Annotated in this window: 52 protein-coding genes and 4 pseudogenes (1 of these 56 cut by a window edge); 23 read left to right on the forward strand and 33 right to left on the reverse strand. The window is 66.2% G+C overall.

Annotated features, from left to right (window positions below):
- Positions 1-937, forward strand: the 3' portion of a protein-coding gene (locus tag MHN84_RS24220; RefSeq protein ID WP_241207063.1) for an acyl-CoA dehydrogenase family protein. The gene continues 206 nt to the left of window position 1, outside the view; 937 of the gene's 1,143 nt are visible here — the last part of the coding sequence; its start codon lies off the left edge, out of view; it ends in the stop codon at positions 935-937.
- Positions 938-992: 55 nt separating this feature from the next.
- On the opposite strand, the gene MHN84_RS24225 is transcribed toward MHN84_RS24220, so the two are convergent.
- Together MHN84_RS24225 and MHN84_RS24230 are read right to left on the reverse strand one after the other, a co-directional pair.
- Positions 993-1,736 (reverse strand): fasciclin domain-containing protein, encoded by a 744-nt coding sequence (locus MHN84_RS24225; RefSeq protein ID WP_241207064.1) that lies wholly within the window; start codon positions 1,734-1,736, stop codon positions 993-995.
- A gap of 121 nt (positions 1,737-1,857) precedes the next feature.
- Entirely contained in the window at positions 1,858-2,763 is a 906-nt protein-coding gene (locus MHN84_RS24230; RefSeq protein WP_241207111.1) for an SDR family NAD(P)-dependent oxidoreductase, read from the reverse strand.
- A gap of 81 nt (positions 2,764-2,844) precedes the next feature.
- On the opposite strand from MHN84_RS24230, the gene MHN84_RS24235 reads away from it, so the two are divergent.
- Genes MHN84_RS24235 through MHN84_RS24245 form a run of 3 tightly spaced genes read left to right on the forward strand, consistent with a single transcriptional unit; the run spans position 2,845 to position 5,266 of the window.
- Complete coding sequence (locus MHN84_RS24235; protein ID WP_241207065.1) at positions 2,845-3,372, forward strand: gamma carbonic anhydrase family protein; 528 nt, start codon at positions 2,845-2,847, stop codon at positions 3,370-3,372.
- Positions 3,373-3,401: 29 nt separating this feature from the next.
- Complete coding sequence (locus tag MHN84_RS24240; RefSeq protein WP_241207066.1) at positions 3,402-4,553, forward strand: NAD(P)H-binding protein; 1,152 nt, start codon at positions 3,402-3,404, stop codon at positions 4,551-4,553.
- Positions 4,550-5,266 carry a lysostaphin resistance A-like protein gene (locus tag MHN84_RS24245; RefSeq protein WP_374238418.1) on the forward strand — a complete coding sequence of 239 codons (717 nt, stop codon included), beginning with the start codon at positions 4,550-4,552 and terminating at the stop codon, positions 5,264-5,266. The genes MHN84_RS24240 and MHN84_RS24245 overlap by 4 nt, the downstream gene beginning before the upstream one ends.
- 116 nt (positions 5,267-5,382) lie before the next feature.
- Here MHN84_RS24245 and MHN84_RS24250 read toward each other — a convergent pair whose 3' ends face one another.
- Entirely contained in the window at positions 5,383-6,192 is an 810-nt protein-coding gene (locus MHN84_RS24250; protein WP_241207067.1) for an enoyl-CoA hydratase, read from the reverse strand.
- Between the two features lie 87 nt (positions 6,193-6,279).
- Here MHN84_RS24250 and MHN84_RS24255 point away from each other — a divergent pair, with 87 nt between their 5' ends.
- The 3 genes from MHN84_RS24255 to MHN84_RS24265 all read left to right on the forward strand — a co-directional run bounded on the left by MHN84_RS24255 (position 6,280) and on the right by MHN84_RS24265 (position 9,190).
- Positions 6,280-7,365, forward strand: coding sequence for a CaiB/BaiF CoA-transferase family protein (locus MHN84_RS24255; protein ID WP_241207068.1), 1,086 nt, complete (start codon positions 6,280-6,282; stop codon positions 7,363-7,365).
- A gap of 21 nt (positions 7,366-7,386) precedes the next feature.
- On the forward strand, positions 7,387-8,139 hold the full coding sequence (locus MHN84_RS24260; protein ID WP_241207069.1) for a 3-hydroxyacyl-CoA dehydrogenase: 753 nt from the start codon (positions 7,387-7,389) through the stop codon (positions 8,137-8,139).
- Positions 8,140-8,200: 61 nt separating this feature from the next.
- The gene (locus MHN84_RS24265) at positions 8,201-9,190 is read left to right on the forward strand and encodes a nitronate monooxygenase family protein (RefSeq protein ID WP_241207070.1); all 990 of its coding nucleotides are present in this window, start codon (positions 8,201-8,203) and stop codon (positions 9,188-9,190) included.
- A 67-nt stretch (positions 9,191-9,257) separates the two neighbouring features.
- Here MHN84_RS24265 and MHN84_RS29750 read toward each other — a convergent pair whose 3' ends face one another.
- The gene (locus MHN84_RS29750) at positions 9,258-9,389 is read right to left on the reverse strand and encodes a hypothetical protein (RefSeq protein ID WP_109777580.1); all 132 of its coding nucleotides are present in this window, start codon (positions 9,387-9,389) and stop codon (positions 9,258-9,260) included.
- 188 nt (positions 9,390-9,577) lie between these two features.
- On the opposite strand from MHN84_RS29750, the gene MHN84_RS24270 reads away from it, so the two are divergent.
- On the forward strand, positions 9,578-11,785 hold the full coding sequence (locus tag MHN84_RS24270) for an MMPL family transporter (protein WP_241207113.1): 2,208 nt from the start codon (positions 9,578-9,580) through the stop codon (positions 11,783-11,785).
- A 23-nt stretch (positions 11,786-11,808) separates the two neighbouring features.
- Positions 11,809-12,438, forward strand: coding sequence for a class I SAM-dependent methyltransferase (locus MHN84_RS24275; protein WP_241207071.1), 630 nt, complete (start codon positions 11,809-11,811; stop codon positions 12,436-12,438).
- 19 nt (positions 12,439-12,457) lie between these two features.
- On the opposite strand, the gene allB is transcribed toward MHN84_RS24275, so the two are convergent.
- Entirely contained in the window at positions 12,458-13,819 is a 1,362-nt protein-coding gene (gene allB, locus MHN84_RS24280) for an allantoinase AllB (protein WP_241207072.1), read from the reverse strand.
- A gap of 223 nt (positions 13,820-14,042) precedes the next feature.
- On the opposite strand from allB, the gene MHN84_RS24285 reads away from it, so the two are divergent.
- Together MHN84_RS24285 and MHN84_RS24290 are read left to right on the forward strand one after the other, a co-directional pair.
- Positions 14,043-15,557, forward strand: a complete 1,515-nt coding sequence (locus tag MHN84_RS24285; protein WP_241207073.1) for an NCS1 family nucleobase:cation symporter-1 — start codon at positions 14,043-14,045, stop codon at positions 15,555-15,557.
- Positions 15,558-15,564: 7 nt separating this feature from the next.
- Positions 15,565-16,287, forward strand: a complete 723-nt coding sequence (locus MHN84_RS24290) for an aspartate/glutamate racemase family protein (protein ID WP_241207074.1) — start codon at positions 15,565-15,567, stop codon at positions 16,285-16,287.
- Between the two features lie 10 nt (positions 16,288-16,297).
- On the opposite strand, the gene MHN84_RS24295 is transcribed toward MHN84_RS24290, so the two are convergent.
- Positions 16,298-17,125, reverse strand: coding sequence for a bifunctional allantoicase/(S)-ureidoglycine aminohydrolase (locus tag MHN84_RS24295; RefSeq protein WP_241207075.1), 828 nt, complete (start codon positions 17,123-17,125; stop codon positions 16,298-16,300).
- Complete coding sequence (locus tag MHN84_RS24300; RefSeq protein WP_241207076.1) at positions 17,122-18,399, reverse strand: aldolase/citrate lyase family protein; 1,278 nt, start codon at positions 18,397-18,399, stop codon at positions 17,122-17,124. Before MHN84_RS24300 ends, MHN84_RS24295 begins: the two co-directional genes overlap by 4 nt.
- Before the next feature lie 169 nt (positions 18,400-18,568).
- Between MHN84_RS24300 and MHN84_RS24305 the strand changes: the two genes are divergently transcribed.
- Complete coding sequence (locus tag MHN84_RS24305; protein ID WP_255730881.1) at positions 18,569-19,330, forward strand: IclR family transcriptional regulator; 762 nt, start codon at positions 18,569-18,571, stop codon at positions 19,328-19,330.
- Here MHN84_RS24305 and MHN84_RS24310 read toward each other — a convergent pair.
- Positions 19,327-20,043 carry an NAD-dependent deacylase gene (locus MHN84_RS24310; protein WP_241207077.1) on the reverse strand — a complete coding sequence of 239 codons (717 nt, stop codon included), beginning with the start codon at positions 20,041-20,043 and terminating at the stop codon, positions 19,327-19,329. The two genes, MHN84_RS24305 and MHN84_RS24310, sit on opposite strands and share 4 nt — an antisense overlap.
- A gap of 36 nt (positions 20,044-20,079) precedes the next feature.
- Here MHN84_RS24310 and MHN84_RS24315 point away from each other — a divergent pair, with 36 nt between their 5' ends.
- Positions 20,080-20,445, forward strand: a complete 366-nt coding sequence (locus MHN84_RS24315; protein WP_241207115.1) for a GntR family transcriptional regulator — start codon at positions 20,080-20,082, stop codon at positions 20,443-20,445.
- On the opposite strand, the gene MHN84_RS24320 is transcribed toward MHN84_RS24315, so the two are convergent.
- A complete protein-coding gene (locus MHN84_RS24320) occupies positions 20,446-21,279 on the reverse strand; it encodes a class I SAM-dependent methyltransferase (protein WP_241207078.1) in 834 nt (277 codons plus the stop codon). It lies immediately after the preceding gene.
- 15 nt (positions 21,280-21,294) lie between these two features.
- Positions 21,295-21,813: a DUF1697 domain-containing protein gene (locus MHN84_RS24325; protein ID WP_241207079.1), complete on the reverse strand. Its 519-nt coding sequence runs from the start codon at positions 21,811-21,813 to the stop codon at positions 21,295-21,297.
- 87 nt (positions 21,814-21,900) lie between these two features.
- On the opposite strand from MHN84_RS24325, the gene MHN84_RS24330 reads away from it, so the two are divergent.
- Positions 21,901-22,344 (forward strand): PPOX class F420-dependent oxidoreductase, encoded by a 444-nt coding sequence (locus MHN84_RS24330; protein ID WP_241207080.1) that lies wholly within the window; start codon positions 21,901-21,903, stop codon positions 22,342-22,344.
- A 29-nt stretch (positions 22,345-22,373) separates the two neighbouring features.
- Positions 22,374-22,565 carry a DUF5302 domain-containing protein gene (locus MHN84_RS24335; RefSeq protein WP_241207081.1) on the forward strand — a complete coding sequence of 64 codons (192 nt, stop codon included), beginning with the start codon at positions 22,374-22,376 and terminating at the stop codon, positions 22,563-22,565.
- 1 nt (position 22,566) lies between these two features.
- Here the strand turns inward: MHN84_RS24335 and MHN84_RS24340 are convergent, their stop codons facing one another.
- From MHN84_RS24340 to MHN84_RS24375, 8 genes are all read right to left on the reverse strand, one after another.
- Positions 22,567-23,904, reverse strand: a complete 1,338-nt coding sequence (locus MHN84_RS24340) for an acyltransferase (RefSeq protein WP_241207082.1) — start codon at positions 23,902-23,904, stop codon at positions 22,567-22,569.
- Complete coding sequence (locus tag MHN84_RS24345) at positions 23,870-25,111, reverse strand: MFS transporter (RefSeq protein WP_308192988.1); 1,242 nt, start codon at positions 25,109-25,111, stop codon at positions 23,870-23,872. The genes MHN84_RS24340 and MHN84_RS24345 overlap by 35 nt, the downstream gene beginning before the upstream one ends.
- 28 nt (positions 25,112-25,139) lie before the next feature.
- On the reverse strand, positions 25,140-26,771 hold the full coding sequence (locus MHN84_RS24350; RefSeq protein WP_241207083.1) for a cation acetate symporter: 1,632 nt from the start codon (positions 26,769-26,771) through the stop codon (positions 25,140-25,142).
- Positions 26,768-27,118 carry a DUF485 domain-containing protein gene (locus MHN84_RS24355; protein WP_241207084.1) on the reverse strand — a complete coding sequence of 117 codons (351 nt, stop codon included), beginning with the start codon at positions 27,116-27,118 and terminating at the stop codon, positions 26,768-26,770. Before MHN84_RS24355 ends, MHN84_RS24350 begins: the two co-directional genes overlap by 4 nt.
- 143 nt (positions 27,119-27,261) lie before the next feature.
- On the reverse strand, positions 27,262-29,004 hold the full coding sequence (locus MHN84_RS24360; protein ID WP_241207085.1) for a cation acetate symporter: 1,743 nt from the start codon (positions 29,002-29,004) through the stop codon (positions 27,262-27,264).
- Positions 29,001-29,369, reverse strand: coding sequence for a hypothetical protein (locus MHN84_RS24365; protein ID WP_241207086.1), 369 nt, complete (start codon positions 29,367-29,369; stop codon positions 29,001-29,003). Before MHN84_RS24365 ends, MHN84_RS24360 begins: the two co-directional genes overlap by 4 nt.
- Positions 29,362-30,144: a LytTR family DNA-binding domain-containing protein gene (locus tag MHN84_RS24370; protein ID WP_241207087.1), complete on the reverse strand. Its 783-nt coding sequence runs from the start codon at positions 30,142-30,144 to the stop codon at positions 29,362-29,364. Before MHN84_RS24370 ends, MHN84_RS24365 begins: the two co-directional genes overlap by 8 nt.
- A 3-nt stretch (positions 30,145-30,147) precedes the next feature.
- Positions 30,148-31,365 (reverse strand): sensor histidine kinase, encoded by a 1,218-nt coding sequence (locus MHN84_RS24375; RefSeq protein ID WP_241207088.1) that lies wholly within the window; start codon positions 31,363-31,365, stop codon positions 30,148-30,150.
- A gap of 199 nt (positions 31,366-31,564) precedes the next feature.
- Here MHN84_RS24375 and MHN84_RS24380 point away from each other — a divergent pair, with 199 nt between their 5' ends.
- The 3 genes and pseudogenes from MHN84_RS24380 to MHN84_RS24390 all read left to right on the forward strand — a co-directional run.
- Entirely contained in the window at positions 31,565-31,936 is a 372-nt protein-coding gene (locus MHN84_RS24380; RefSeq protein ID WP_241207089.1) for a co-chaperone YbbN, read from the forward strand.
- Positions 31,937-32,130: 194 nt separating this feature from the next.
- A pseudogene (locus MHN84_RS24385) lies at positions 32,131-32,229 on the forward strand (Fe-S cluster assembly protein HesB); the annotation flags it as partial.
- 304 nt (positions 32,230-32,533) lie between these two features.
- Positions 32,534-33,088: pseudogene (locus MHN84_RS24390) on the forward strand (ATP-binding protein); the annotation flags it as partial.
- A 512-nt stretch (positions 33,089-33,600) separates the two neighbouring features.
- On the opposite strand, the gene MHN84_RS24400 reads toward MHN84_RS24390, so the two are convergent.
- The 6 genes from MHN84_RS24400 to MHN84_RS24425 form a co-directional block, all read right to left on the reverse strand.
- Positions 33,601-35,430: a hypothetical protein gene (locus MHN84_RS24400; RefSeq protein WP_241207090.1), complete on the reverse strand. Its 1,830-nt coding sequence runs from the start codon at positions 35,428-35,430 to the stop codon at positions 33,601-33,603.
- 212 nt (positions 35,431-35,642) lie between these two features.
- Complete coding sequence (locus MHN84_RS24405; RefSeq protein ID WP_241207091.1) at positions 35,643-36,605, reverse strand: hypothetical protein; 963 nt, start codon at positions 36,603-36,605, stop codon at positions 35,643-35,645.
- 9 nt (positions 36,606-36,614) lie between these two features.
- Positions 36,615-37,634, reverse strand: a complete 1,020-nt coding sequence (locus MHN84_RS24410) for an AAA family ATPase (RefSeq protein WP_241207092.1) — start codon at positions 37,632-37,634, stop codon at positions 36,615-36,617.
- Complete coding sequence (locus tag MHN84_RS24415) at positions 37,621-39,024, reverse strand: toll/interleukin-1 receptor domain-containing protein (RefSeq protein ID WP_241207093.1); 1,404 nt, start codon at positions 39,022-39,024, stop codon at positions 37,621-37,623. Before MHN84_RS24415 ends, MHN84_RS24410 begins: the two co-directional genes overlap by 14 nt.
- 887 nt (positions 39,025-39,911) lie before the next feature.
- Positions 39,912-40,568 (reverse strand): hypothetical protein, encoded by a 657-nt coding sequence (locus MHN84_RS24420; protein WP_308192989.1) that lies wholly within the window; start codon positions 40,566-40,568, stop codon positions 39,912-39,914.
- Positions 40,568-41,035: a TIR domain-containing protein gene (locus tag MHN84_RS24425; protein WP_241207095.1), complete on the reverse strand. Its 468-nt coding sequence runs from the start codon at positions 41,033-41,035 to the stop codon at positions 40,568-40,570. Before MHN84_RS24425 ends, MHN84_RS24420 begins: the two co-directional genes overlap by 1 nt.
- A 91-nt stretch (positions 41,036-41,126) precedes the next feature.
- Between MHN84_RS24425 and MHN84_RS24430 the strand changes: the two genes are divergently transcribed.
- Together MHN84_RS24430 and MHN84_RS24435 are read left to right on the forward strand one after the other, a co-directional pair.
- On the forward strand, positions 41,127-42,341 hold the full coding sequence (locus MHN84_RS24430) for a toll/interleukin-1 receptor domain-containing protein (protein ID WP_241207096.1): 1,215 nt from the start codon (positions 41,127-41,129) through the stop codon (positions 42,339-42,341).
- Positions 42,334-43,155, forward strand: a complete 822-nt coding sequence (locus MHN84_RS24435; protein ID WP_241207097.1) for a hypothetical protein — start codon at positions 42,334-42,336, stop codon at positions 43,153-43,155. The genes MHN84_RS24430 and MHN84_RS24435 overlap by 8 nt, the downstream gene beginning before the upstream one ends.
- Here the strand turns inward: MHN84_RS24435 and MHN84_RS24440 are convergent.
- From MHN84_RS24440 to MHN84_RS24455, 6 genes and pseudogenes are all read right to left on the reverse strand, one after another.
- Positions 43,152-44,039, reverse strand: a complete 888-nt coding sequence (locus tag MHN84_RS24440) for a nucleoside triphosphate pyrophosphohydrolase family protein (RefSeq protein WP_241207098.1) — start codon at positions 44,037-44,039, stop codon at positions 43,152-43,154. The genes MHN84_RS24435 and MHN84_RS24440 overlap by 4 nt on opposite strands.
- A complete protein-coding gene (locus tag MHN84_RS24445) occupies positions 44,030-45,061 on the reverse strand; it encodes a nucleotide kinase domain-containing protein (protein ID WP_241207099.1) in 1,032 nt (343 codons plus the stop codon). The genes MHN84_RS24440 and MHN84_RS24445 overlap by 10 nt, the downstream gene beginning before the upstream one ends.
- A gap of 356 nt (positions 45,062-45,417) precedes the next feature.
- Positions 45,418-45,744 carry a hypothetical protein gene (locus tag MHN84_RS24450; protein ID WP_241207117.1) on the reverse strand — a complete coding sequence of 109 codons (327 nt, stop codon included), beginning with the start codon at positions 45,742-45,744 and terminating at the stop codon, positions 45,418-45,420.
- A 162-nt stretch (positions 45,745-45,906) separates the two neighbouring features.
- A pseudogene (locus tag MHN84_RS30015) lies at positions 45,907-46,269 on the reverse strand (WD40 repeat domain-containing protein); the annotation flags it as partial.
- A gap of 354 nt (positions 46,270-46,623) precedes the next feature.
- A complete protein-coding gene (locus tag MHN84_RS30020) occupies positions 46,624-46,791 on the reverse strand; it encodes a hypothetical protein (protein ID WP_374238419.1) in 168 nt (55 codons plus the stop codon).
- A gap of 142 nt (positions 46,792-46,933) precedes the next feature.
- Complete coding sequence (locus tag MHN84_RS24455) at positions 46,934-47,122, reverse strand: hypothetical protein (protein WP_241207100.1); 189 nt, start codon at positions 47,120-47,122, stop codon at positions 46,934-46,936.
- Positions 47,123-47,661: 539 nt separating this feature from the next.
- Here MHN84_RS24455 and MHN84_RS24460 point away from each other — a divergent pair.
- Entirely contained in the window at positions 47,662-48,669 is a 1,008-nt protein-coding gene (locus MHN84_RS24460; protein WP_241207101.1) for a CBASS cGAMP-activated phospholipase, read from the forward strand.
- A gap of 198 nt (positions 48,670-48,867) precedes the next feature.
- Here MHN84_RS24460 and MHN84_RS24465 read toward each other — a convergent pair whose 3' ends face one another.
- Complete coding sequence (locus MHN84_RS24465) at positions 48,868-49,446, reverse strand: toll/interleukin-1 receptor domain-containing protein (protein ID WP_241207102.1); 579 nt, start codon at positions 49,444-49,446, stop codon at positions 48,868-48,870.
- Positions 49,447-49,737: 291 nt separating this feature from the next.
- Here MHN84_RS24465 and MHN84_RS24470 point away from each other — a divergent pair, with 291 nt between their 5' ends.
- Complete coding sequence (locus MHN84_RS24470; protein ID WP_241207103.1) at positions 49,738-50,325, forward strand: HhH-GPD-type base excision DNA repair protein; 588 nt, start codon at positions 49,738-49,740, stop codon at positions 50,323-50,325.
- Positions 50,326-50,371: 46 nt separating this feature from the next.
- Here the strand turns inward: MHN84_RS24470 and MHN84_RS24475 are convergent, their stop codons facing one another.
- Positions 50,372-50,767 (reverse strand): recombinase family protein, encoded by a 396-nt coding sequence (locus MHN84_RS24475; RefSeq protein WP_241207104.1) that lies wholly within the window; start codon positions 50,765-50,767, stop codon positions 50,372-50,374.
- Positions 50,768-50,870: 103 nt separating this feature from the next.
- Here MHN84_RS24475 and MHN84_RS24480 point away from each other — a divergent pair, with 103 nt between their 5' ends.
- Positions 50,871-51,017 carry a DUF1059 domain-containing protein gene (locus MHN84_RS24480; protein ID WP_241207105.1) on the forward strand — a complete coding sequence of 49 codons (147 nt, stop codon included), beginning with the start codon at positions 50,871-50,873 and terminating at the stop codon, positions 51,015-51,017.
- Positions 51,018-51,099: 82 nt separating this feature from the next.
- Here MHN84_RS24480 and MHN84_RS24485 read toward each other — a convergent pair.
- Positions 51,100-51,628, reverse strand: a pseudogene (locus MHN84_RS24485) (hypothetical protein); the annotation flags it as partial.

The raw sequence follows: 51,628 nt of genomic DNA on the forward strand, positions 1-51,628 counted from the left end.
GTTCAACGCGGTCATCGACGAGGAGATCGCCAAGGCCGGTGTGCCGGGACCCGGACTGAGCCTGCACAACGACGTCGTCGCACCGTATTTCAAGGACCTCACCACCGATGAGCAGAAGGCACGGTGGCTCCCGGGGATCGCCAGCGGCGAGACGATCATCGCCGTCGCGATGACCGAGCCGGGCGCGGGCAGCGACCTCGCGGGCATCCGCACCTCGGCCGTACGCGACGGGGACGACTGGATCCTCAACGGGTCCAAGACGTTCATCTCCTCGGGCATCAACAGCGACCTCGTCGTCGTCGTGGCGCGCACCGATCCCGAGGCCGGCCACAAAGGCTTTTCGTTGCTGGTGGTCGAGCGGGACATGCCCGGGTTCACCCGCGGCCGCAAGCTCGACAAGATGGGGATGCACGCCCAGGACACCGCCGAGCTGCACTTCGAGAACGTCCGGGTGCCGAACGACAACGTGCTGGGCAAGGAGGGCCGCGGCTTCTACCACCTGATGCAGAACCTGCCCTCGGAGCGGCTCTCGATCGCGATCTCCGCGATCGCCGGGGCGCGCGAAACCTGGCGCCAGACACTGCAATACGCCAAGGATCGCAAGGCGTTCGGCCAGCCGATCGGCAGCTTCCAGCACAACCGGTTCCTGCTCGCGGAGATGGACACCGAGCTCGACGTCACCGAGCAGTACGTGGACCGGTGCCTGCAGGCCATCGTCGACGGCGAGCTGACCGCGGTCGAAGCGGCAAAGGCGAAGTGGTGGGCGACCGAGGTCGCCAAGAAGGTCGTCGACCAGTGCGTGCAGCTGCACGGCGGCTACGGCTGGATGATGGAGTACCGCGTCTGCCGTGACTACGTCGACGGTCGCATCATGACGATCTTCGGCGGCACCACCGAGATCATGAAAGAGATCATCGGCCGCGATCTCGGCCTGTGAACAGCGATTTCGGCGTGGTTGTCATCGCTGAGCGACGACAACCACGCCGAAGTCACTAACCAATCGGGGCTTCTGCGGCTGGAGTGGTGGACGTCTCGGCGGGCAGCGGCGCAGCCGGCGTGCTCGTCGGGGTCGCCGACGTGCTGGTCGGTACGGCCGAGGTGCTCGTGGACGTCGGTGTCGTGGGGGCCGGTGCGTCCGCCGGGTTCAGCACGTGGTCGACCAGGTAGATCCGTGCGTTCTCCGCCTGGATGCCGCCGCACAACACCTTGGTGGTCTCGTTGACCTTCAGGTCACCACCGGAGCCGGTCACCTCGATCTCGGTGCCCTCCTGGGTGGGCCGCTGGCCCTTCACGTCATCGGGGCCCAGCAGGCCGAGGAACACGTGGTAGTAGAGCAGGCTGGTCAGCGCGGCCGGATCGGTGCGCAGCACCTCCTGCTGCTCGGGCGGCAGCTCGGCGAACGCCTCATTGGTGGGGGCGAACACCACGAACGGGCCGTTGTCGAGCACCGGGGCGATGTTGACCGCCGGGTTCAGCTGACCCGACACCGCGGCGTTGAACGAACTGATGTCCGGGATGGCGGCCAGCGCCTTGCTCACCGGGACGTTGTTCAGGCTCTTCCAGTTCGGCACCGCTTTTTTGAACGGATCGCACTGCGGACCCTGCGGGTCGGGGATCTCGGCCGTCACGGTCGTGGTCGTCGGCTGGGCGGATGCGGTGACAGCCAGCGGAACCGACAGGGCGATCGCGGCGGCACTCGCAGCGATGCCGATGGCCTTGCTGGGGCGGGTCTTCACGTTCTGCTCCTCATGCTCGTCAGGTCGCTTGGCATGCTATGCGCACGCTCGGGTCACGACCAAGTCGAGAATGTGTCGCGGCTGGGCCACGACGTGTTACAGGAGAGCCCCTGACCAGGGCTTATCGCGCGCCCACAGCAGGTGTGCAGAGCTGCTCCGAGAGCTGCCACAACTCCAGTGCGCGCGCCTCGTCCATGGCATACGGCGCCGCCTCGGTGACTGCGCAGTCGGACAGATAGACGCCCCCGGCAGCGGCCACCTCGTCGCTGACGGCGGCCCACACCTGTGTCGCCGCGCCGTACTCCGGCGTGGTGAACTGCCGGTTGGTGCGGCCCCGCTGGTTCAAGTCGGCGAAGTCCTGCTCGTCCATGTGCCGGGCCAGCGAGGTGGCGACGATGCCGGGATGTACCGCGTAGGCGTGCACACCGCTGTCGCGCAGGCGACGGTCCAGTTCGACGGCGTGCAACACGTTGGCCGTCTTCGAGGCGCCGTACGCGGTGAATTTGTCGTAGTCGCGTCGTTCCCAGTTGGGATCGTCCAGGTCGACGTCGCCGAGCCGGTGGCCCTCCGAGGAGAGGTTCACCACCCGCGCGCCGTCAGCGGCGACCAGGGCGGGCAGCAGCGATCGGGTCAGTTCGAAGTGGCCCAGATGATTGGTGCCGAACTGCAGCTCGAATCCGTCGACGGTGCGCTCGAACGGCGTGAACATCACCCCGGCGTTGTTCATCAGGACGTGCACGGCCGGGGTGAGGTCGCTGATCTCCGCCGCGGCCGCACTCACCGACTCCAGCGAGGTGAGGTCCAACCGCACCGTCGCGGTCAGTGCCTTCGGCTCCTGGTCGCGAACCCATGACTCGGTCTCGGCGAGCGCCGCCGCGTCCCGACCCGTCAGGATCACCCGCGCACCCGTGCGTGCCAGGCATCGGGCCGACTCGCGGCCCAGTCCCGACGTCGCGCCGGTGATCACGACGGTCTTACCGGTCAGATCGACGTCCTCGACGATCTGCAGGGCGGTGGGGGTCGACATCGTCGTCGAATCGGAGGCGCTCACGACGAGAGGATCGCACGCGCCCGCCGACGACGTCGCAGCCGACCCTACGATGGCGCCATGCCGGAGCCACTGATCCTTCCCATCGCCGGGCACGCACCGCAGCTGCATCCGCAGAGCTGGGCCGCGCCGAACTCCACCCTCGTCGGCCGGATCATCCTGGCCGAGGGGGCCAGCGTCTGGTACGGCGCCACCCTGCGCGCCGAGACCGAGGACATCGAGATCGGGGCGGGCAGCAACATCCAGGACAACGTGACGATCCACGTCGACCCGGGTTTCCCGGCGCGCATCGGCGCCGGCGTGACGGTAGGGCACAACGCGGTGCTGCACGGGTGCACCATCGGCGACGACACGCTGATCGGGATGGGGGCGGTGGTCCTCAACGGAGCCAGCATCGGTGCGGGGTGTCTGATCGCGGCCGGGGCGGTGGTGTCCCAGGGCGCGGAGATCCCGCCCGGGCACATGGTGGCCGGGGTGCCCGCGAAAGTGCGCCGCGAGCTCGCCGACGCGGAGAAGGAAGGCATCAAGACGAACGCTCTTGTGTACCAGGAGCTGGTCAAACTGCACCGTGACACAGGCAACGTCTGACATCGGGGTCGTTGGGGTAAAGACCTACCGTGGGTAATCGGACTCTGGTCACCGGCGCGAGTGGCTACATCGGCTCGCGACTGGTCACGGCGCTTCTGGAAAACGGGGACGACGTCGTCGCGGTCAGCCGTCACCCGCAGAGGCTGAGCGAATTCGGTTGGTACGACCGGGTTTCGACGGTCGAGTTGGACGCAGGTGACGCCGCCTCCGCGCGCCGGGCGTTCGATGAGGCCGGACCGGTCGACGTCGTCTATTACCTGGTGCACGGCATCGGGCAGCCCGGCTTCCGGGAGGCGGACAATCAGGCCGCAGCCAACGTGGCCGAGGCAGCGAAGGCCGCGGGGGTGCGCCGCATCGTCTATCTCGGCGGTTTCGTGCCGCAAGCACCCGACGGTGGGCCGCTCTCGGAGCACCTCTCCAGCCGCGCCGAGGTCGCCCACGCACTGCACGTCGACGGCGGGCCGGACGTGGTGTGGCTCGGTGCGGCGATCGTGCTCGGAGCCGGGTCGACGTCCTTCGAGATGATGCGCTACGTCGCCGACCGGTTTCTGCTGCTGCCGATGCCGGAATGGTCGGCCAACCCCATCGACCCGATCTCGGTCCGCGACGTCGTGTACTACCTCGTCGCCGCCGCGGACGGCAAGGTTCCCGCGGGCTCGTACGACGTCCGCGGCCCCGAGACCACCACGTACGGGGACCTGCTGCGCACCTATGCGCGCATCGCCGGGATCTGGCGCACACCGGTACCGGTGTACGGCATCGACACCGGCCTGGTGTCCATGTTCAGCGGCGTCATCCTGCCCGTACCCGGCGGCTTGGCGGGCGACCTCATCGAATCGCTGGACTTCCCGATGATGGCGACCCAGGACGGGCTCTCCGGGCTTGTCCCCGATCCGCCGGACGGCCTCACGAGCATCGAGGACGCGATCCGCGCCGCGGTGACCAGTCCGGCACGCCGGCCCGTGGACGAGCTCGCCGACCCCCACCACCTCGCCGACACCGATCCGGACTGGGCGGGCGGGGACGCGCTGCGGCTGCGCCAACTCGCCTGCGCCGTCACCCCTCACGTCGTCCAGCCGGTGCTCGGCCTGATCGGACTGGTGCCCAAACCCGTTGCCGCTGCCGTCCGCACCGGTCTCGATCACCTGATCGGACTGGTGCCCAAGGGGAGTACTGCGTGAACAGTTCAGAGCACACGCCGCTGTCCGGCGAGATCAAGCAGATCGCGCGCACCAAGGCGCCTGCGTTCAACGAACCGCCGTCGATGGTCACCCGGCGCAAGTTCGTCGTCGGGGTGTTCTTGCTGATCGGCGCGGCGCTGCTGGGCTATTCGCTCAGTCTCCCGCCCGGCGACAGCTCGTTCGTGTGGCTCACGCTCGCGCTGGCCGCGGTCTGGGCGATCGGGGCGTTTCTCTCCGGTCCACTGCACTGGGGGCACGTGAGTTTCCGCGGCCGCAACCAGCGCCCGGTGATCACCGGTACCGGCGTCGGCCTCGGTCTCGGCGCGGTGTTCGTCCTCGGCGCGCTGGTCGCACGTCAGATTCCCCCGGTGCGCGACTACATCACCAGCGTGCTGGAGTACGTCAACACCGCACCACTGTGGGCGATCGCGTTCATCACGGTGATCAACGGCGTGGCCGAGGAGATGTTCTTCCGAGGCGCGCTGTACACCGCGCTGTGGAAGTACAAGCCGGTGATCGTGTCGACAGTGTTGTACGTGATCGCCACAGCGGTCACGACCGGCAACCCGATGCTGGGCTTCGCGGCGATCATCCTCGGCACCGTGTGCGCGTTGGAGCGGCGCGCCACCGGGGGAGTGCTCGCCCCGATGTTGACGCACTTCTTCTGGGGTCTGGTGATGGTGCTCGCGTTGCCGCCGATGTTCGGCGTCTGAGCCGGCGGGTATCGCAACCGCCCGGGCGTCGAGCCTTGCGCCTGCGCCGAGATCGACGAAATGGTGCGTTCTTCTCGCACTTTCCCGCCCGAACGTCGGTTTGGGCGGGAAGGGGGTCAGGAGTCGGTGAAGTTCGGCTCTCGGCGCTGCTGGAAGGCGCGCATCCCTTCGCGAGAGTCGTTGGCGTTCAACAGGATCAGCTGACCCTGCTTCTCGCGCTCCAGAGCGCCTTCGAGTTCGGTCAGCGTCGCGGCGTTGACGGCGTCCTTCGTCTTGCGCAGTGCGACGGCCGGTCCGCGTGCCAGCCGCGCGATCACCGCGTCGACCTCGGTGGCGAAATCGTCGGCCGGATACACCGCGCTCACGAGCCCCCAGTCGAAGGCCTCAGCGGCGGGAATGCGCTCGGCCAGCAGCGCCATCCGCATCGCGCGGATGCGTCCGATCGCCGCGGCGATCAACGCCGAGGCGCCACCGTCGGGCATCAACCCGATCTTGGTGAAGGCAAGCATGAAAAACGCCTTCTCCGAAGCCAATACGACATCGCAGGCCAGCGCCAGCGATGCTCCGACGCCCGCTGCGGCGCCCTGCACCACCGCGACCGCCGGCTGCGGCAGGGCCACGATCGCGCGGATGCACCGGTTGGCCGCGTCGAGGACCTCGGCCGGCGTGCCCGACGCACCCGGATCGGCGTGGTCGCTCTCGCTGATGCCTGCCCCTGAGGAGAATCCGCGCCCGGCGCCCTCGATGCGCACCACCCGCACCTCGGGGTCGCCGGCGGCGCGATCCAGCGCGTCGGCCAGCGTGTTCAGCATGGGGGCGGTCAGCGAGTTCAGGCTGTCCGGGCGATGCAATGTCGCAGTCAAAATGCCTCCCTCGCGGCTCACCCGGAGGTCGTCGATACCCACGTATTCCTGCGTCGTCGCCATAGTCAGGCACCCTAGGTGGGTCGAGAAGGTTATACAAGTAAGCTATGTCGGGCTCGACCGAGCGACCGAGACGAAGGACGGGTGGAGATGGCTGGACCTCTGCAGGGACTGCGCGTGGTGGAGTTGGCGGGCATCGGTCCCGGCCCTCACGCGGCGATGATCCTCGGCGACCTGGGCGCCGACGTGGTGCGCGTGGAACGTCCGGGCAAGGGTGGCGGGGCGCCGAGCGGTGACTACCTGCTGCGTAACCGGCGATCCATCGGCGCCAATCTCAAAGACCCGGCCGACGTCGAGAAGGTGCTGGGCCTGATCGCCAAGGCCGACGTGCTGATCGAGGGCTTCCGGCCCGGGGTGACCGAGCGTCTCGGCCTGGGTCCCGAGGACTGCGCGAAGGTCAACGAGCGCCTGATCTACGCGCGCATGACGGGCTGGGGGCAGGACGGTCCGCGAGCTCAGCAGGCCGGCCACGACATCAACTACATCTCGCTCAACGGCACGCTGCACGCGATCGGGCGGGTGGGTGAGCGTCCGGTACCCCCGCTCAACCTGGTCGGTGATTTCGGTGGCGGATCGATGTTCCTGCTGGTCGGTGTGCTCGCCGCGCTCTATGAGCGCCAGACCTCGGGCAAGGGCCAGGTCATCGATGCCGCGATGGTCGACGGCTCCAGCGTGCTGACCGCGATGATGTGGGCGTTCCGCGGCACCGGCATGTGGAGCGACGAGCGCGGAACCAACATGCTCGACACCGGTGCGCCCTACTACGACACCTACACCTGCGCCGACGGTCGCTACGTCGCGGTCGGGGCGATCGAGCCGCAGTTCTACGCCGAGATGCTCAAGGGGCTGGGCCTCGACGCCGCCGAGCTGCCCGACCAGAACGACGTCAGCCGGTGGCCTGAGCTGCGCGCGCGGCTGACCGACGCGTTCGGCGCGCACGACCGCGACCACTGGGCCGCGGTGTTCGCCGGCACCGATGCCTGCGTCACGCCCGTGCTGTCGTTCGCCGAGGTGGAATCCGAGTCGCACAACACCGAGCGCGACACCTTCTACCGCGAGAACGGAAACCTGTACCCGGCGCCGGCGCCTCGGTTCTCCCGCACCGTGCCCGACGCCCCGAAGGCACCGGGTGTGCCGGGCGCCGACACCGAAGCTGTTCTGCAGGACTGGGTTTAGCCAACAGAAAGGAACCGATCAATGGAGATCAAGGACGCTGTCGCGGTCGTCACCGGGGGTGCCTCCGGTCTCGGTCTGGCGACCACGAAGCGCCTGCTGGACCGCGGCGCATCCGTCGTCGTGATCGACCTCAAGGGCGCCGAGGCGGTTGCGGAGCTCGGCCCGCGCGCGAAATTCGTCGAGGCCAACGTCACCGATCCCGAGCAGGTGGCCGCGGCGCTGGACGCGGCCGAGGAGATGGGCCCGGTCCGCATCGACGTCAACTGTGCCGGCATCGGCAATGCGATCAAGACCCTCGGCAAGGAGGGGCCCTTCCCGCTCGACGGTTTCCGCAAGGTGGTCGAGGTCAACCTGATCGGCACGTTCAACGTCATTCGCCTTGCGGCAGAACGCATTGCCAAGACCGAGCCCATTGCCGGCGAGCGTGGCGTGATCATCAACACCGCGTCGGTGGCCGCGTTCGACGGGCAGATCGGGCAGGCCGCGTACTCCGCATCGAAGGGCGGCGTGGTCGGCATGACGCTGCCGATCGCCCGCGACCTGTCGCGTGATCTGATCCGTGTCGTCACCATCGCGCCGGGCCTGTTCAAGACCCCGCTGCTGGGCTCGCTGCCCGAGGAGGCGCAGGCCTCGCTGGGCAAGCAGGTGCCCCATCCGGCGCGCCTCGGCGACCCCGACGAGTACGGCGCACTCGCCACGCACATCGTCGAGAACCCGATGCTGAACGGCGAAACGATCCGGTTGGACGGGGCGATCCGGATGGCGCCGCGATGAGCGCTTGCGCGAAGAGCATCAGGCCGCAGATGAGCGCTTGCGCGAAGAGAAGAGGGCAGCGATGACGATTCAGACCAAGTTCACCGAGGTCTTCGGTGTCGAGCACCCGATCGCCCAGGGCGGTATGCAGTGGGTGGGGCGCGCGGAACTCGTTGCGGCCGTAGCCAATGCGGGTGCGCTGGGCTTCCTGACGGCGCTGACGCAGCCGACGCCGGCGGATCTGGCCAACGAGATCGCCAAGACGCGGGATCTGACCGACAAGCCGTTCGGGGTGAACCTGACGATCCTGCCGGCGATCAATCCGCCGCCCTATGACGAGTACCGCCAGGTGATCGTCGACGCCGGCATCACGATCGTCGAGACGGCGGGGTCGAACCCGGCGCCGCACCTGCCGATGTTCCACGACAACGGCATCAAGGTGCTGCACAAATGCACCTCGGTGCGGCATGCGGTCAAGGCTCAGAGCCTCGGCGTGGACGGCATCAGCATCGACGGCTTCGAATGCGCGGGGCATCCCGGCGAAGACGACATCCCCGGTTTGGTGCTGATCCCGGCGGCCGCGGACAAGATCGAGATCCCGATGATCGCCTCCGGCGGGTTCGCCGATGCGCGGGGCCTGGTGGCCGCGCTGGCCCTGGGGGCCGGCGGCATCAACATGGGATCGCGGTTCATGTGCACCGTCGAGTCGTGCATTCACGACAACGTCAAAGAGGCGATCGTCGCCGGTGACGAGCGGGGTACGGAGCTCATCTTCCGCAGCCTGCACAACACGGCGCGCGTGGCATCGAATGTGGTGTCTCGGGAGGTCGTGCAGATCCTCGCCGGCGGCGGCCAGTTCGACGACGTCAAGGATCTGGTGGCCGGTTCGCGGGGCCGGAAGGTGTTCGACGACGGCGACGTCGACGCGGGAATCTGGACTGTCGGCACGGCCATGGGCCTGATCAACGACATTCCGACGGTGGGCGAGCTGGTGTCGCGCATTGTCACAGAGGCGGAGGACCTGATCCGCGGCCGGCTGGCCGGGATGGTCGCGCAGACCACAGCGGTCTAGCAGGGTCGTGACGTAGTCGCAGTACAGCGGTGAAGAGCGCGCGTCTGTCGAGGGCGCGCGCTCTTTGTCAGACTGCGGTAGGCAGGGTCTGCTCGTCGTCGAGCTGCTCCGACGTCAGCCCCTCGACGAGAACATCGCCGTGGTAGAGGGCGTCGAAATCAACCTTGATGACATCAGCACTGGTGTCGTCGATCCACATGTACTGAACAGTAACCACGGGCTCTAAGGAATCTTTGAGCCTCGTTTCGGAAAACTGTGGCAATTCTTACCCGCGGGTAGGTTCTGCCGGTCCCGGTGCTCTCGCGGGCGGTGATTACGGGGTCGTCATGGTTCGGTTCGGCAGTCGCAGGCGCCGCTACGATGGCGGCGTCAACGCAGGAGGCCCAGGTGCTGCAGCGGATCGCGTCGTCGGCCATCGCCGCCCCGCGCCGCATCCTCGCCGTCGCGGCCCTGGTCATGGTGGCCTGTGGCGTCTTCGGTATCCCGGTGGCCGGCGAGTTGTCCGCCGGCGGGTTCGGCGATCCCACCTCCGAGTCCGCCCGCGCGTCGCAGATCCTCATCGATCACTTCGATCAGGGCGACATGGACCTCCTGGTCAGCGTCACCGCCGACGATGGCATCGAGGCGGCCCGCCCGGTCGCCACCGAGATCGTGGCGGGGCTGACCGCCTCACCTCACGTCAGTCAGGTCAGCTCGGCGTGGACGGCGCCGCCGCAGGCAGCGGCGGCGTTGGTCAGTCGCGACGGCAAGACCGGGTTGATCGTCGCGGGCATCACCGGCGGGGAGACCGGCGCGCAGCGGCACGCCGAGGAGCTCGACGAGGCGCTGCTGTACGACCGTGACGGCGTGACCGTGCGCGCGGGCGGTGTCGCGATGACCTACGTGCAGATCAACGCGCAGACCGAACGGGATCTGCTGCTGATGGAGTCGATCGCGATCCCGCTGAGCTTCGTGGTGCTGGTGTGGGTGTTCGGCGGACTGCTGGCGGCGGGTCTGCCGCTGGCCGTCGGCGGGTTCGCGATCCTCGGGTCGATGGCGGTGCTGCGGGCCGTCACGCTGGTGACCGATGTGTCGATCTTCGCGCTGAACCTGTCGATCGCCATGGGGCTGGCGCTGTCCATCGACTACACCCTCCTGATCATCAGCCGCTACCGCGACGAACTCGCCGACGGCGCCGATCGCGAGCGCGCGCTGATCCGCACGATGACGACCGCGGGCCGCACCGTGCTGTTCTCGGCGATGACCGTCGCGCTGTCGATGGTCGCGATGGTGATCTTCCCGATGTACTTCCTGAAGTCGTTCGCCTACGCAGGTATCGCCGTGGTCGCGTTCGCGGCGCTCGCCGCGATCGTGGTGGCCCCCGCGGCGATCGTGCTCGCCGGTGACCGGCTCGATGCGCTCGACGTCCGGCGCCTGGTGCGCCGGGTTCTGCGGCGACCCGATCCCGCACCCGTTCCGATCGAGCAGATGTTCTGGTATCGGTCGACGACATTCGTGATGCGTCGCCCGATTCCGATCGGCCTGGCTGTGGTGGCACTTCTGCTTCTGTTGGGCCTGCCGTTCCTCGGGGCGAAATGGGGCTTCCCCGACGATCGGGTGCTGCCGCAGTCCGCCTCGGCGCGGCAGGTCGGCGACGAGATGCGGGAGAACTTCGCGGTCGACTCGTCGAACAACGTGGTCGTCGTGCTGCCCGACACTCGTGGCGTCACACCCGGGGATCTCGACGGGTACGCGGCGGCGCTGTCCCGGGTCGGTGACGTGACGACGGTGTCGGCACCCGGCGGCACGTTCGGCGACGGCACGAAGGTGGGGCCGCCGGGTGCCGCCGCCGGAATGGCCGACGGGAGAGCGTTTCTCACCGTCGGCAGCACCGCGCCGCTGTTCTCCGACGCATCGGAGACCCAACTCGACCAGCTGCACGCCATCGAACCGCCCGCCGGCCGGGAGGCGATGCTGACCGGGCTGGCCCAGATCAATCGCGACAGCTCCGCATCGATCACGTCGCGGCTGCCCGCGGTGCTCGGCGTCATCGCCGCGATCACCTTCGTGCTGCTCTTCCTGCTCACCGGGTCGGTGGTGCTGCCGTTGAAGGCGTTGGTGCTCAACGTGTTGTCTCTGACGGCGGCATTCGGTGCCCTGGTGTGGATCTTCCAGGACGGCCATCTCGGGGCTCTGGGCACGACGCCGACCGGCACGCTGGTGGCCAACATGCCGGTCCTGCTGTTCTGCATCGCGTTCGGGCTGTCGATGGACTACGAGGTGTTCCTGGTCTCGCGCATCCGGGAGTACTGGTTGGCCTCGGATCGCAGCGCGGCGGCCAACGACGAGAGCGTGGCGCTGGGGTTGGCCCGCACCGGCCGGGTGGTCACCGCGGCGGCGCTTCTGATGGCGATCTCGTTCGCGGCACTGATCGCCGCGCAGGTGTCCTTCATGCGGATGTTCGGTGTCGGCCTGACGTTGGCGGTTCTCGCGGACGCAACGCTGGTGCGGATGCTGCTGGTGCCCGCGTTCATGCACGTGCTGGGTCGGTGGAACTGGTGGGCCCCGGCGCCGTTGGCCCGACTGCACCGACGCATAGGATTGCGGGAGAACTGACGGGCGTGTGAGGAGCTCTACTGATGGCGACCACTGTCGATCACCCGTTCTTCGCGCGCATGTGGACCGTGATGTCGGCCCGGGAGCCGGAATCGGTGCGGCGGTTGCGCCGGGAGAATCTGGCCGGGCTGACGGGCCGCGTGCTCGAGGTCGGCGCTGGCACCGGGACCAACTTCGCGTTCTATCCCGCCACCGTCACCGAGGTCGTCGCCGTGGAACCCGAGCGCAGGCTGGCCGTCGTCGCCGAGCACGCGGCAGCGCTGGCCGCGGTGCCGGTCACTCTCACCACCGACACCGTCGAGGGGTTCGGCACCGGTGAGCAGTTCGACGCGGTGGTGTGCTCCCTGGTTCTGTGCTCGGTGGAGAATCCCGATGACGTTGTCGGGCAACTGTTTTCCCTGCTGAAGCCCGGGGGTGAGATGCGCTACCTGGAGCACGTCGCCGAATCCGGGGCCAGGGGTGGCCTGCAGAAGGTCGCCGACGCGACGATCTGGCCGCGGCTGGCGGGCAACTGCCACACGCATCGCCGCACCGAGGAGACCATCGCGGCGGCGGGGTTCCGGCTCGAAGGGCGCCGGGAGTACACGATGCCCCGCTGGGTGCCGCTGCCCGTCTCCGAGGTCGCGATCGGCCGGGCGGTGAAACCGGCCTGACAGATCAGCGCGGCCGCTGCTAGATGCCCCCGCGGCGCAGCATCCGCCCCAGCGGGGTCGTGAAGTCGACCTTCCTGCCGCGAAGCCAGGTACTGGTCACGACGCCGGCCAGCGCGCGCCCGTCGTACGGGCTGATGGGGTTCTTGTGGTGCAATTTGTGGACGTCGACCACCTGAGCGGACTCGGGCTCGAAGATCGCGAAGTCGGCGTCGTGCCCCAGTGCGATCTTGCCCTTGGTGGTCAACCCGGCGAGCGCGGCGGGTTTGGCCGCCATCCAATCGACGACCTGGGTGAGAGGAATCCCGCGGCGTTTGGCTTCGGTCCAGATCAACGACAGGCCCAGCTGCAGCGATGCGACGCCGCCCCACGCCACGCCGAAGTCGCCGTTGTCGACGTCCTTGAGGTCGACTGTCGACGGTGAGTGGTCGGAGACGATGCAGTCGATGGTGCCGTCGAGGAGGCCCTGCCACAGCAGTTCCCGGTTCGACGCCTCACGGATGGGCGGGCAGCACTTGAAAGCCGTTGCGCCGTTGGGGATCTCCTCGGCGAGAAGGGTCAGGTAGTGCGGGCACGTCTCGACGGTGATCCGGACGCCGTCGCGCTTGGCGGTCGCGAGCATGGGCAACGCGTCCGACGACGACAGGTGCAGGATGTGCGCGCGGGCGCCGGTCCATCGCGCGCGCTCGATCACCTCGGCGATCGCGACGTTCTCGGCGCCGCGCGGGCGGGAGGCCAGGAACCGGCTGTAGCGGTCGCCCTCGGCCGTCGGGGCGCGATCGATGGCGCGCGAGTCCTCGGCGTGCACGATCATCATGGAGTCGAAGCCGGCCAGCACGGCCATGTCCTTCTCCATCTCGTCGGCGTCGAGGTGCGGGAATTCGTCGACGCCGGAGTGCAGGAGGAAGCATTTGAACCCGAACACCCCGTCGTCGTGCAGGCCCCGCAGATCGCCGGTGTTGCCGGGGATCGCGCCGCCCCAGAAGCCGACGTCGATGTGCAGCTTGCCCGACGCCGCTGCGCGTTTGGCGTTCAGCGCGTCGACGTTGACCGTCGGCGGGATCGAGTTCAGCGGCATGTCGATCAACGTGGTGACACCACCGGCCGCTGCGGCTCGGGTGGCGGAGTCGAAGCCCTCCCACTCGGTGCGTCCCGGCTCGTTGACGTGAACGTGCGTGTCGACCAAGCCGGGGATCATCACCTGCTCGTCGGTGAGTTCCACGGTCTCTGTACCGGCGAGGCCGCTGCCCAGCGGTTCGATCGCAACGATGCGGCCGTCGCGGATGCCGATCTCCCGGGCGACGATCCCCGCGGTCGTCAGCGTGTGCGTACCGCGGACGACCAGGTCGAAGTCTTCTCGGTTCGTGGTGGCGTCGGCGGTCATGGGTGGCCTCCGTTCCGACGGACAGTACTTCCTCATCGTGGAACTGGTATTCCACTCTTCGGGCGACTGTAGATGTGAGCGGAGGCACAGTCAATCACGTCAGACGCTTGACAGGGGGCGCCTGCGTGCGGGTTACTTGAGACACAGTGGAACAGAAGTTCCACCAGATGGAATTCCAGCGACGGCGCCGGTCCTCGGCGCTCCGACCGTGACAGGCATGTCCATGAGCACAGAGTCCCCCCGGCTCGTCAACGATTCAGGTCGCGGCGTTGCTGCCGACACCACCGCGGCCGCCCAGGTGAGCCCCACGCTGTACAACCCCGATCTCGCACCCATCAAGCGCGACGGGCGGCGGTGGGGCGCCTACAACATCTTCACCCTGTGGGCCAACGACGTGCACAGCCTCGGCAACTACTCGTTCGCCATCGGCCTCTTCGCCCTGGGGCTCGGCGGCTGGCAGATCTTGCTCGTCCTGGGCCTCGGTGGCGCGTTCCTGTTCCTGCTGCTGAGCCTGTCCGGGTTCATGGGCGAGAAGACCGGTGTGCCGTTCCCGGTGATGAGCCGCATCTCGTTCGGCATCCGCGGCGCGCAGATCCCCGCCGTCATCCGCGGTGCGGTCGCTATCGCCTGGTTCGGCATCCAGACCTACCTCGCCTCCGTGGTGCTGCGCATCCTGATCGTCGCGCTCGCGCCCTCGGCCGCGACGCTCGACACCAACAGCGTGCTGGGCCTGTCGACGCTCGGCTGGATCTCGTTCGTCGCACTGTGGGTCGTCCAGGTGATCATCGTCAGCTACGGCATGGAGATGATCCGCCGCTACGAGGCGTTCGCCGGCCCCGTCATCCTCATCACGATGGTCGCGCTGGCGATCTGGATGCTCAGCAGCGCCGACTGGTCCATCGCGTGGACGACGCCCGACTCACTCACCGGTGTCGACATGTGGTTGCAGATCGTCGGCGGCGCCAGCCTGTGGGTCGCGATCTACGGCACGTTCGTGCTCAACTTCTGCGACTTCACCCGCAATGCCACCTCGAAGCGCGCCATCATCGCGGGCAACTTCTGGGGCATCCCGCTCAACATGCTGGTGTTCGGCGGCATCGTGGTGACGCTGGCCGGCGCCCAGTTCCGCATCGACGGGCGCATCATCGAAGCGCCCGCGGACATCGTCAAGGAAGTGCCCAACACGCTGCTGCTGGTACTCGCGGCTCTTGCCCTGCTGATCCTGACCGTGGCCGTCAACCTGATGGCGAACTTCGTCGCCCCGATCTACGCCCTGAACAACCTGTTCCCGAAGCACCTGAATTTCCGTCGCGCAGCGCTCATCTCGGCCGTCATCGGCCTGGTGATCCTGCCGTGGAACCTGTACAACTCGCCCGCTGTGATCAATTACTTCCTCGGTGGGCTCGGCGCCATCCTGGGGCCGCTGTTCGGCATCATCATGGCCGACTACTGGCTGGTGCGTCGTTCGCAGATCAACGTGCTCGACCTGTTCACCACCGACGCCAACGGTGAGTACCACTACACGAACGGCGTCAACACGCGTGCCGTCGTCGCACTCGTCATCACCGCGGTCGCGGCGCTGTTGATGGCGTTCGTCCCGGCGTTCAAGGTCGTCTCCGAGTTCTCCTGGTTCATCGGCGCGGGGCTCGGCGCGATCGTCTACCTGCTGGTGGCCGATCGCCGGGGACCGTTCACCGACGTCTCCGGCGAACCCATCGCCGTGGCGAGCACGCACTAGGACCGTCATGAGAATTCTGGTGGCCAACGTCAACACCACGACGTCCATGACCGACGCGATCGCCGACTCGGCGCGCGCAGTCGCCTCGCCGGGTACCGAGATCATCGGCGTCACACCACGTTTCGGGGCGGACTCGTGTGAGGGCAATTTCGAGAGCTATCTCGCGGCCATCGCGGTGATGGACGCGATCACGTCGTATCCGGAACCGTTCGACGCGGTGATCCAGGCCGGCTACGGCGAGCACGGCCGCGAGGGCCTGCAGGAATTGCTCGAGGTCCCGGTCGTCGACATCACCGAGGCCGCCGCGTCGACAGCGATGTATCTCGGGCACAAGTACTCGGTCGTCACCACGCTCGACCGCACCGTCCCGCTCATCGAGGACCGTCTCAAGCTCGCGGGACTCGACGCGCGGTGCGCGTCGGTGCGGGCGTCCGGGCTCGGCGTCCTCGAACTCGAATCGGATCCGGACCGGGCGGTCGAGGCGATCGTGTCGCAGGCGCGCGAGGCGGTCGAAAGCGATCACGCCGAGGTGATCTGCCTCGGCTGCGGGGGCATGGCCGAACTCGAGGCGAAGGTCTCGGCCGCCACCGGCGTCCCGATCGTCGACGGGGTCCGCGCGGCGGTGACCATCGCCGAGGGTCTGGTCCGGATGGGCCTGCGCACATCCAAGGTGCGCACCTACGCGACCCCTCGGGAGAAGAGGATCACCGGCTGGCCGTTCCGGTTGTAGCGCAACCGGTTCAGAGCATGACCTGACGGTTGACGTCCTTGTACAACAGGTACCGGAAGTTCGACGGCCCGCCCGCGTAACACGCCTGCGGGCAGAAGGCGCGCAGCGAGAGGAAATCGCCGGCCTGGACCTCCACCCAGTCTCCGTTGAGGTGGTAGACGGCCTTGCCTTCGAGCATCAGCAGGCCGTGTTCCATCACGTGGGTCTCGGCGAACGGGATCGTGGCGCCGGGCTCGAACGTGACGATGTTGACGTGCATGTCGTAGGCCAGATCCTCGGGGTCCAGCATGCGCGTGGTACGCCACTTGCCGTCGGTCCCGGGCATGGCTGACGGCTCGATGTCCTGCTCGTTGCCGAACAGCACCGACGGGGCGTGGCCCTCGATGGCCTCGTAACGCTTCCGGATCCACACGAACGTCGCGGCGGCGTCGCCGTTGTTGGCGGCCGACCAGTCGGTGCCTGCCGGGAGGTACGCGAAGCCGCCCTCGGTGAGGGTTTGCGACTGACCGTCCGCGTCCACGGTGAGCGCTCCGGAGGTGACGAACAGGAAGCTCTGCACCTCGGACTGCGGCTCGGGGCGGTGCGCACCGCCACCCGGCGCGACCTCGACGATCGCCTGGTAGTACGTCGTCGCGCCACCGGCGACGGGGCGGTTGATGATCCAGGCGCGGGTATCGGTCCATTCCGGGAACACCGAGGTGACGATGTCGGAGAGGACGCCGCGGGGGATCACCGTGTAGGCCTCGGTCACGATCGCGCGGTCGGTCAGCAGATCGGTCTGCGGGGGCAGACCGCCTCGGGGCGTGTAGTACGAGGCTGGTGTCGGCCTGGTGGTCACTGGGTGCTCCTCGGTCGGCGGCCGAGCGCGATGTCGCGCACGGTGGGCAGGGGGAGATCGACGGCCGTCTCGATCTCATCGGCGGTCAGTGCGCCGCACACGCTGCCGCGATGGATCACGTTGGCCAGTGCGCGCGCGGTCGCCGGCTCGTCCATGACGGTCGAGTCGAGTCGGTGGACGTAGGTGCGCAGGCGGGTCGCCGCCGCCGCGAAGGCGCCGCGATAGAAGGCATAGGTGGCCAGGTACCGCGTGACGAGCTGCGCCGGATGCAGATCCCAGCCCTGGTAGATGCCGCGCTCGAGGTGACGCCGGACGAGGCGCGCGTGCAGCTTCCATGCCGTGGCCACGTTGTCGGGGTCGCCGACGGGCAGGACGTTGGTCGAACCGTCGGACAGATGGACGCCGGTTCCGGCGACGGCGGTCTGCATGACGTTCTTGGCGTGATCGGCCACCGGATGCTCCATCGACTGATAGGCGGCGGCGATACCGAGGGAGGCCGAATAGTCGTAGGTTCCGTAGTGCAGCGAGCTGACCCGGCCCTGACCGGCGTGGATGAATGGCGCGACGGGTGCGCGGCCGTCGGCACCGAGGATCGCCTGCGGCGTCTCGACCTGGATCTCGAAGCGGATCCGCCCGTCCGGCAGGCCATTCGCGGTTTCGAGGGCACTGGTCACCGCCACCATGGCCTCGATCTGCTCGACGCAGGTCACCTTGGGCAGGGTCAGTGTCAGGCCGTCGGGAAGACCTCCGGTGCCGACGAGTCCGCTGACGAACATGTCGAGCGTGCGGAGTCCGCGTGCCCGGGTGGCTGCTTCCAGGCACTTGAAGCGGGTTCCGACGAACGGCGTCGAGGTGCCGGCATCGAGTGCGCTGCGCAGTGCGGTGACCGCGCGCGCGACATCGGCGTCCTCGACGGCGTCGTCGACCGTGCCGTAGCCGTCCTCGAAGTCGATGCGGAGGTCCTCGATCGGCTCGGCGGCGAGCTTGTTCTCGACCAGAGCCGCGAGAGTGTCCGGCTCGCAATGGGATTCACGATTCGCCCCGACCAGCACCGCTACGGCGTCGAGTCCGCCCGCATCGCCGGCGGCGGCAAGGGCTGCGGAACCCCAGTCGGCGGGAATCGTGGCCGAATACTCATCGCCCGGGACGTACACGGTGTGGACGGGCTGGCGGCGGCCGTCGTCGCCGGGATAACGATCCGCCGATCGGGCGTCGGCGACCGCGAGACGGCGATCGACATCGGCCAGCACCGCATCGGACAGGGATCGTGTCACGTGTGCACGCCCGCAGCGACGCGGAGATCTAATTCCACATCGTGGAGTTTAGTTCGGCAGCCGGCAAATGTACACGGCACCAGAAGAGCGGAGCCGAGAACTTCCGTATTGTGGAATGGAATTGCGGACTGTTGAATGGACGCAGACCGGCGGGCCAGGAGCGGACACATTGGCGGACAGATCAGGTGGCGTGCAGTCGGTCGAGCGCGCGTTCGAGCTGATGGAGTTGATCGGCCGGGCGGGAGGGGAGTGCTCGCTGACGGAACTGTCCGCCGAGTCTCCGTTGCCGCCGCCGACGATCCACCGGTTGCTGCGCACCCTGGTCGGCCTCGGCTATGTGCGCCAGCTGCCGAATCGTCGTTATGCGCTGGGCCCCAGGCTGATTCGGCTCGGTGTGGTCGCGAATCGGCAACTGGGCGCGGTGGCAGGTCCGGTGCTGCAGTCTTTGGTCGATCAGCTGGCCGAGACGGCGAGTCTGGCGGTGCTCGACGGCGACATGGTGATCTACACCGGGCAGGTTCCGTCGACACAGATGATGCGGACCACCGACGAGGTCGGTAAACGGGTGGGGCTGCACACCACCGGCGTCGGCAAGGCCGTCCTGGCCGAATTGGACGATGCGCGCATCCTCAAACTGGTGACGCAGTCCGGACTTCCCGCCCCGACGGAGAAGAGCGCGGCCACGCTGTCCGCGGTCTTCGCCAATGTCGAGCGCGTGCGCGCCGACGGCTACGCCGTCGACGACGAGGAGTTCGAGATCGGCGTCCGCTCCGTCGCGGTGGCCGTGCCCGGCGCCCCGACTCCGATGGCGATCGGCATCTCGGGTCCCGTCGCACGGATGGGCAAGGACCTGATCGCGCGGGCCGTTCCTGCCCTGGAGAAGGCGGCGGGAGTGATCTCCGAGGCGTTGATCGGAGCCAGGGAAAGCTAGCCGATCAGGGCGGGTAGGCGCTGCAGCAGACCGGGCAGTACCGTCCCCGCCTTCTCGCGCAGCGACACCGTGGCGCTTCGCGTCAGCGGCGTGGGCTCCGGGTTCACCTCGATCACCGGGATGCCGCTGGCCACCGCCAACTCGGGCAGCCCGGCGGCCGGGTAGACCACCGACGACGTCCCCACCACCACGACGACGTCGGCGCCGACGACCGCGTCGACCGACTGCTGCCATGCCCGGTCGGGCAGCGCCTCGCCGAACCACACCACGTTCGGCCGGATCAGTCCGCCGCAGACCCCGCACCGCGGCGGCTCTACGGACTCCACCGGCTCGGGCATGTCCGGCACCACGTCGGGGTAGGCGGTTCCGCAACGGTCGCAATGGAATTCGAAGAGACTGCCGTGGACGTGGTACACCTGCGTGCTGCCGGCGCGCTCGTGCAGATCGTCGACGTTCTGCGTGACGACGTGCACGTCGGCGTAGTCCTGCCACGCCGCGACGGCGCGGTGGGCGTTGTTGGGTGCGACGGCGGCCATCATGTGATGGCGCCACAGGTACCAGGCCCACACCCGGTCCGGGTGTGCCTGCCACCCCTCGGAACTCGAGATCTCGTAGGGATCGACCTGGGCCCACAACCCGGTCTCGACGTCCCGGAACGTCGGCACACCGCTTTCGGCCGAGATCCCGGCGCCGCTGAAGACCGTCACCTGCACTCCACCAAACTAGTCGCTGTGAGCAATACTGAGCACGTGGCCGAGTTGGGGGATTGGGTGCACGTCGACACGGGGGCGGCCCGGCCGCTGTTCGACCAGCTCAGAACGCAGATCATCGAAGGCATCCGGGACGGCAGGCTCACTCCCGGTACCCGGCTTCCCACCGTGCGCGAACTGGCCGGACAGCTCGGTTTGGCGGTCAACACCGTCGCTCGCGCGTATCGGGAGCTGGAGGCTGCGGGCATCTTGGAGACCCGCGGCCGGTTCGGCACCTTTGTCGCCAGCTCCGATCCCGCAGACTCCGCGCTGGCCGATGCCGCGCACACCTATGTCTCGGCGGCCCGGGCGCTGGGGGTCGGCAAGGGCCAGGCGCTGCGCTATGTGGAGGCGGCGTTCGACTGATCAGCCGAACTCGAGCAGTGTGGTCAGCGGCCGCAACGGGTCGAGCAGCGGCAACCGCTGCCACGTCCACAGCAGCGCGTTGAGCAGACGGCCGCGGGCGGACTCGGCCGGCAGGTCGTGCACGGCCCGCACTCCGGGCACCGTGTTGACCAGATCCGCGGCTTCGGCGACGGTCAGCGAGAACGGCATCGGCGGAACGCGGTAGCGCAACGAGGTGCGCATCCCGCGGCGGGCCAGCGCGGCGAATCCCGAGGGCGGGAGATCGAAGATCATCTGGCCGCCCGGGAAGCGAGCTGCGCACTCGGTGATGATCGACATGGCCTCGTCGGGCTGCAGGTACATCAGCAGCCCTTCGGCCGTGATGAACACCCCGTCGTCGGTGTCGACCCGGTCCATCCAGCTGAAGTCGAGCGCGGACTGCGCGCATTCGGTGATGCGGTCCGACGGCGGCAGGAGGGCGCGCCTCAGCTCGATCATCGGGGGCAGGTCGACGCTGAGCCACGCGAAGTCGTGGCCGACGTCGCCTGCGGTGTCGAGCCGGTAGAAGCTCGTCTGCAGGCCCTCGGCCAGTGCCACCACCGTCGCCTTCGGGTGGTCGCGCAGGTAGCGTCGGGTGTATCTGTCGAACAGGTTGGCGCGCAACGCCATGTCCTGGCGGCGGGTGAAGCCGAACTTCGCGAAGTCGAAGTGGATCGAGTCCATCAGATGGATGGCCATCGGGTCGTCGATGATCCCGTCGGGCCGGCGCGCCTCGGCCGCGCGCACCGCGAGAGTCATCAGCGCGGTCTCCGAGACGCCGGTCAGATCGGCGGCGTGTTTGGGTGATCGTGTCATCTTCGTGCTCCTTGGTCAGCCGGCCAGCAGCTTGTCGATCGTGCGCAGGTTCCGGGTGGTGGTCGAGGGCTTGTACCGCCTCTCGCCCATGGTCTTGCCGACGGTGCTGTCCAGAGTCGACCCTTTGGGCACCTGCCAGTAGATGACGCCGTCGCCGGCATCGATCTTCTCCGTCGCTCCGGCCGAGAGGCCCGCCAATTCGTCGAAGACCTTCGGGTCACTGACGAACGTCACGTAGGACTGGTGACCGGTGCGCTCGCGCTCGAACGGGTAGGCGGCGGAGATCTCGGCCAGCGTGTCGATGTCGTAGACCAGAACCCAGGCGTCGTAACCGAATTCGTCGCGCAGCGCCTTCTCGGCTTTCGTGCGCACGCCGGCGGCTCCAGCTCTGCTGGTCAGCAGGACGTTGCCCGTCGCGAGCACCGTTCTCACGTCGGTGAAGCCGGCCTGCTCGAGGGTGTGCGCAACGTCGGGCATCTTCAGTGTCACACCGCCCACGTTCACCCCGCGCAGCAGCGCGACGTATCGAGTCATCGGGGGATCATCGCGGAGTCGCCGCACTCTGCCAGGAGGTCCACCTGTTCGATCATTCCACTCCCCACACCGACGTACCCTCAGGTGATGACACGCGATGTGTTCGACGACAAGCTGCTGGCGCTCATCGCCGGGAACTCACTCGGCGTGCTGGCCACCCTCAAACGCGACGGCAGACCGCAGCTGTCGAACGTGTCCTACCACTTCGACCCGCGCGCACTGACGATCTCGGTGTCGATCACCGAGCCGCGGGCCAAAACCCGCAATCTGCGCCGTGATCCGCGCGCGGCCATCCACGTCAGCTCCGATGACGGATGGGCCTACGCGGTGGCCGAAGGCGACGCCGTGCTCACCCCGCCCGCAGCCGATCCGAACGACGACACCGTGGCCGGGTTGGTGGAGCTGTACCGCGAGATCGCCGGTGAGCATCCGGACTGGGACGACTACCGCCGCGCCATGGTCGACGATCGGCGGGTACTGATGCGCCTGCCCATCAGCCACCTCTACGGCATGCCGCCCGGCAAGCGCTGAGCGGCTCCTCGAGCGGTTAAGCTTCCGCCATGGCATCCCAAGGGTCGGCCGGGTCGTCGGATACTCCCGAGGACGAGAACAAGCGCAAGTTCCGTGAGGCGCTGGAGCGCAAGAAGGCCCAGGCGGGCGGCGGCTCCGCCCACCGCGACGGCGGGACGAAGCAACCCCGGGCGCACGGCCCGGTCGAGAACCGGCGAGAGTTCCGCCGCAAGAGCGGCTAGCTCACCCGCCCGCGGCGGCGGCTTCACGCGGCGGCACGATGACCGCACGTCCGTCGTCGGCCAGCGCCCGCGCGGCCACCAGAGCGGCCAGCATCACCGCCACCAGCGGCAGGCCCAGATCTTTCAGACCCCACCCGACCGAGGCCAGCGTCGCCGCCCCCGCGGCACACAGCAGCGATCCGACCGCGGCGCTGCGCATCCCGGGTCGCGCGACGCGGCCGCCGTCCCAGAAGGGGAGCGGCCCGTTCTCCAGCGGTCGCAGCGCGACGAACGCCGCGGCCACCGCCGCCGCCATGATCGCCACCTGGAACACGGACACGACGAGGAAGTTGGGCTCAGCAGGGTCGAAGCGCGGGACACCGAGGTAGTCGAACGCGAGGTGCATGGCGAGCAGCGGCGGGATGTGCCACAGGTACAGCGTCATCGCACCGGAATTGCCGATCGCCGTCGCCCACCACACCCGGGGCCGGCGCGCCCACCGGCCGATCGCGGGCGCGGCCGCAATCGCCAACGCGCACATCATGATTGCGTGTCCGGCCAACAGCAGTGACGGCGGCGTCATGTTCTTCAGCTGCTGGCTCTCCAGTCCCACCAGGCTGAGCTCGTACGGGCCGAAGCCCACCAACGCCACGTTGACGCCGAGTGTGACGACCGCCGTCGTCAGCGCGGCGCGCGCGCTCAGGAGGCCGCGCCGATAGGCGACCCCGAACGCGCCGGGGATCAACCACATCGCGAAGTTCACATACCCCAGCCCAGTCCAGCCCTCGCGGCCGACACGCACCAGGTCGACCACGGTGACCACGCCGTAGAGCACAGCCGCCGTCGCGACGAAGCGGGCGGTGGTGGTGATGCGCGCGAGCAGCGGCACCGTGGCGAGCACCAGGACGTAGTCGCCCAGGAACCACAGCAGCTGGATGGAGATCCCGGCGACGGGTTCGTACACGTGCACGGGCAGCGCCTGCTTCGCCACCACCAGCGTCACGCCCCAGAACGCCAGGTAGGAGAACACCGGCCGGTACAGCCGGGTGCAGCGACGCATCAGCCAGTCGCCCCAGCTCGTACCGGGTGTCCACGTCTGCACCGACGCGGCCACCCCGGCGAAGAAGAACAGCGGCATGATCTGGAAGAGCCACGTGCACGCCTGGAACACCGGCGACACCGACAGCAGGTTGGTCCAGACGAACACGTCGTCGCGAATCGTGCTGGTCGCCATCACGGTGTGGCCCACCACGACGCCCACCAGCGCGGTGATGCGGATGACGTCGATCGCGCGGTCCCGTTCGGGCGGGGTGGCTGCCTCTACCTCATCGGGGCGGGGAAACGGCGTCCGGAGACTCATGCTCCGAAACTAGCTGCGGCGCGGCATCCTTCGAATGAGTAGAAGCACTCAGGATCGCGATCAGGCAGCCGGCGGCCAGGACGGCGACCGCGATCGCGAACGCCACCCCCGAGGTGCGCAGTCCCCACGCCTGGGCGGCCAGTCCCTCGCCGATCACGGGGACTGCGATCGCGACGTAGGCGACGACGAAATAGGTGGAGCTGACCTCGGCACGACGGTCGGGCGGCGTGCGCTCGGACACCGCGGCCAGCCCGCGGCTGAAGCTGATGCCCTGGCCGACACCGGAGACCACGGCCGCCGCGATCAGCCCCGGCAGCGAGCCGACGTGCAGCGCCACCGCGAGCGTCGCCATCCCCGCGATGAGGATCGCACAGCCCAGCGCCACCGCACGTTCGGGATTCATCGACCGCGCCACCACCTGAGCGACCGCGGAGGTGAGGAAGATGGTGCCGGCGATGAGTCCCGCGAGCGCGTGATTGCCGATGCCGATCACCTCGGCCAGGAACGACGGTGCAACGGCGGCGAACAGGCCGGTGACGGCGAACCCGGCGAACGCTGCCAGCGCGGCCACCACGAACACCGACCGCGCCTCGGCAGGCACGGCGAGGCGCTGGAGTCCGAGTCGGCCCTGCCGTGGCGAGGTCTCCCGTGAGCACAGCACCGCCACCGCGGCGGCGACCGTCAACGCCAGATGTACGACGAAGCTGAGGTCCAGCGGCCGAGGCGCGTACTGCACGAGCACCCCGGCCAGCACCGGACCCAGGCCCAGCCCGCCGATGTTGACCACCGAGGCGACCGCGGCAGCGCGCCCTCGCCACGCCTCCGGCGCCGCCTCGATCACCGCCGCCGTGGCCGTTCCGGTGAACAGGCCGGCCGACAACCCGGACAGCACGCGACCCACGAGGAGCTCGGGCACCGAATCGGCCAGCACGAACACCACCGCGCTGGCCGCCGCCATCGCGATCCCGGCCAGCAGCACGGGCCGCCGGCCCACCACATCGGACCAGCGGCCGAACAGCAGCAGCGCGGCCAGCACCCCACCGGCGTACGCGGCGAAGATGATCGTGGTCGTCAGGACGTGGAAGTGGAGTTCCTCGGCGAACAACGCGTACATCGGCGTGGGCAGCGTCGTGCCGACCATGATCGCGGTGAACGCGTAGGCCAGCAGCGCCATCGAGTAACGGTGCACGGTCATTCTCAGCGGCATACCCGCCGAGGCTATTCCGCAGACCAGGTCAGTGCGCGACCGCCTTCTCGGCGCCGATACCGGTCATCGATCGCACCTCCATCTCGGCGTTGATCTCGGGGTTGCCCCGGTCCGAGGACGTCAAGGTGCCGACGATGCCCAGCACGAACGCCAGCGGAATCGACACGATGCCCGGGTTGGCCAGCGGGAACCAGGCGAAATCCGCGCTCGAGATCATCGAGGTCTTGGCGCCCGACACCGCGGGGGAGAACACGATCAGCACGATCGTCGAGATCAGGCCGCCGTACATGCTCCACAGCGCGCCGCGGGTGTTGAACCGCTTCCAGTACAGCGAGTACACGATCGTCGGAAGGTTGGCCGCCGCCGCGACGGCGAACGCGAGAGCGACGAGGAACGCCACGTTCTGGCCGTTGGCGAGGATGCCCAGGCCGATCGCGAACACGCCCAGCACCACCGCGGTGATCCGGGAGACCCGCACCTGCTCGGCCTCGGTCACCTTGTGGGACTTCAAGACACTGGCATAGATGTCGTGGGCGAACGACGCCGACGCGGTGATGGTCAGGCCGGCGACGACGGCGAGGATGGTCGCGAACGCCACCGCCGAGATGACACCGAGCAGGATCACGCCACCCAACTCGAACGCCAGCAACGGGGCCGCCGAGTTCACCCCGCCCGCGGCGGACAGGATGCGGTCGGGGCCGACCAGGGCGGCCGCGCCGTACCCGAGCACCAGCGTGAACAGATAGAACGCGCCGATCAGTGCGATCGCCCACACCACGCTGCGCCGCGCTTCCTTGGCCGTCGGCACCGTGTAGAAGCGCATCAGCACGTGCGGCAGACCTGCGGTGCCGAGCACCAGCGCGATCGCCAGCGAGATGAAGTTGATCTGCGAGGTCAGCGACCCGCCGTACTGCGCGCCGGGGGCGAGCACGTCGCGGCTGGCGACGCCGGTGGTGGTCGACCCGCTGATCGCGGACTGCGCCGAGCCGAGGATCTCGGAGAAGTTCAGCCCGAACTTGGCGAGCACCATCACGGTCATGAAGCCCGCGCCCGCGATCAGCAGCACGGCCTTGATGATCTGCACCCAGGTGGTGCCCTTCATGCCGCCGACCAGTACGTAGACGATCATCAGCACGCCGACGACGGCGATGACGACCGACTGGCCGGTGCGACTCTTGACGTCCAGGAGCAGCGCCACCAGCCCGCCCGCGCCGGCCATCTGGGCCAGCAGGTAGAACAGCGAGACCGTCAATGTGTTGGTGGCCGCAGCCAACCGCACCGGCCGCTGTTTGAGCCGGAAGCTCAGCACGTCGGCCATCGTGAACTTGCCGGTGTTGCGCAGCAATTCGGCGACGAGCAGCAGCGCCACCAGCCACGCCACGAGGAAGCCGATCGAATAGAGGAAGCCGTCGTAGCCGTAGACCGCGATCGCGCCGGCGATGCCGAGGAAGCTGGCCGCCGACAGATAGTCACCGGCGATCGCGATGCCGTTCTGCGGTCCGGAGAAGCCGCGCCCACCGGTGAAGAACTCGTCGGCGGTGGCATTGCGCTTGCTCGCCCGGATCACCACGATCATCGTGACGACGACGAACAGGCTGAAGATGCCGATGTTGGCGACCGGGTTGCCGACGGTCGCGGACTGCGCCAGGAGGGTGGTCATCGCAGGTCGCCTTCCAGTTCGGTGCGGATCGCCTGGGCGCGCGGGTCGAGCTCGCGGTTGGCGAAGCGGACGTAGAGGCCGGTGATCAGGAAGGTCGACAGGAACTGGCCCAGGCCGATGATCAGCCCGACGTTGATGTCGCCCCACACCCGGGTGGCCATGAAGTCATGGGCGAAGGCGCCCAGCAGCACGTAGACGGCATACCAGACGAGGAAGATGGCCGTCATCGGGAACACGAACCGGCGCAGTCGATTTCGCAGCTCCTGGAATTCCGGGCTCGCCTGCACCTCGAGGTAACGCTCCCCGCTTATCGCGTCGGGACGAATGGGTAGATCGGTGTCGGACACGGTGATGACGCTCCTGACTGCTGTGAACCGGCTGTGCACGCGACGGTAGTTGAGATGTGGGTCACAGAAACAGGCACAATTGCCCTGACACGACGAGGTCGGTCAGCGCTGCGGTGAGCGGTCGGTCGACGACGACGAACGGCTTACGTGTCCGGCACGCGGTCGACCACCATCCCCAGGTTCTCCGGCAGATGCATCCGCGCGAACGTCTGCGCCACATCGACAGGCACCGATGCGCGCGTGAACCGGCTGACCAGGATCATCGTCGCGAACGCCAGGGGCACGCTGATCGCGGCGGGATATCCGATCAGCACCGCCGGCCACCCTCCGGCGACGTCGTCGTCGACACCCCCGGCGACCGCCACCGTCACCGCCACCCCGGACAGCAACCCGCCCACGACCAGCCCCCACGCCGCGCCCGCGCCGGTCAGCCCCCGCCACCAGATGCCCAGCACCAGCAGCGGGCACAGTGTCGAGGCCGCCACGGCGAACGCCAGCCCCACGCTGCGGGACAACTCGAGTCCGCCGGACGCGGCCAGCGCCAACGGAATCGGGACGAGCCCGCCGATCACCGCCGCCACCCGGAAGTCCCGAACGCGGCCGCCCAGCACATCGGTGGCCAGTGCGCCGGCGAAGCTGACCAGCAGACCCGACGAGGTGGCCAGGAACGCCGCGATCGCGCCCGCGGCGACCAGCGCCGCCAGCAATTGCCCGGCCGCGCCGCCGACCGCCGATCCCGGCGCGAGGAGCACGGCCGCGTCGGCGGTCCCGGTGATCAACAGTTGCGGCACGTAGAGCCGGGAGAACACGCCCAGCAGAGTTGGGAACAGATAGAACAGGGCCAGCAATGCGATGACCGCAAGGGCTGTGCGCCGCGCCGCCCGGCCGTCGGGATTGGTGTAGAAGCGCACCAGCACGTGCGGCAGCCCCATCGTGCCCAGGAACGTCGCCACCATGATCGACACCACCTGGTACATCGGGTGGGCACCCCCCAAGCCGCCGCCCGAGGCGATCCAATCGGCTCCGGCTGCAGGGGTGCCCGCGACGACCGGGGTCGCCGCGCCGGCGGCCAGCCGCAGCGTGCTGCCGGCGTCGAGAGTGTGCCGGCCGACGGCGCCGACGGGCGCGTCGGCCACCGGACGTCCGTCGAGCGTGCCGGTGACGGTGACGCCCGCGGGCGCGACGACCTGAACCACCACGTCGGTGTCGATGGTCACGGTGGTGTCCTGCGCGACGGTCGGAGGCAGCGGACCGCCGAGCTCTCCGCCGCGGTCGCCGAGAAAAAGTCCCGCCAGGGCGAGCGCGGGGATCGCCACCGCGGTCAGCTTGAGCCAGTACTGGAACGCCTGCACGAACGTGATCGAACGCATACCGCCGGCCACGACGTTGGTCAGCACGATCGCGCCGACGGCCAACGGCCCCAACCACACCGGCGTGCCGAGCAACGTGCTCAGCGTCAGGCCCGCGCCCTGGTACTGCGGTACCAGGTAGAAGATACAGATCACGACGACCACGAGCATCGCGATCTTGCGCAGCCGCTGCGAGCCGAGCCGGAACTCGGCGAAGTCGGGCACGGTGTAGGCCCCCGAGCGGCGCAGCGGGGCGGCGACGAACAGCAGCAGCCCGAGATAGCCCGCGGTGAAACCGACCGGGTACCACAGTGCGTCGGCGCCGTACTTGGCGATCAGCCCGGCCACGCCGAGAAACGATGCCGCGGAGAGGTATTCGCCGGAGATCGCGGCGGCGTTCCACTGCGACCCGACGGTGCGCGACGCGACGAGGAAGTCGGAGGTGGTGCGGGAGAAGCGAACCCCGTAGGCGCCGATCGCGATCGTGGCACCGGCCGCGGCCAGCAGCGCGGCGGCGGTCAGCGGCGAACCGGTCACGGTTCGGCGTCCACCACGCCGACGAAATCCCGCTCACCCTGTTCGGCGAGCCGCACGTAGGCCCAGCCGATGCCGTACAGCAGCGGATAGACCAGACCCGCCAGCACCAGCCAGTTCAGCCTGATACCGAACACGGTGACCGCGCCCAGGCCGGGGAACAGAGCGTTCAACAGCGGGATCGCGCCCACCAGACACACCACCACCGCACCGAGCCGCAGGGCCAGGCCCAACTGTGCACGCACCAGCCCGCGCACCAACGCATCGCCCACCGGCGTCTGCTCCTGCACCTCTACCCGGGTGCGCACCATGCGCGCACCGCGGCGGTGGGCCAGCACCACCCGTTGCCGTTGCGGGCGTTCACTCATCGGCGCCGCCCGGCCGCAGACTCCGCATCGGGGTGCGCACCACCCTGTCCCGCAGCTCGCGCGCCTGACGCCGGCTGACGGGCAACTCCACCGCCGGCGATGCACCGTTGTCGCGCAGCCGCACCAGGACCGCCCCGTCGGCGCTGCGCAGGCCCGTCACGAACGGCAGCGCGACGAGGTAGGACCGGTGCACCCGCTGGAAACCGTGCTCGCGCCAACGGTTTTCCAGGGTGCTGAGCGGGATGCGCACCAGGTGCGCGCCGGACGCCGAATGCAGACGGGCGTAGTCGCCTTCGGCCTCCACCCAGCTGATGCTGTCCCGGGGGATGAGGTGGGTGACGCCGGCCAGTTCGGCGGGAACGACGTCGGAGTCGGTGTCGTCGCGCTCCGGCGGCGCCTCGGCGGGCCGGGAGGTCACCACGCGCCGGATCGCTTCGTCGAGGCGGTCCTCACGAATCGGCTTGAGCAGATAGTCGACCGCGCCGAGATCGAACGCGGCGACGGCCTTGTCGTCGTGGGCGGTCACGAACACGATGGCCGGCCGCTGCGCGTAGTGCGCCAGCACCCCGGCCAATTCAATGCCCGACAGGCCGGGCATGTTGATGTCCAGGAAGACCGCGTCGATGCGACGCTGATTGAGCTCGCGCAACGCCGATGTCGCGTCCCCGGCGCGGACCACCTCGCCGATGTCGGGATGACGGTTCAGCAGGAACGCCACCTCGTCCAGCGCCGGTGCCTCGTCGTCGACCGCGAGCACGGTGAGGGTTCTGCTCACGCCCTACCCACTTCGGCCCACCCCGAACGTCCCTCCGTCGGCCCGCACGCCGGACCGGAACTTGGGCACCCGCATGATGACCTTGGTGCCTGCACCGATCCCTGTCTCGACCACCAGACCGTAATCGTTGCCGAACGCCGCGCGCAGTCGATGGTCCACATTGGTGAGTCCGACGTGCGCCGAGGAACCGTCGGCCTCGCCGGCCGAGAGTGCGTCACCCGGGCCGGCGCGCAGCGCCTCGGGATCCATGCCGACCCCGTCGTCCTCGACCGAGATGACGCAGTCGGAGCCTTCATCGCGGGCGATCAGCTCGATGGAACCGCTGCCGCGGCCGGCGAAACCGTGTCGAACGGCGTTCTCCACCAACGGTTGTAGCGCGAGAAAGGGCACCGTGACGGTGAGTACTTCGGGGGCCACCTGCAGCGTGACCCGCAGCGCGTTGCCGAACCGGGCACGCTCGAGGGTGAGGTAGCGGTCGATGTTGCGCAGTTCTTCTGCGAGCGTGGTGAATTGGCCCGCGGCGCGGAAGGAGTAGCGGGTGAAGTCGGCGAACTCGAGCACGAGTTCACGGGCGCGGTCGGGGTCGGTGCGCACGAACGAGGCGATGGTGTTCAGCGAGTTGTAGAGGAAGTGCGGGCTGATCTGAGCGCGCAACGCCAGCACCTCGGCGCGGTCCAGCCTGGCCCGCGAGGCGTCGAGCTCGGCGAGTTCGATCTGGCTGGCGGCGTAGCGGGCCACTTCGCCGACGGCGCCCAGCAGGCCCGGTCCGGGGGAGCGCGTCGTCACGACCACCAGGACGCCGAGCACGTCGCCGGCGTCGGCCAGCAGCGGTTGGGCGATGACCGCCGACGTCGGGGTGTGGCCCATCACCCGGCGCTGCCCGGACAGTGAATCGCCGGCCGCGCTCGCGCACGCGTCGCGCACGTCGGCGTCCCACGCATCGTCGGGATCACAGGCCAGCAGCTCGCCGGTGCCGTCGAACAGGGCGAGCCGGTCGGTGCCGGTGAGCTCCCGGAGGAAGGGCGCGGCCTCCCGGGCGGAGTCCGCCGACAGGCCCTGACGCAGCGCGCGGGCCGCGAGCGACGCGGTGTGCAAGGCGGCGTGCACGGCCCGCTCGGTCGGGGTCGCGACCACCTGCCGGGTGCGTAGCGCCAGCACCACCGCCGCCACCGCGATGACGATCAGCGCGGCGGTGAGGGCGATGGCGAGCTGGCCGGACATGGTTCACGCTCCTCGCGTGCTGATGGGCCCACTGTAAACCGGGTTCCGGGAAAGCTCGCCCGATCGCGCTTGCGGGCCGGAAGCGATTTTCTCAGTCACCGGAAATACCCTAGGGGGTATATGGGTTGAACCTTGTGCCGTCGGGGATCGTCTCGGCGACTGCCCCGCTCACACGTCAATGCACCTAAAGGAACATGGGATGAACACCGTCAACCTGACCTTCGACGACTTCGAATCGACGATCGTCGACAATCCGATCGTCCTCGTCGACTTCTGGGCGTCATGGTGCGGTCCGTGCCGGGCCTTCGCTCCGGTCTACGAGCGCTCCGCAGACGCGCATCCGGACGTCGTGCACGCCAAGGTCGACACCGAGGGGGAATTCGATCTCGCAGCGGCGCTGCAGATCCGGTCCATCCCCACCGTGATGGCGTTCCGTGACGGGGTCTTGGTGTACAGCCGGCCCGGGGCAATGGTGCCCGCGGCGCTCGACGACCTGATCACGCGGGTGAAGGATCTGGACATGGATTCCGTGCGGGCCACGATCGCCGCGCGGAAAGCCGCCACAGCCTGAACATTCGAATCTGGAAGGAATTCATCATGTGCTACCCCGTCGCGTGCCGCCGGTGCGGCAAGACAACGTGGGACGGGTGCGGTCAACACGTCGCCGACGTGCGACGGGCCGTCCCGGCGTCGCAGTGGTGTACCTGCGCGGATCGCACCGACCGTCACCACGGCGTGTTCGGCCCCCGGTCTTAGACTGTCGCCGTGGCGAAACTGCAGTTGGTCAAGGAGCCAGGAGCCGACGCGCTGCTGGAGGCCAACCCCTCCGCGCTGCTGGTCGGCATGCTGCTCGATCAGCAAGTGAGGCTATCATTACGACTTTCGAGGGACGCTCCGGAGTCGTGTTCTGATGCTCGGTGTGGCGGTAGCAGTTAGAACCCGGTGGACTTGGCAAATCCGGCAGCGCGAGGCCACATTGCAGTAGTCCTTCGTGTGGCTCGATGGCTTTGCAGTACCCCACTACTGAGCCCGTAATGCCGTATGGGATGACGATGCCCACGTGGAGGCTCTCAGGCTTCAGACATTTCAACCCGCGCCATAGAAATGGCGCCTATTTTCCTCGACACACCTTCGAGCCGGCCCGAGAGGTGTAGCGCAACACCTAACGAGCAAGACCTTGGACGGCTTCGACGTGGCCGCATCAGCGATCCCGCCGGAGACCTTCGACTACCTGTCGAGCCTGGAATGGATTCGGGCCCAACAGAACCTGACGATCATCGGACCGGCCGGGACGGGCAAGTCCCACACCCTGATCGGGTTGGGGACCGCGGCGATCCACGCCGGACACAAGGTGCGTTACTTCACCGCCGTCGATCTCGTCGAGACGGTCTACCGCGGCCTGGCCGACAATATCGTCGGCAGAATCATCGAATCCTTGCTGCGGGTCGATCTGATCATCCTCGACGAACTCGGCTTCGCCCCACTCGACGACACCGGCACCCAGCTGCTGTTCCGCCTCGTCGCCGGTGCCTACGAACGCCGGTCTTTGGCCATCGGATCGCACTGGCCCTTCGAGCAGTGGGGCCGGTTACTGCCCGAGCAGACCACCGCCGTGAGCATCCTCGACCGACTCCTGCACCACGCCACCGTCGTCATCACCGACGGCGACTCCTACCGCATGAAGGACGCCAAACACCGGAAGGAGCACCCCACACCAACCTAGGAACTACCGCACAGGGTGGGAACTTTCATCTGGCCACCAGCGGGCACATCAACTTGACCATTGACAGTCTAACCGACGTCGAACTGCTCACCGCCGAGTGGGTGGTCTGGTATAACACCGACCGGCTCATGCACCGCCTGGGCCGCATCCCACCCATTAAGTACGAGACCATTTACTACGCTACAGAAGCCGCCGACTCACCGGCCGCACACCAATAACCGATGTGCATCAAACCCGGGGCGCTTCACAACGCCGCCAAGCAATGGCGAGGCCTGGCATCCCACGACGAGAAATTCGCCGTCGGCTACCGCGGCGCGGCCGTGCTCAGAGCCATCACCATCTGGCTAACCGATTTATCAGACACGCCCTAGCTCGGTCGTTTCGGACAACGTCTTCTATTCAGCTGCCGCGATCGCGGCACGGCGTTTCGTGCGCTGATCAGCGCCGTGGCACTCAGCAGCGGCTAATAAAGCTTCACGCCCGCTTCAGCGATGGGCGATCACAGACTCAAACTACCTCCGGTGAAGCTTATGCAGGTAGATGTCATTGTCGTCGATCGACTTGATCGTTGCGTACACTCTCATCCGGGCATGTCCGTCCTCCGCGGCGAAGTCGTCGAACGACACCTTCGCATCAATCATCCACGGATCGATGTTGACCAGCCAGTGCCCTTGTTTTTGCGGTCGTAAACAAAGCGTTGCGGCAACCTCGCTTCCGACGCGGAGCGTCGACCTGATCCGTTCGGCGGGGTCGGGACGCACTCTTTTCAAGGACATGCGGACGCAATCTCGCAGGGGATCGAGACCTAGCACGACCGCACTGACGTGTTCTCCGACCTTAAGCGGAAAAGCGGACGCATCCCCCCAACGCGTCCGGTCCGATAGCCACGTCAATTCGCTGTTCACTATGGACCCCCGTAGGGACGGAGCCGGAGGCGAGACCTCGTGCGGTGCAATAATATCGAGCCCAATTTCGGCATACGACTTGGTAGTGACAACCGCCGACGCGCGCTGCCCCGGACTCAGCCAGAGGGGGAGTTCGGCAACTCCATCTTTACGAGGGAGCAAGGTGACGCGAATCCGCTTCGATGCCATATCGATCGAATCGATCGTTAAATGGACCTCGTCTTCGAGATCAAGCGGATAGCTACGCAGACTCCGAAGCGCAGATTTACCGACTACTCGGTAATCGGTGCTTGACAAGACTTGTTTAACTCTGGCTATGGCTAGTAGGGGTTCGAACTCCGGAGAAGGGACACCTGCCGCCTCATTGAGACGGAAGATCAATAGCGACTTTCCCTTCCCCACCAGCCGCCCGGTGACCCGATCACCAACCTTCAACGAGCCGACGCTCCATTCCGACGTCACCCGCCGAACGGCAACTCTTTGGCGCGCACGGTCTACTCGGTCCACCCGGACCTTAATGCGTTCGCCGAGGCAGCCTGCGAGGCCGGTTGCCGTGAGGTGAGGCATCCCGTTGAACGATCGATGCATCACTGCGTCGAGGATCGCCTCCTCATCGATTCGAACAACGACAGTACCGTCAGCAGCGCCCCGAACCACCGTTGCGAAGAGCTCGTCGCGACCAATTCGAGCACCCTCCAACCGGTCTAGCGTCTCGTCCAACTCTCGCGCCTCCGGAGGCTTCGGATCTTCGATGGCAGCCAATTCCGTGACATCATTGCCTAGTGTCCTCAGTCGCAAAGCGTGGTGGCCCACGGGGATCTGCACGGGTGACTCCGTGTGCACGTCGATCCGAACGAGGGTCTCTTCGGAGAAGTCGTCGGCGGAGCTCGACAACCAGACGAGAACGGGATTAGTTGCAGGAACGGCGATCGCAAATCGCCGGCGTTGGCCAATTCGACCGAATTCGATCGTCGCGCCGTCGCGCGCGAAGCCAAGCCGCCATTTCGGCAGAACATCACTGGATAGGAAGTTCCGGTCAACCTGGATGGGCTCGAACTGGCTCACCTCGGGTGCGCGGAACCCCAAGGCGGCACACATCTGCGCCAAACTCCATGCGCCGGAAAGGCGAAGCATCGGTTCCGGCAATCTATTCAGCGCTCCGGTGGCCCATGTGAGGAGATTGGCGCGGCCATGTTGCGTGATGTCTGCAACTAGTGACAGCAGCACCTCGTCGACTGCCGACTCATACGATTCGCGTGTGACGTATAGCCAGTTGATCCGCGATTCCAACTGCACCAGAGCCGGCAACTCGCCGGTCATCGAATGGATGAGCGGCTGGAACTGCGCCAATCCGTCGACGCCCAAAATTACGATTGCTTCGCGAAGGCGACCACGAAGCTCTTTTGCCGCCTCGGGTTCGATCGTGAAGCCGTCCAACGCAACGGCCTCTACGAGATCGGACGAACAGAGATCCGCCTCTAGTTGCAAGGGGCTAAATGGCAAGGCTGCCCTCCGGACGCGGCGCAGCAAGGGAAAAGGTATGAAGGGCTCCGTGCTGAGCAACGCGGCGACAGCTCCGACTTGACTCGAGGTACTCCCAGCACCCCCGCCCAATAGATCTTGCACGTTCCGATCTAGTGCGAGGCCAGTCAACGCGTCACCGCGATCCATCGACTTCCGGCATTATCGATGCGTTTAGTGGTCGCTGCGTGATCGCCGAACCACACACCGACGCAAACATGCCCGCGTCTGCGCGCTTTAATGATGGCCGCGTCGAGGGCATCGAAACGCGATGCCGGAGTCTCTCCGGACCCGCCCGATACGAAGACGAGCACGCGAGAAGTTCCAGCAGGTGAGCGATATCGATGACCACCCCGCGCAACGACGCGGAGGGCCGAGGACAACGAAACATCCGCATTCATCTCCGAGCAGATCGCCGACGGGAATAGACGCGAGATTAGACGGGACAACGCGTCGGCGTCTTGTCTGAACGGACCTACTGCGATCGCGGTATCGCGCACGAGCTGGACATGCGTGGGACGCCGCCGCCGGATTTGACGAGGGATTCGTCGAATGACCTTCCTGCGAGCCATCAGCTCGGCCGTTCGTATGACGTCGATGGACTTCGCCGACGATCTCGGCCGAAGTTCGCTGCGTAGCGTCGATAGACTGACGAGCGCCGCCAGCTCCCCCACTGAGGGCATGATGTCGCTCTCGACTGACTGCAAGAACCGTTGCCAGTCGGTTGACGGCGCGTCCTCCGGTCCGAGGCTTGCCGCCGACGCTCCGCTCCGCTTCATCCTTTGGCTGGCGAGCTGCACAGAGTTGAACGACATGGGGTCGTCGATCGAATCGACGCTGTCGAAGAGAGGACTGGTGCGCGACGCGTTCGCGACTCCGCGGGATTCATGCCTGTGCCGCGGCGAATCAATCCCATATACCGACCTTTCGGCTACGTTCACCTCGAATTCAGCGTTGTCCGTGGCATCTGTGTCGGTGGCCCTTGAACTTGCTAGCGCCTCGACCCGAAAGCCGATCAGCGCCAGTGCTCGGTCCAGGTCCACGAGATGGTCCCGATACGCCAGCAGCTTGACGGCGTCTCTATACGTCACGCAGGTGTCTCACCACTCCCTGCGCGCAGCCGGTTTCTCGACCACCAGCCGCTCGATGATCGACCAATCAGGCGAGTCGATACTCATGTCCAACGCGAGCAGAGTGCCGATCAAGTCGAGGAACTCGGCTGTGCTCGCGTGCACCGCGCCGCCTGACCCCGCGGCGAACCGCTCCGCGAGTGCGTCGACTCGATCACGGAAGCCGTTCTCCGATGACAGCGTGGGGTAGTGCAAGCGGGCCGCCGCCAAGAGCTGATCTTTGCCCGGCCTCGGAATCGGCATAGACACGCACCTGCGGATGAACGCCTCCGGTAGATCGCGTTCATCGTTCGTCGTCACGATCACTATCGGGCTGAACGTCGGCTGATCGGGCGACACGTACACCTTCGTATCGACCTCTGCCACTGGAAACTGACGACTACCCAAGGGAACCAAGAGTCCATTGCAGAATGCGCTGTCTGCCTTATCGATCTCGTCGATGAGCAAAACGGCGCCGCGGCGAGAAGGTTTGTATCCAGCGAGATGTTGAGGCGGGGTAAGCGGCGCCTGCCCCAACTTCGCGAAGTCGTCAGCTTCGAGGTTTCTCGTTGCTGCGGAATCGGGGTTGAGTGCCCACCAGAGCGGGCCTGGTTCGAGATAGTCGAGCAGCGGCGCCTGGCCAGCTTCGTTCTTCCGCAACGAACCGCCAGACGCGTCGTTGAGTCTGCGGATGACATCGAGTCTCCAGAGCAGGTCGACCGGGTCGGAGTCTTCTGTCACCACGTACTCGTGGTACGAGTATCCGAGGTTTCTCGCGACGAAGCCGGCGAGACTTGACTTTCCGCATCCCGGCGGGCCCGAAAGTAGCAGTGGCCGGGACGTGATTACGGAGACCTGCAGGCCTAAGACTATTTCGTCCGTATAGGAGTACAAACGCCCATCGCGCCGATCGGCGGCATATCGGTGATCATCCGGCAGTTCCGCGTTTTGCATGTTTGCAATGCGGGCGAGCGCCTCAACGAGGTCATCAGACGCCTCAGTCATCAGCATCGACGCGTTGACTGTGAGAGCAGAGGGCCATCGTTTGACTGACGAATCGCCTGGCTTCGAGGTCTTCGAAATCGCTAAGTTCCACTAGTGAATGGATGAGACCTGAGATCGTTGCTCCCAACATTCGCCTCCTGTTCAACATGACAATTGTCAATCCGGGAAATAGGCCGTGCAGTGTATCCGTGATGTAGTCGGCGGTGGCCACGTCGAATGCATCTGTCCTCACTATCGCGTAAGCGCCTCGGTAACGGTTCCCGAAGTACTCAATTACCGTGTCGGGGCCATCGCCTTGTGAAAGTCCCAATTCCTCGCGGATGGTCTCTTCGTAACGACGCAGCGCCTCCTCTGCCGGGGCTTCACCGACCACGTCGGGCAGTTGAAAACACTTGTACTCCGGCGAGCAGAGAGTGGCCCTCTTCACGATGTGCCGCCCGAGTCGATACGCGCTCGTCGAGACTCCCACGACTCGGGCGTCTGCGGGCATAGAATTTACGGACGCCATCGTTGTCGCTGCGCGATAGGGCACCCACAGCGGCAAGGTGCGGTCGAGCGCCAAATTCGAAAGGTCGGGTCTCAGATAAGCGAAAACCTCGCGGAAGGCCTTGTGCAGAGCATCCAAATCGGTGGTGGCGAACAGTTGTGACGCGAGCATACGAGGCTTGTTCGGGTGCTTCAACCACACAAGTCTTTCGATGCCCAATTCGTCTGCTGCCCGCCCCAAAAACAACTCTGGCACTTCCGACAGAAGGTAGGTGACGTCCTCGACCCAACGACGGGTCAGCGAATCGCCGCCGGCGGTGCGGCTGAACGTCGTGTCCGCTACTTCCTGGGCGATTTGCTCCGCAACGACGTCTGCTGTCTTGGCGTTCCACTTCTTCGACGACGGCCGAAAGGGTAGTAATATGTCCACGCCCGACCTCTTTGCGAGCGGGCTAGCCTTCAGATCATCATCTGAAACGCCGCCCAGAAGCACCGGGATAACCCGCACGTCGTCCTCGATCGTCTGGCGGAACATTGCGATGGTGGCTTCGCGGGTCACGTAGTCGGCGCGTAATGCATCACGGTCGATGAGCAACACCACGACGGTTGATTTCGCTATGGCCTCGGCGATTACCGTGTCGGTCGACGAGCCGCCGCTCAGAAATGTTTTGTCGACCCACGCATCGAAACCCCTGTCGAATAGCTTCGTTTCTAGCTTGGGGATGAGGCTGGTGAGGAAGGCCTTCCTGTGGCGGTGCTGCTGCCACGTGTCATGTTCGTCGAGTTCGTCGAACTCTTCATTCGTCGCGGGTTTCTGCCTGAGGCGGGAACTGTGGCTGAGAAACACGTGGCCGTTCTCGCCGAGCCCCAGACCGCTGGGAACAATCGCCGCACTTTGGATTCCGGTCACGCGTTGCGGTAGCCTCGGCCAGAACTTGCATGGGGCCACCCCCGCGAATGCAGGGCGCGCCTAAGTCTCGTGTCTGCTAGCAGCATTCTTTTACCCCATTGCCATACATCAATGGGAAAGGCTAGCAACGATGAGTTCAATGGACAGTGCAGACGCTGCACGTGTCCGTAAATGCCGCCTTAAAACCACAATCGCAGCCAACAGCGACTGCGGTCCTCGCCGTTTCGCTGAGTTCAGCGACAACTTCAACGGCTGGGTGGCGGCGCCCATCCATCTCCGTATGGCTGTGAGAAGGCCTCCCGTCCATCACGCAGCGAGATCCGCGAGCCCGAGCCGGTGTCGCGCATCCCTAGACGCACGATCAGCGGAGTAGTGGGAGGAGCGGCCGCACTTAAGCCCGAAACTTCGGCGGCGGGGTTGGGCGTCCAACCTTAGGACGTCGCCCTGAACGGTGTTCGAGATACACGGGTCCGCTGTGCACTCGAGAAAGGTGATCGCGGCTCCTCGTCTCCGGCATCTTTGTTCTCGGCGACGGCCGTGTCCAAATCATTAGGCGCGACGGCACCGGTCACTGTCGAGGCTCCACGCGGTGTGCGCGAACTCGATAAGTCATTCGAGCCTGGCCTTCAGCGCGAGGTTCTGAGGAGACAGACCTTGAGGTCAAGGTGGAGCGACTGACTGGTGTCCACAAGAACATCAGGCATGAGTCTTCGCGCTGGTGCATAGATCCACGCAAACCAGTGGTGAGCCCCGTGCGGCGGAAGAAGCTCGTGCGACCCTTGGATGTCAGAGGAAGAGCAGATAGCGATGGCGCCAGAGGTTGCGGTGCGGTCAACGATGCGTTTAAGGCAACGCGCCCATCATGGACACACGATGAGCCAATGTTGTCAACTACTGATGCTGTTAACCGCTGTAGTTCTCTGCTCGGTGGTTGAGCGCTTCCAGTCCGCTGGACGGCCGAGAGCGCCGCGGTCAAGGCCGTCGAGCCACGTGACGGCGGCTGTGACGAGTTCAGCGGGGAATCTGCATCGATGTCCGCGTCCGCTATGGACCAGATCAACACCGAAGCCATCGCGCAGTTGGGTTGGGACGTCGATCCCCTCGCCACCGAAGTAGGTGAAGTGCGATCCGATCAATACGGCGTTGACGGAAGTGTCCGTCGCGATATGTCCCGGATTTGGAACGCCGCCGTCCAAGCTGTGCCGTGAGTCCGCCTGCAGCCACGAACCGTCGTCGGCGTGGCGGTAGATGTTGTCACCATAGGCGCGCTTCAACGCGCCTTGATCAGTCGGGATTTTGCGGGAGAACCGCTTGTCCTTCCAGTAGTCGTCGAAAGTCAACACCTCATCGACGCGCATCGCGTACACGAGCTTGCCGGCCAACTTCTTCTGTGCCGAGCCCGTCCCGACAACCCAGTCGCCGACCTTGGCAGCACGTCGGATGTCAGGTTTGCAAGTCGCGACGGTGCACCACCCCTCAAATGGGTTCGGGGCGAATCCGAAGTCGTAACGCACGACGTAACTAAAGAGACGCAAGGTCGTCACTAGCAGGCGAGTCGCTTGATCGACCGAGGGGGCACTTTCGTGCCGTCGGGTCCCTGCCAATTGTCCTTGCCGTTGAGCGCGTCGATGATCGCCGCACTGTTCCACCCGACGACAGCATCCGCATACTCGTCGAGCTCGGGGGGCATGTCAGCTCCGACTGCTCCAGGGGCCCACACACCGATGATCCGTTTGTCGGGGAACCGGTTCGCGTATTCGATCTCCCAGCTAACCCATTCGTGGTTCCTGGTCTCCGGGGAAATGATCACGATGATCTTGCCGGCCCACTGGATGCGCTCGGCGAGGATCTGTTTGATGTATGACTCAGCATTGGCGTTGTTAGGAATGTCGCTCGTGACAGACGAATCCCGGACGTTCGCCCCGTTCCTGGCGAGCAGGTCTTTTACCTGACCGACCAGAGCGTCGTCCTCGTGGCGGTGGCTGATGAATGCGTTGTGCTGATCGGCCATAACGTGGGCCTCCTTCATTTCAAGGGTACGGCCGACCCCCGACATTCTTGGTTTTCTACGCGTGCCGGTCGGGTCCCATAAGCTCTTGAACATGCCGGCGCCTGCGATCCTCGACATCTACGTTGTCTGGCACCCAGGGGATGCAGTGGGTGAGGGCATCCTGCGACGCCTGCATGATCACTTCCACTCCCAGGCCTACTCGGGTCTCGCGGGTGGTGCTGTGGAGGTGTACGGGCGAAGTTTGGCATGGGATACGAACGGCGGCGCGGCTCCACGACCGTTGCCCCTGCCTGGAGGCCCACATGAGGTTCTCCAACCAGCGCAGTTCGCGGCGGTCATTCCGGTGTTGGGCCCTGCTCTCAGGAATGCAACTGAAACCGACACGACTTGGGCCAACTACTTCAGGGCATGCGTAGAAGCCAAGAAATCGTCAGTCGTGGTGCTTCCAGTACTCGCACCCGGCGGCATCAACTTGGATGGCTCGGTGCTCGGAGGTGCACTGTCGTCCACCATGTGGCTACCGGCCGAGTCGGTCGCCGTACCAGGGCTGCTTGAACGGAGCGTTGCCCAAGCCATCGCTCAACTGGCTGCAGGGCCGGCGAGCAGAATCAAGGTCTTTGTCAGCCATACAAAGCACCACTCGGCGGGCGAAGCGGGCTTCGACGATCCCGTCTTCGAACAGGTCCGCAGGGCCATCGCGAGGAGTAAGCTGGCGGAGTTCTTCGATGCGCACGACCTCCAGCCCGGAAGTGACTGGGCGGCCCACTTGAAGCAGGAAGCGGGGTCCTCCGCGTTGCTCATGGTGCGAACGGACAAGTATGCGAGTCGTGAATGGACCCAGCGAGAGGTGCTTGAGGCCAAGCGTCACGATGTGCCGCTTGTCGGCCTCATCGCACTTGTCGACGGTGAGGCCCGTGGCTCCTTCCTCATGGATCACGTTCCGACAGTGCCCCTTGCGCGTGGTGATTCGAGTGCGTCAATTGAGAAGGCTCTTGACAGGCTCGTTGACGAAGTCTTGAAACGGGCCCTATGGACGGCGCAGTCGTCGTACATCAGCGCCCAGGGATTCGACTGGTTGCCGGTGCATGCCCCAGAGCCTGTGACTGCCGTCGAGTGGCTCGCGCGGCATAAGGCGAAGGACGCTCAAGACGACCACCTGCTAGTAATTCACCCCGACCCGCCGTTGGGTCCGGACGAGCGCAGCGTGCTTGACGAGATGTGTGAAGTCGCTGGATTTGAGGGGCGCGTTGACATCCTGACACCGAGGACGTTCGCGCTTCGCGGGGGTGAGCTAACGGATGGTTAGTGATCCAGAACTTGTGCCCCGAAATGCGCTGAAGGGCAAACGCATTGCACTCTCGGTGTCTGAAAGCAGCGACCTCGCTCGACTCGGCCTTTACAGTGCGCACCTCGAACTCGCAGTCGCGGAGTTGACGAGGGCGATTGTGTTCGCTGGAGGCGCTGTCGTCTACGGTGGCCGAATCGACTGGGGCTTCACCAACATCGTGCTCGACGAGGCTGAGCGCTACGGATCTTCGACCACGTTCGAGCACTACGTGCCCTATTCGGAGCACTCTGGCGTTGCTCATTCCAAATTGGATGCGTATGCGCGTGGGCTCAGCGTCAAGTCGCGCGTCCTACTCATCGATGCGAATGGCGCTGCGCGCGAAGTCGCCGACGCATCTGCGGCTGGTTTCGCCCGGGGCGATGTCAATACTAGCGACGCCTTGACGTCAATGCGCAAAGTCACGTCTGACGTCAGTGACGCGCGTGTGGTTTTGGGTGGAAAAGTCGCTGGATTCGGTGGCGCCGTCCCCGGTGTAGCGGAAGAGGCTGCCCTGACGGCAACCCTGGGGAAGCCGCTTTATATCGCTGGCGGCTTCGGGGGAGCGGCCACACTGGTCGGACGGATTGCCTACCCTGACCTATACGCGTGGTTGCCAAGTGAACTTCCGGCCGACGTCACGACCGAGGTTGAAGCCTCTGTCTCAGATCTCTTGCCGAATCAGTTGGCTGATGACGGATTAACGAGCAACGAGCGCGCGCTGCTTGCCCAGACCAACCGTCCGGCCGACGTGGCAACCCTGTCGATCTTGGGTTTGTCGAAACTGAGTCACTAGTCCGAGCTCACCGGCTTCTCGGGCACAAACTCCAGTTGGCCGACATCCGCGTTGAATACCACGAAGCCGCCATCATGGGCTAGCAGTTCGCGAAAGACCTTGAAGCCGGCCAGGATTGCTCGCTCCCAGTCCGCGCCAGTTCTTTCCGCGACCTCGAAGTTGGCTGAGACGCTGTCGATGGCTCGGATGAGCGACTGGTCTACGTGTTCGACGCCGTCGAGCAGTCCATGTTCTGCGCCGTAAGCGAAGGCGAGTGCGGAAATACCTTCCTCCAGCACAATCGCGCGCCCACCGTCCTGGTTCTCATCTACGAGTTGATCACTGCGACGTTTGCGGCCGAGTAGTGCGCGTGTCAACGGCGACCAGCCGAGGAATGTGGCGAATGCGAGGTGGAATACGTCGTGGAACCTGTAGCCGTCGGGTGAATCTGACGCGTCAGTGAGTCGATCGCCAACCGCGAGACCATTGAAAAATAGGTCAACGGACGGGCGAGACGCAATGGTCTCGTGGACGGACCGAAATTCGTAGACACCCGACCGTGGAAGCCGCTCGTTGCCGGGGAACGATTGGTCGAAGGGAACCGGGACGCCAGGAATCCAGCGTGCGTTCGTCTTGGCCAGGTTGGCTGCCGCGATGTCACCTAACCTCAGATCCAGCCGGTCGGCGATGGCCGCTACATACCACAGAACGTCACCGAGCTCTTCTGCTATCCGCTCGCGCCAAGTGCTGTGCGCGTCGCCGTCTCGGAGATGCTTCTTGTACTCTGCGGCGACTGAGCCCGCTTCACCGGCGAGGCCAAGCAGGTGAACGACCGTGTCTTCGAGTTGTCGCTGCGGTCGGACGTCGGTTTGCAATGCTGACGTCTGGTAGTCGTTCAGATCCACGCCGGCTCTAGGTGTGAGACGGGCTCGATCTTTTGGGTGTTATTGATGCCCCATTTGGGGGGGAACCACGCTGTTACTCGATCCATCACTGGTGCGAACTTCTGCTTAATGCGCGATCGGCCGCTCAGACCCTGTACATCTGGATGAGCGACTCGCGCGTATTTGTCGATCTCGCAAAAGAGGTTCTGGCAGTCGATGAGTTGGAGTGGACGCCCATTCAGGCCAGAAAAGTTGAGCCCAAGCCGAGCGAAATGTTCGTCCTGCGAGTTGGCCATATAGCGGATGATGTCGCGTTCGATTCCCCGCGCCTCAGCACCGAAGCATTTGCGAATGCCGTCACGCGCTCCTGGACCTGCCACGACGAAGTCCATTTCATCGAAGTCCAGCAACGTCGAATAATTCAAGTCGATAAGCATCTGGAAGGCGAGGAAGTCACCCATGGTGGGATACGAGCGGAGCAGCGCGAATGCATGCTCCATCGAGGGCGAGTTTTGAAGCCGAGCAGGAAGATCGTCATTCATCATCGATTGGATGAGGCGCAGGTGATTGGTGTGCTTCCTGTTAGCGCCTAAACGTGGTGGCGGGATGACGTAGGCAGCCGAATACAGGCGTCGACCACTCCTGAAAGCCTCATTCAGGACTTGGTCGAATTGATCTAGGTCAAAGTCATTCCAGCGCAGCTCGCCTAATTGGCTTTCCAGGAGCTCCCAGGTGCTTATTCGGTTGAAGAACTTGAAGAGCAGAACTCGAAAAGTCGTCTCGTCGGCTGATTGTTCGCCGCGGTAGGCGATACGTTGGATCACGAATTGGCTGACACGGTCCGATGCCCGATAGCAGTTTGTGAATCGAAAGTTCGCGAGGATCGGATCCGTGGTCCACGGGGCGGACTTGCCGCCTATACGGGCCTCGTAGATCGCCTGACGCTCGTAGGCGAATCGCCAATACGTGTCGAACACGGGAGTTGGGCGTATCACGCGCTCCGCGATCTTGATCGTTTCTGGGCGTACCACTGATGCCTTCATCCACCCTGCTTACGCATCGGCCGGTCTCCCCAAGAGCGAACTTGACCACTCTCCACTTTTGTTCCGCGAGGTACCCGAAACCTGGCGGGGGTTCATTTGAAATGGGCTTCGCCGTGCCATGCCGAGTACCGGCGGGCGATCGTCACCGACTTTCATCGAATGCGGGCCCCTCTGCTTGGATTGGACATGGACATGGACAATCTTGTCAGTGACGGGCTGTATGGCGGCTCATTGGTGTGGGCGCGCCGTCGCGTGAGTGACGAATCAGTAGCTGAGGCCAAATTCACGATCCACCACGACGACTGTTCCTGGCCGTCCAACCAGATTCAACCAGGGCGCTCACCGCTGCGGGTGTGTCAGGCGCACCTGTCAATGTCGGCCACATCACGCAGCGGTTCAGGTTGTAGCGCCCATACCCGCCGAGACAAGATGGTGCGGTCGTAACGGCTGAGCTGGCCGATCAGGCGAGTCGCCGCAACGTCGGCGCCCACCGGACCGGCCGCGTGGATGTCGCGGGTGAAACGTCGTCCGAATAGTCGTCGTGCAGACAGAATTGTGCTCTCAAAAGCGAACGGTGCGCGGCGGACCTCGGGCCGAAGAGACGCCGGCGGGACGGACGTGCGGGTGCTCTCGAACGCCCGTGGATCGAGCGCCGTCAGGATCAGGCTGACGCGTTTGACCACGGATCTGGGGGGCCAGCGTCATCACCGGAACCAGTCCGGCGCACGACACGAGACGGGCATCACCGAAGACCGCCGCCGACGCGGCGAACCTGTGCGACACGTGTTCGCCAGTAGCGGTAGTGGCGCTCCGGGGGTTGCGATGGGGAAGGCCCAGATGCGTACCTTGCCGTCGTAGCTGCCGGCGGCCAGTCCTCGCCTGTCGAGGCTGAACGTCACCGAGGTCACCTCGTCGCGGGGCGTGGTAGCTAGAACGCCGGTTACGGAACCCGTTTCGGCGTCCCACAGTCGCATGGTGCCGTCGATACTGGCGGCGGCGGTTCGGCGACCATCGGGTCCGACAGCGACTTTCCCGGTGTGTCCGCTGGCGGGATCACCGAGCGGCTCGCTCGCCCGCAGGTCCCAAATGCGCACCCTGGAATCGTTTCGGCCCGAGAGGATCCGGCCGTCGGACTGAACGCTGCGCCGGTCTGTTCCGCCAGTGGCTGGCGGATCTGGCGGCCCCGCGGCGACGTCCCAAAGTCTCACGGGGTGTCGCTGCTAGAGGCGGTCCGGCTGCCGGCGCGGTTGACGCCACGCCATCCCTTTAATTGGTGTGGCCGGTCAGCGGCGGGCCTTGCGGTGTCATCGTCGCGGCGTCCCAAAGATGCGCGACGAAGTCGTATCCGCCGGAGGCGACGACCCGCCCGTCGGGGGAAATGCGACGCTGTGCATCATGTCGGTGTTCCCCGGTGTCGGATCAGGAATAGGGCCGCCTCCGGTGGTATCCCACAGTCGCAGATCGTGGTCGGTGCCGCCCGAAGATGACGCGTCGCCCGTCGGGACTGAAGCGACGTACGTCGCCGGGCCGGAGTGATTGCCGATCGGACTTGCGAACCTCCACTAGGTGGCGGAATCCGACAATCGAACGGTTCCGTCGTCTCTCGATGAGACGATGCGCTCGCCGTCGGGGCTGAACGCCACGCCGGTGACCTTCTCGGTGTAGCCATCAGCGGTGCGCCGATCGGTGTTCCGTGCTCCAATTCCCACAGGCGGAGCGTTCGTGGTCACTGCCGCCGACGATGCGGCGGCCGGCGGGGCTGAGCATCAGACCGGTGATCGCAGCCGAGTGTCCCCTTAGCACCGTCTCGATCCGGGGTTCGACCGCGGTGTACCACACGGTGATCACACCGTCCGCATCACCGTGGGCGGTTTAACGACCGTCGGCACTCACCCCGACCGCCTTGACCGCGGCCGGCGCCGGAACGATCTTGACGGTGCTACGTTTGGCGATGGTCCCGGTCAACAGTGCTCCGAGGTCCGCGTCCGGGGACATCTCGCGGGCCAAGAGGATCACCTGCAGTGCCAGGACGTCACTGTTCGCGTGCTGACCGTCCAGCATCGGCTAGCCGCGGATCGTCAGGGTCGGCGCCGCGGCGCGGTGCAGTTCGGTTCTGGCCGCGTTTCTCTGCACGTAGAGCGTCGTCGCGGGGACGGAGATTACGGCGACCACGGCCACCGTTCAGATACTTCCGTCACAAGGATCGGGAGACGAGGAAGGTGTCGAGGGAACGCTCCATTCGATCGGCGATGTCGTCGACGGGGTCATCCCCTCCGCTCCATCTGAGTAACTTAGGAACGCGTCGAAGACGAACGGATCGCCCCTCGGAGGGTCTGGCGTCGTTGCCGTCGCCGACGAATCGTCCGCCTTCGGCACGAAACCTGCCGCCGGATATTGCCCCTGCGCCTGATTTCGGGCCCCCCACCCCCGGATGGCGCACCACCCGCGAACCCGTTCGTGGATAGTTGAAACGCCGCGTCACAAGTCGCGCCGCTGAATGGCGGAGCTACGGAGTCGGATACCCGTTATTCGAGTGTTCTACGAGATCGGGAGTGGTGTCCGGAATAATCCCGGTGACCGTCGAGCATGGGGGAGCGGCAATGGAGACAGATCGGGCGCGCGCGGCTGACGATCGATTCAGGATTCTCGCGCTGGACGGCGGTGGTGTCCGAGGGGCGTTCACCGCAGCCGTCCTAGCCGAGTTCGAGGAGCGGACGAACACGACGTGCGCGGAACGTTTCGACCTGATCACCGGCACGTCGACGGGAGGACTTCTCGCGCTCGCCCTGGCGATGGGTCATCCCGCCCGGGAACTGTGCGACCTCTACCGAAACAACGGCCGTGCGATCTTCCCGCTAGACGGCCGACTCAGCCGCCTGCGCGGAACTCTTCGCCAAGTGTTCGGATCGAAATTCGGGCAGAAGGCCCTCCGTGAACAACTCACGAAGGTGCTCGGCAACGAGAAGCTCGGTGGGGCGCGGACCCGACTCGTCATTCCCGCCTACGACATCACCACGGGTCGGGTGTTCGCGTTCAAGACGCGCCATCTCGAGCGTTTCCGGTTCGACGTCGACATCGAGGCAGTTGAGATCGCCATGTGCACGTCGGCGGCACCCACGTACTTTCCCGCGAATCTCCTGCCGCAGCGCGGCAACGCGGCGTATGTCGACGGAGGGATATGGGCGAACGCGCCGGTGATGGTCGGACTCGTCGAAGCCGTCGGCTTCCTCGAAGTGCCGCTCGATCGCATCGACCTTCTCAGCGTGGGGACGACTTCGTCGGTCCCGTCGTTCTCGAACGAACTTCGCTCCGGTCTGCTCGGCTGGGGACCGCATCTATCCAACCTCTTCATGACCGCTCAAGCCCAGGGGGCGGTCGCGATGGCGCAAGTGCTCTGCCGGGATCGGCTACACCGCATTAACGCCGCTGTGCCCGACGACTGGATGGCGATGGACAACACGAAGAGCGTAGAGAAGCTCATCGCCGCCGGCCGCGCGGAAGCGCAGAAGGTCGCCAACTACGCGGTCGTCTCGGAGCGTTTTCTCAACGCCACAGCAGTCACCCCGTTCGTCCCGTTCGGCGAGTCGAGCAGGGCGCGCCAAGTCTGAGCGCCGTCGGACCAGAATGGTCGGCCGGGTGCGCCGATCCCGGATCGGTGCGCCCTCCTGCCGACGCGATTCCCTTGGGTAGAACGTGTTCGGTGCGTTCCGGGCGTCTACTGATGATTTCCGACGGTGCGTGTCGGAGCGTCGCAGCGTCATCGGGGGACTCCGGGCGGTTCGCGCGTTCCCGCGTTCACGGTTGTCTTAGCGGTTCTGGGCGAAGTCGCGGACCCGCACGCCGGTCCGGCCGCCGGGGTCGACGGCGGCCATCAGTATGTGCCCTCCGTCGCGTACCTTCTCAATGGCCGGATAGAGGTCGAGGTACTCCTGGCCGACGTGACCTGGTGCGTCGTTCTCGATGGGCATGATCGAGATCCGGTCGTGGTTGCCCAGTCCATCGAAGAATCCGAGTTCCCAGGGCATCCAGATCGACGCTCGTGACGACGTGGAGGTGGCGTAGATCAGCGAGTCGCACTGTCGCATGCGCTTCTGGAGATTCTCGGCGGTGGTGCGGTCGACTTTCGTTCGGTCGTGGTGAGGGTCAACGAGCCAGTCGACGTAGACGTCGAGTCCCTCTTGTTCCAGGAGGTGCACGACACCCAGGATCGTCTCGGAGTCGTTAGAGCAGTGGCTGAGGAACACATCGAACCGGTCGGTGGCCGTCACCCGCGTCGCGTAATGGCGCAGCACCGCCGCCGGTGGTGCGCTGAGCGCGCGGCGCCGCCCGATGTCGCTCAGCTCGCGTCGAGTGTAGAAACCTAGGGATTGCAGCACTTCCGCCACGGATGGTTCTCCAAATAGTCGGTGGGGCCCGGCTTCCGGTTTACACCGCGTGCGAGACCATCCGCTACGCTACAAAAGCCGCCGACTCGCCGGCCGCACACCAATATCCGGTGTGCCCCCCGGGCGCTTCAGATCGGCGGACAATCGAAGTCGAGACGCCCGAACTGCTCAAGGCGGTCGATGAGACGCGGGCCAAACCGATGCGACGGCGTCCGCAAAGGGCAATTGCCCCGGCGCGCCGAAACTTGACACCCACATATCTTGCGTGCGGTGGCACCTTAGGCTGACCGCATGGGTACGAAGCTCTGTCTAGCTCTGGATCGCGACGCTGACGCGCTGTTGGAATCAAGTCCGTTTGCCCTGCTCGCTGGCATGCTCCTCGATCAGCAGATACCGATGGAGGTCGCGTTCGCCGGTCCGAAGAAGATCGCCGACCGCGTCGGGGGTTTCGACGCCGCGACGATCGCCGACTACGACCCCGAGCAGTTCGCCGCGCTGTGCGCGCAAACCCCTGCGGTACACCGCTTTCCGGGCTCCATGGCCACACGGGTGCAGGCGCTGGCGCAGACGATCGTCGACGAGTACGGCGGTGATGTCACGGCGCTGTGGTCCGACGGCGCCGACGGCGCGACGGTGCTGCGCCGGCTCAAGGCGTTGCCCGGCTTCGGCGAGCAGAAGGCGAAGATCTTCCTCGCGCTGCTCGGCAAGCAGTACGGTGTGACGCCCTCGGGATGGCGCGCCGCGGCGGGTGACTACGGCAAGGCCGGCGCGCACATGTCGGTGGCCGACGTGAGAGACGCCGGCACGCTGGCGAAGGTGCGCTCGTACAAGAAGGAGATGAAGGCCAGGAGCAAGGAGGCCAAGGCGGCCAAGGCCTGACCCTGCGCGCGCCGAGACTGCGGGGAGATCGAGGCAAAGCCCCGAATCACGATCTGTGGGCGGTCTCGGCGTCGAGGACGGTGTCCAACGCCGCCAGCTCGGTGAGCGCCTCGGCCACCGCGCGCCCCGTCGCGCTCGCGGTGTCCAAGCCGTTGGACAGGCAGCGGAGCGTGATGGCGCGGCGGGTCAGATCCGCCACGATGTGCGCCACCTCGGCCGCCGAACGGCCCAGCCGGTCTAGGCCCGCGACCACGACGACGTCTCCTGGGCGGGCATAGCTGAGCAGCGCGAGCAGCCCGGGCCGCATCTTGTCCGCGGAGCCCACTGCCCGATCGGTGAAGATGCGTCGTGAGTCGACGCCCGAGGCGGCCAGGTCGGCGAGTTGGGTCGTGAGGTCCCCCGACGGCGCGCTCGCCGTCGCGTACCCCAGCGTCACCGTCACCTCGCCACGGTCTCACGGGCGCGCCGTCCCCGGTGAAGGGCACGCCGTCGGAGCGTGCTGAACGCATCTCCTGGTAGGTGTCCGCGTGTGCCATTGTGATGTCATGAAGACTCACTTGAGCTGCCCGTGCGGCGAGGCGATCCAGGGCAAGGACGAGGACGATCTGGTCGAGAAGGCCAAGGCCCATCTGTCCGAGGTGCACCCCGGCCGCGACTACGACCGCGACGCCATCCTGTTCATGGCCTACTGACAAAGCCGCGAAGGTGCACCCACGGTAGTCGCGGCGTCGTTGCCGCTACCGAGGATGCACCTTCGCGGTTGGAGGAGCCAGGTCAGGGGACGACGGTCGAGCCGATCGTCGGCATGAACTGGCACTGCTTCTCGGTCGTGGTGACCTGGCCGAAGATCGTCGACATGATGCTGCCGGAACCGGTGTCGGCGATGGCCGTCAGCGTCGTCGGCCCCTGGGGGTTCATGTCGGGCCGGGGTTTCAGCGTGACGCTGCCCGACTTGCCCGTGGTGAGGTTCACCCACGTGGCGTTCAGCGGCAGCTTCTGCTCGGCTGCAGGCCCGGGCGTACCGACGGCGGTGAACACATAGGCGGTCTGGCCGGGCCCGGGTCCGGGCAGCGGGATCGCCGCCGGGCCCGCCACCGAGATGGCGGTCGCCAACACGTTGCCGCCATCGGCGAGGCAGCCGTTGCTGATCGACGGATACAGGAAGTCCTGCGTCACGGGGGTGTTCGGGCCGAAGGCCCCGCCGCCCGGGGTGGTTGCCGCGACGGGTGTGGCGGCAGGACCCGGCGGGGGTGCCGGCGCGGGTGCCGGCGGGGCCGCCGGATCGGGTGCCGGCGCGGGCACG

This window comes from Mycobacterium sp. PSTR-4-N (assembly GCF_022348085.1).
Taxonomy (GTDB): Bacteria; Actinomycetota; Actinomycetes; order Mycobacteriales; family Mycobacteriaceae; genus Mycobacterium.

Excerpts from the sequence above, each read along its gene's own strand:
- MHN84_RS24380 (WP_241207089.1), top strand. The coding sequence starts at position 31,565 with ATGAACACCGTCAACCTGACCTTCGACGACTTCGAATCGACGATCGTC.
- MHN84_RS24335 (WP_241207081.1), top strand. The coding sequence starts at position 22,374 with ATGGCATCCCAAGGGTCGGCCGGGTCGTCGGATACTCCCGAGGACGAG.
- MHN84_RS24480 (WP_241207105.1), top strand. The coding sequence starts at position 50,871 with ATGAAGACTCACTTGAGCTGCCCGTGCGGCGAGGCGATCCAGGGCAAG.
- MHN84_RS24375 (WP_241207088.1), bottom strand. The coding sequence starts at position 31,365 with ATGTCCGGCCAGCTCGCCATCGCCCTCACCGCCGCGCTGATCGTCATC.
- MHN84_RS24250 (WP_241207067.1), bottom strand. The coding sequence starts at position 6,192 with ATGGCGACGACGCAGGAATACGTGGGTATCGACGACCTCCGGGTGAGC.
- MHN84_RS24410 (WP_241207092.1), bottom strand. The coding sequence starts at position 37,634 with ATGCTGATGACTGAGGCGTCTGATGACCTCGTTGAGGCGCTCGCCCGC.
- MHN84_RS24260 (WP_241207069.1), top strand. The coding sequence starts at position 7,387 with ATGGAGATCAAGGACGCTGTCGCGGTCGTCACCGGGGGTGCCTCCGGT.
- MHN84_RS24460 (WP_241207101.1), top strand. The coding sequence starts at position 47,662 with ATGGAGACAGATCGGGCGCGCGCGGCTGACGATCGATTCAGGATTCTC.
- MHN84_RS24470 (WP_241207103.1), top strand. The coding sequence starts at position 49,738 with ATGGGTACGAAGCTCTGTCTAGCTCTGGATCGCGACGCTGACGCGCTG.
- MHN84_RS24340 (WP_241207082.1), bottom strand. The coding sequence starts at position 23,904 with ATGAGTCTCCGGACGCCGTTTCCCCGCCCCGATGAGGTAGAGGCAGCC.
- MHN84_RS24445 (WP_241207099.1), bottom strand. The coding sequence starts at position 45,061 with ATGAAGGCATCAGTGGTACGCCCAGAAACGATCAAGATCGCGGAGCGC.
- MHN84_RS24435 (WP_241207097.1), top strand. The coding sequence starts at position 42,334 with ATGGTTAGTGATCCAGAACTTGTGCCCCGAAATGCGCTGAAGGGCAAA.
- MHN84_RS24425 (WP_241207095.1), bottom strand. The coding sequence starts at position 41,035 with ATGGCCGATCAGCACAACGCATTCATCAGCCACCGCCACGAGGACGAC.
- MHN84_RS24430 (WP_241207096.1), top strand. The coding sequence starts at position 41,127 with ATGCCGGCGCCTGCGATCCTCGACATCTACGTTGTCTGGCACCCAGGG.
- MHN84_RS24255 (WP_241207068.1), top strand. The coding sequence starts at position 6,280 with ATGGCTGGACCTCTGCAGGGACTGCGCGTGGTGGAGTTGGCGGGCATC.
- MHN84_RS24330 (WP_241207080.1), top strand. The coding sequence starts at position 21,901 with ATGACACGCGATGTGTTCGACGACAAGCTGCTGGCGCTCATCGCCGGG.
- MHN84_RS24325 (WP_241207079.1), bottom strand. The coding sequence starts at position 21,813 with ATGACTCGATACGTCGCGCTGCTGCGCGGGGTGAACGTGGGCGGTGTG.
- MHN84_RS29750 (WP_109777580.1), bottom strand. The coding sequence starts at position 9,389 with ATGTGGATCGACGACACCAGTGCTGATGTCATCAAGGTTGATTTCGAC.
- MHN84_RS24285 (WP_241207073.1), top strand. The coding sequence starts at position 14,043 with ATGAGCACAGAGTCCCCCCGGCTCGTCAACGATTCAGGTCGCGGCGTT.
- MHN84_RS24320 (WP_241207078.1), bottom strand. The coding sequence starts at position 21,279 with ATGACACGATCACCCAAACACGCCGCCGATCTGACCGGCGTCTCGGAG.
- allB (WP_241207072.1), bottom strand. The coding sequence starts at position 13,819 with ATGACCGCCGACGCCACCACGAACCGAGAAGACTTCGACCTGGTCGTC.
- MHN84_RS24290 (WP_241207074.1), top strand. The coding sequence starts at position 15,565 with ATGAGAATTCTGGTGGCCAACGTCAACACCACGACGTCCATGACCGAC.
- MHN84_RS24265 (WP_241207070.1), top strand. The coding sequence starts at position 8,201 with ATGACGATTCAGACCAAGTTCACCGAGGTCTTCGGTGTCGAGCACCCG.
- MHN84_RS24345 (WP_308192988.1), bottom strand. The coding sequence starts at position 25,111 with ATGCCGCTGAGAATGACCGTGCACCGTTACTCGATGGCGCTGCTGGCC.
- MHN84_RS24275 (WP_241207071.1), top strand. The coding sequence starts at position 11,809 with ATGGCGACCACTGTCGATCACCCGTTCTTCGCGCGCATGTGGACCGTG.
- MHN84_RS24455 (WP_241207100.1), bottom strand. The coding sequence starts at position 47,122 with ATGCTGGACGGTCAGCACGCGAACAGTGACGTCCTGGCACTGCAGGTG.
- MHN84_RS24230 (WP_241207111.1), bottom strand. The coding sequence starts at position 2,763 with ATGTCGACCCCCACCGCCCTGCAGATCGTCGAGGACGTCGATCTGACC.
- MHN84_RS24365 (WP_241207086.1), bottom strand. The coding sequence starts at position 29,369 with ATGAGTGAACGCCCGCAACGGCAACGGGTGGTGCTGGCCCACCGCCGC.
- MHN84_RS24235 (WP_241207065.1), top strand. The coding sequence starts at position 2,845 with ATGCCGGAGCCACTGATCCTTCCCATCGCCGGGCACGCACCGCAGCTG.
- MHN84_RS24350 (WP_241207083.1), bottom strand. The coding sequence starts at position 26,771 with ATGACCACCCTCCTGGCGCAGTCCGCGACCGTCGGCAACCCGGTCGCC.